Genomic DNA, 57,168 nt, shown 5'->3' with positions numbered 1-57,168 from the left:
GAATAATGATCAAGAAGGTTGTCGCCACCGCGGCTGCTGCCGGCGGTCTGCTGCTGGCCGGTGCGGGCATGGCCGTCGCCGATGCCGGTGCCCATGGTGCCGCCGTGGGTTCCCCGGGTGTCATCTCGGGCAACGTCGTGCAGGTCCCCGTCCACGTGCCGATCAACGTCTGTGGCAACACGGTGGACATCATCGGCCTGCTGAACCCGGCCTTCGGCAACGTCTGCGTCAACGACTGACGTTGCGCCTCCACCCGTAGTGGACTGAGCCCGGTCGGCCCCGGAGCGCGCGCCATGCGCCCCGGGGCCGGTGGGCATTCGGCCTCCGGGCGCTGTGCCCGGGGGTTTTCGGAAGCCTAGAAGGCAGGGAACTAGCTATGCGACAGGTCACGCGAAAGGGCCTGACCATCGTGGCGGCCGCGGGCGGCGTACTCGCTCTCGGTGGCGGTTACGCAACGGCGCACAACGGCGCCGGCGCCCACGGGGCCGCGACGAATTCCCCGGGCGTGGGGTCCGGCAATTCGGTACAGGCGCCGGTGAGTGTGCCGGTGAACGCGTGCGGCAACACCGTGAACGTCGTCGGGGCCCTCAACCCGGCGTTCGGGAACAAGTGCGTCAACAAGTCCAGTGGCGCCGAGGCGGAGGGCGTAGCGAGCAACTCGCCCGGCGTCGCCTCCGGCAACAACGTCCAGGCCCCGGTCAGCGTGCCGGTCAACGCCTGCGGCAACAGTGTCGACGTGGTCGGCGCTCTCAACCCGAGCTTCGGCAACGGGTGCGGCAACGGCAGCCACCCCGAGCAGCCCGGCAACCCCGGCACCCCGGAGCGGCCCACCGTCCCGGAGAAGCCCGGCAACCCCGGCACCCCGGAGCGGCCCACCGTCCCGGAGAAGCCCGGCAACCCCGGCACCCCGGAGCGGCCCACCACTCCGGAGAAGCCCGGCAACCCCGACAAGCCGGCCACCCCGGACAAGCCCGGCTCGCCGATCGAGCCGAACAAGCCGGCCCCGCAGGACGTCACCCCGCCCCAGGCGGAGGACGAGCTCGCGCAGACCGGCTCCGCTCCGATCGGGATGCTGCTCCCGGCGGGCGCGGCCCTGCTGCTCGGCGGCACGGTGCTCTACCGCCGCGCCCGGCAGACCTCGTAACCGTCCCGGGTACGACGAGGGGGCCCCGCACACGCGGGGCCCCCTGGCGTTTCGCCCGCCACCTCACCAGGTGGCGCGCACCTGACGGATGATGCGCCGGCGCAGCCGCACTCTGCGGCTGCCGTCCCGGTGCAGACTCAGTCGGTCCAACTCCCAGTGTCCGTACTCGGCATGGTCGGTCAGCAGACGCGTCGCCTCCTTGCGGGAGACCCCGCGAGGCACGTACACATCGACAAATTCGTATTCCGGCATCGCATCTATTGTGCGTGCACCGGCCCGGTACGGATAGCGTCTGCCCTATGTCTGATGCTGCGCAGCCCACCGCTGCCGAGGTACGTGCCGCCGCCGAGGCGGTCAAAGCCGCACTGGACCGCCACCTGGAGGCGGTCGAGAACCGCACGGGTGACGACGACCCGGCCGTCTACGCCGCCTTCAACGAGCTGGCCGCCGCCGCCGAGGCGTACGACGAGCGGCTCTACGACCGCTACGACGAGGTCACCCCCTTCGAGATCCCCGGCGTCGAGGACTCCCTGCCGCCGTACGCCGGGCCGGCGGAGCCCAACGCGCTCAGCGTGCTGATCCGCCGCGACTACGCGGTGGCCGAGCCGCAGCGTCTGCTCGCCCAGGCCCAGCGCATCGCGGACCTCGACCGGGGCGAGGACAGTCCGGAGCCGGTCCCGATGGTCGGCAGGAGCGTCCACGCGGCCCTCGGCATGCTCTTCGGGGAGTTCGAACCCGACGAGATCGCCTCGCGGCACAAGGAATTCGGCCTGGAGGAGGGCGACTCGACGCTCTGGGTGGCGGCGGCCGACGACCTCCCGGAGCCCGGCGAGTGGCTGAGCACCCCCTTCGACCAGGCCGACCCGGGCCGGGTGATCTGCCGCTTCGACGTGAGCGCGGTCTTCGACGAGGACGATCTGGACGGGGACCTGGCGGACGGCCCGCCGGACATGCCCTGAGCCGCCGGTCACGCTCCGGGTCCGCCGGTCACGCTCCGAGCCGGGCGGACACGCCCCGGGCCCGGGCGGACCCCTCCGCGCGGGCCCTCCGCCCGGCCCCGCCGCCTCAGCCGCCGTCCGGCGCGGGGGCGGCGGCCAGCAGCCCCTCCAGGAGGGACCGCAGCCGGGTCGTCCTGGGCGGGGGCGGTGTCTGCGCGACCGCCCGGGGCAGCGCCTGGTCCACGCCGTGGACCACCGACAGGTGCCGCTCGCCGCGGCCGAACGCGGTGTAGACCCAGGCGCGGTGCAGCGCCTGGGCGGCGTCCCCCGGCAGCACCACGACCACGGCCGGCCAGCGCGTCCCGACCGCCTGGTGCGCCGTGAGCGCCCAGCCGTGCCGGACCGCCGACTCCACCTGGTCCTTCGGTACGACGACGGGCTCGCCCTCGCAGTCGAGCCGGAGACCGTCCGGTTCCGCGGTCACCACCGTGCCCGGCACCGTCCGGCCCGGCGACGGGGCGTAGGCGACCCGGTCGCCCGGGTCGAACCCGCCGAAGCGTCCGGGCCCCGGGTTGAGCCGCTGCTTCAGCGCCGCGTTCAGCGCGCGGGTCCCGGCCGAGCCGCCGTGGCCCACCGTGACGACCTGCGTCCGCTCGGGCGGTACGCCGATGGCCCGGGGCACCGAGTCCGCGACCAGCTGCACCGTCCGGTGCACCGCCTCACCCGCGTCCCGCACCGGGACGATCACGACTTCCTTGCCCGGCGCCGCCACCTGGTTCAGCTCGCCGATCCCGATGCCGGACACCAGCTCCCCGATGGGCCCGGGGTCCGGCGTCCGGGAGGCGATCTGCGGGCACACCCGGGCCGCCAACACGTCGGCGAAGACCCGCCCCGCGCCCGCCGACCACAGCACCCCGGGATCGCCGCTCAGCACCAGCCGGCAGCCGTCCGGCAGGGACTCCACGAGCATCGCGGCCGTCTCGACGTCGAGCTGCGGCGCGTCCAGCACGACCAGGAGGTCCAGGGCGAGCGCGCCGTCCTCGTCCCGGCCGGGCCCGGCCGGGCCCGACAGCAGCTCGGGGACGGTGACCGCCCCGGTGTCCCGGCCCAGCCGGCGCCCGCCGTCGCGGGTGTGCGTGGCCACGGCGGCCCGCAGCCCCAGAGCGCGCGCGGCCAGGGCCAGGGCGACCGGCTCCGCCCGCGCCGCCTCGCCACCGGTGTGGGCGACCAGCCCGTGCTCGGCGACCGCCCGGGCCAGCTCGGTCGGGGCCGCCACCTCCCACCGGGTGTCGGGGCCGCTCCTGGCCAGCCGGGCCAGCCCGTCGGCCAGGCTCTCCTCGGCGAGGGCGTACCGGTCCAGTCCCAGCAGCACCGGTACCGGCTCGGCCCGCTCCTCGCCCGTCGCCTCGACGTCCGGCTGCTCGCCGCCGGGCTCGTCCAGCCCGTCGTGGAACACCAGCACGGCGCCCCCGGCGACCGCGTGCCGCACCGCCTCGTCCGGGTCGGGCACCGACCGCTCGGCCAGCGCGGCGCGCACGGCCGCGGCCTCCAGCGCCGTGTGCCCCTGGAGCGCCGCCCGCCGGAGCAGCCAGCCGACGAGGGCGTCCGTGCGGCGGCCGTCACCGGGCCCGCATTCGGGGCCGAGCAGCGCCCGGGCGAAACCGTCGGCCTGCTCCGGCCGCACCCCGGGCACGTCCAGCAGGTGCCACGGGTTCTCCCGCAGCGCCTTCGCCGCCGCTTCGCCGAGCTCCGCCGCCACCTGTCCGGCGAGAGCCTCGGGCGCGCCCCCCTCCCGCAGCACGGCCCGGACGGCCACCACCGTCTCCGGCGCGGCCGTCCGCGCCGCCCGGGCAGGGGCGGGGGCCGCGGCGGGCTGCCGGACGGGCGCGGCCGCTTCGGGAGCGGGCCGCCGGGGCGCGGGCGCGGGGGAGTCGAGGAAGGCGGAACCGCTCTTCTCACCGCTCTCCACGGCCCGTACCGCCGCGAGCAGATCAGCGGCTCGCCCGCTCAGCTTGGCGCCGGCCGCGATGGGGCCGCCCTTCTCCGCCTTGCGCTGCTCGATCCGCGCCCGCAGCTCCCGCTGAGCGGCCAGCTCGGCGTCGGCCTCCGAGACCGAGCCGGCTGCCGGGTCCCCCGCACCGGCCGGGCCGCCGTCACCCGTGCCCTCGCCGGCGGAGCCGTCCCCGGCCGGGTCCGTGTCACCGGGGCTCTCGTCCGTGCTCCCGCCGCCCGCGGGGCCCACCCGCGCACCGCCCCCGTCGTCCCCGCCGCCACCAGGTTCCCTGTCCGCCGGGCCGGTGCCCGGCGCCTCCCGGCCCGCGTCCGCCTCCTCGGTGACGGCCGCGTCGGCCTGATCGGCCTGATCGGCCTCGTCGGTCCGGTCGGTGTCGTCGGCACGGTCCGCCTCGTCGGCGGGGTCGGGCACGGGCGCCTCGGCGGCCGCGGCGGACTCACCGGTGCCACCGGCCGTGGCACCGGCCGTGGGCTCGGCGCCCTCCGCCCCGGTGGTCCCGGCGGCGGTCACGGCGGCCTGGTCGTCGGCCGAGGGGCCGGGGGTTGCCCCCCGGGGAAGCGCGGTCACAGCGTGCTCCAGTCCTGATCGGGATAGCGGTGCACGGGCGCCGACACGTCGTCGAGCGCCTGGCAGATCTCGTCAGGAAGACTAAGCGCCTCCACTGACAGCGCCGCCGCGAGCTGCTGCGCGTTGCGCGCGCCCACGATCGGCGCCACGACCCCCGGCCGGTCCCGTACCCAGGCCAGCGCCACCTGCAACGGTGTCGTCGCCAGCCCGTCCGCCGCCGTCACCACCGCGTCCACGATCCGGGTGGCGGGGTCGTCCAGGTACGGCTCCACGAACGGCGCCAGTTGCTCCGAGGCGCCCCGTGAGCCGGCCGGGGTGGCGCGCCGGTACTTGCCGGTCAGGACGCCGCGCCCCAGCGGTGACGACGGCAGCAGCCCGACGCCCAGGTCCAGGGCGGCCGGCAGCACCTCCCTCTCCACGCCCCGTTGCAGCAGCGAGTACTCCATCTGCGTACTGGCCAGCCGGGCGCGCACCCCGGGGGCGGCGAGCTGCCAGGTCGCCGCCTTCGCCAGCTGCCAGCCGCAGAAGTTCGACACCCCGACGTACCTGGCCCGGCCGCTGCTGACCGCGATGTCCAGCGCCTGGAGGGTCTCCTCCAGCGGCGTGGCCGGGTCGAAGGCGTGGACCTGCCACAGATCCACGTAGTCCGTCCCCAGCCGCGCCAGTGACGCGTCCAGCGCGGCCAGCAGGTGCCCGCGCGACCCGTCGAACCGCCGGTCGGGGTCCGGCACGCTGCCCGCCTTCGTCGCGAGGACCAGGTCGCCCCGGGCCACCAGCCGCTCCACGAGCCGGCCGAGCAGGTACTCGGCCTCGCCGCCCCCGTACACGTCCGCCGTGTCGATCAGCGTCCCGCCCGCCTCCCAGAACACCTTCAACTGGTCCACGGCGTCGTGCTCGTCGGTGTCCCGTCCCCACGTGAGGGTGCCGAGTCCGATGCGGGACACGCGCAGGCCGGTACGGCCGAGATGCCTCTGCTCCATGGCGCGAGATTACTGGCCGGGGGCCCACCGGCGGAGAGCCTGTGGACAACCCCTCACCGGCGCCGCCCGGCCGCGCGCGGCGCCCTCCTGACGGATGGCGGGCCCGCGCGCTAGAGTCCCGCCCAGGCACGTTACTGATCAGTAAATGAGTTAAGGGGACCGGCTATGCGGCTCGGCATCAACCTCGGCTACTGGGGCGCGGGCATGGACGGCGACAACCTCGCCGTCGCGCGGGAGGCGGACCGCCTCGGCTACGACGTCTGCTGGGCCGCCGAGGCGTACGGTTCGGACGCGCCCACCGTGCTGTCCTGGGTCGCCGCGCAGACCGAGAACATCGACATCGGCTCCGCGATCATGCAGATCCCGGCCCGTCAGCCCGCCATGACCGCGATGACGGCGGCCACCCTCGACTCCCTCTCCGGCGGCCGTTTCCGCCTCGGCCTGGGCGTGTCCGGCCCGCAGGTGTCGGAGGGCTGGTACGGCGTGAAGTTCGACAAGCCCCTGGCCCGGACCCGCGAGTACGTGGAGATCGTCCGCAAGGCCATGTCCCGCGAGCGGCTGACCCACGACGGCGAGCACTGGACCCTGCCGCTGCCCGGCGGCCCGGGCAAGCCGATCAAGCTCACCGTCCACCCCGAGCGTGAGCACATCCCGCTCTACATCGCGGCGATCGGCCCCAAGAACCTGGAGCAGACCGGGGAGATCGCGGACGGCGCGCTGCTGATCTTCCCGTCCGCCGAACACCTGGAGGACACCGCGCTCCGGCACCTGCGCGCGGGCCGGGAGAAGGCGGGCCTGACCATGGACGGCTTCGACGTCGTGCCGACCGTCCCGCTGGCCGTCGGCGACGACGTCAACGCCCTGGCCGACACCTTCCGCCCGTACACCGCGCTGTACGTGGGCGGCATGGGCAGCCGGAAGCAGAACTTCTACAACCAGCTCGCCCAGCGCATGGGGTACGAGAAGGAAGCCGCCGAGATCCAGGACAAGTACCTCTCGGGCGACAAGCAGGGCGCGGCGGCGGCCGTCCCGCACCGGCTCATCGACCAGACCACCCTGCTCGGCTCCGTCGAGCGGATCGCCGATCGGATGCAGGCGTACGCGGCCGCCGGCGTCACCACCCTCACCCTCGCCCCCGCCGGGTTCACCCTCGACGAGCGGATCGCGGCCCTGCGGGCCGGCACGGCGGCCCTGGAGCGCGCGGGCCTGGTGGAGTAGCGGGGCGGCGGGGCCCGCCGCGAGGCGATCGCGCGGCGGGGGAGGCGTACGGCCGGAAAGCGCTCACGGTCCGGGAAGGCCCACGGCCGTGGTGGGGGCTCGGGGGTCATCCCCGCCACGGCCGTCGCGCTGCACAACGCGCCGGCTCCCTCCCGGTTACGCCTTTCCCCGCCCGCCGGCCGCTCCTCCGTTCGGCGGACTTGTCCGGCCAGGCTCTCGGCGCCCCGCGCCGGGCCGCACTTGACTCCTGTGCGAACCCGCGCACGGAGGTGGCATTGATGCTCTCGGCCCGAAGCCTGTTCCAGGAGATCCTCGACAACGACGACTCCTACCGGCTGTTCTGTTCCATCGCGGCGAGCGGCGAGACGCAGGGTGGCTGGGAGAACGCCCGGATCGCGGCCCTGGTCCCCGAGTCACTGGCCGCCCTCGCGCCGAAGATCACCCGGCACGGCGCCGACGAGGACAAGCACGGCCGGATCTTCAACGCCCTGCTCGGCAAGCGCGGTCTGGAGCCGGTCCCCGTCCCGCCGGAGACCGACTACACCATGCTGCTGGAGAGGCGCGGCATCGGGCTGGCGCACGACCGGCTCCGCCGGGACGAGCGGCTCACCGAGACCGACGTACTGGTCTACCTCTCGCACAGCCGGGTGACCGAGCAGCGCGCGTCGGAGCAGATGGCCATGCTGGTGCGGTACTTCGGTGACCACCCCGAGGTCGGCAGGGCCGTCAGGATGATCTCCCACGACGAGGACAACCACCTCGCGTACTGCCACGAGGAACTGCTGCGCCTCGCCCGCGCCGGGCACGGCCGCACCATCCAGCGGACCCTGCGGGAGTGCGCGCTGGCCGAGATCGCCGTCTACCGGGACGTCAGTCTGGCCGTGACGGCGCACATGGGCCGCATCCTGAGGTGGCCGCCGGCCAAGTCGGCCGCGCTGGCCGGGGGCATCCGGGCCGTGTACGCCTACGAACGGGCCGGCCGGTGGCGGCGCATGGTGGGCCTGGCCATGCCGGAGCGGCGCGACGCGCTGGGCGGACCGCCGGAGCCGGCCCCGGCGCTCTGAGCCGCTACAGCCAGCCCCGCCGCTTGAACAGGCGGAAGAGCCCCACGACCGCCACGGCCATCAGGACGATCACCGCCGGGTAGCCCCAGACCTGGTCCAGCTCCCACATGTGCTCGAAGTTCATGCCGTAGACGCCCGCGACCATGGTCGGCACCGCTGCCATGGCCGCCCAGGCCGAGATCTTCCGCATGTCGTCGTTCTGCCGCACCCCCATCTGCGCCAGGTGCGCCGACAGGATGTCCGACAGCAGCCGGTCCAGTCCCTCCACCTGCTCGCCGGCGCGCGTCAGGTGGTCGCTGACGTCCCGGAAGAACGGCTGGGCGTGCTCGTCGACGAACGGTACGCCGCCGCCCGCCAGCCGGGCCATCGGCCCGGTCAGCGGCCCGGTGGCCCGGCGGAACTCCAGCACCTGGCGCTTGAAGGTGTAGATCCGCGACGCCGTGTTCTTGGCGTCGCCGCCCGACGGCTGGAAGACCTCGGTCTCCAGTTCCTCCAGATCGACCTGGAGCTCACCGGACACCTCGATGTAGTGGTCCACGACGGCGTCGCTGATCGCGTACAGGACGGCGGTCGGCCCGTGCCGCAGCACGTCGGGCTCGGCCTCCAGCCGCTGCCGCACCGCGGCCAGCGGGGCGCCCTGGCCGTGCCGGACGGTCACCACGAACGAGTCGCCCAGGAACACCATCAGCTCACCGGTGGAGACCTTGTCGCTGCTGGGCTCGTACAGCACCGGCTTGAGGACCATGAACAGCGAGTCGTCGTACACCTCCAGCTTGGGCCGCTGGTGGGCCTTCAGGGCGTCCTCCACGGCCAGCGGGTGCAGGGAGAACTCGTCCGCGACGTGGTCGAACTCCTCCTCCGTCGGTTCGTGCAGCCCGATCCAGACGAACGCGCCGTCGGACGACGCCCGCCGGGCCTCGTCCAGGGCGTCGGAGAAGTCGGCGGGGCCGGTACTGCGGCGCCCGTCCCGGTAGATGGCACAGTCCACGATCACGGCGCGTATTCTCCCCCCGCCGCGGCGCCCCCGCACCCCTCCGGCGGCCTAGGCTGGCGGGCATGGCCACGTTGATCCTTGTACGGCACGGACGCTCGACCGCCAACACCGCCGGGATACTGGCGGGCTGGACGCCCGGCGTCTCCCTCGACGAGCGCGGCGCGGTCCAGGCCGCGGCGCTGCCGGCCCGGCTGGCCGGTGTGCCGGTCGCCGCCGCCGTCAGCAGTCCGCTGGACCGCTGCCTGGAGACCCTCCGGCCGCTGCTGGCGGCCCGGCCGGGGCTGCCGCTGCACACCGACGAGCGGATCGGCGAGTGCCACTACGGCGACTGGTCGGGGCGCAAGCTGGCCGAGCTCACCGACGAGCCGCTGATGGACGTCGTGCAGGCGCACCCGTCCGCCGCCGCGTTCCCGGGCGGCGAGTCGATGCGCGCCATGCAGGCGCGCGCCGTCGAAGCCGTACGGGAGTGGAACGCGCGCGTGGAGGCCGAACACGGCGAGGACGCCGTCTACCTCATGTGCTCGCACGGCGACATCATCAAGTCGCTCGTGGCGGACGCCCTCGGGATGCATCTCGATCTGTTCCAGCGGATCCATGTGGATCCTTGTTCCGTAACGGCGATCCGCTACACCCGGCTGCGACCCTTTCTCGTGCGGCTCGGTGACACCGGTGATTTCGGCGCGCTGATGCCGCGTGAGGAGACGGGCGGCGGCGGGACCGCCGAGGTGGGCGGCGGCGCGGGCGCACCGTGATCGATCCGCGCAGTAGGGTGGACGGGCCGCAGCGCCGTCGAAACTCACAGTCAAGGGAGAGGGAACGTGTCCCGTCAGGTGTTCCTCTATGACCCACCGGAGCGCTTCGTGGCCGGCACGGTCGGGCTGCCTGGCCGCCGTACGTTCTTCCTCCAGGCGTCCGCCGGGGGACGGGTGACCAGCGTCGCTCTGGAGAAGACCCAGGTGGCCGCGCTCGCCGAGCGGATCGACGAACTGCTCGACGAGGTGGTGCGCCGAACCGGCGGCAACGCCCCGGTGCCGGCCGTCGCGCCCACGGACGTGACCGACACCGCGCCGCTCGACGTACCGGTCGAGGAGGAGTTCCGGGTCGGCACCATGGCGCTGGCCTGGGACGGCGAGGACCAGCGCATGATCGTCGAGGCCCAGGCGCTGGTGGAGCTGGACGCGGACTCCGAGGAGGACCTCGCCGAGGCCGAGGAGCGGCTGCTCCAGGACGAGGAGAACGGCCCGCCCATGCTGCGGGTCCGGCTGACCGGGGCGCAGGCGAGGGCCTTCGCCAAACGCGCCCTCGACGTGGTCAACGCGGGCCGCCCCCCGTGCCCCCTGTGCAGCCTGCCGCTCGATCCGGAAGGACACGTATGCCCGCGCCAGAACGGATACCGCCGGGGAGCCTGACGGCGGTGGACCCCCTCGCCCTGCTCGCCGGGGGCGAGCTGACCGTACGCGGACAGGTCCGCGAGGCGTCCAACGCGGTGCTCTTCTGCTCGGTCGCCCACGAGGGCGAAGAGGTCTCCTGCGTGTACAAGCCCGTGGCGGGCGAGCGGCCGCTGTGGGACTTCCCCGACGGGACGCTGGCCCAGCGGGAGGTCGCGGCCTACGAGGTGTCGGAGGCGACCGGGTGGGGCCTGGTCCCCCCGACCGTGCTGCGGGACGGCCCCTACGGCCGGGGCATGGTGCAGCTCTGGATCGAGGGCGACCCCTCGGCGTCGCTGCTGGCCCTGGTGGACGGCGAGGAGGCGGGGGAGGGCTGGCGGCCGGTCGGCCCGGCCCAGGTCGGCGACGGCCGCACGGCCCTGCTGGTGCACGCCGACGACGTACGGCTGCGGCGGCTCGCCGTGCTCGACGCGGTGATCAACAACGGCGACCGCAAGGGCGGCCACCTGCTCCCGGCCCCCGACGGCCGGCTGTACGCCATCGACCACGGCGTCACCTTCAACGTGGACGACAAGCTGCGCACCCTGCTGTGGGGCTGGGCGGGCGAGCCGCTCACCGAGGAGGCGCTGGAGGTGCTGGGCCGCCTGGAGGTGTCGCTGGCGGCCGGCGCCCCCCTCGCCGCCCGCCTGGCCGGGCTGCTCACGCCGGCGGAGGTCGCGGCGGTGCGGGACCGGGTGCGCGCCCTGCGCGCGACCGCCCGCCACCCCGAGCCCTCGGGCCAGTGGCCGGCCATCCCCTGGCCCCCGGTCTGACCGGCCCGCCCCACCGGCCCCCGGGCGACAACGGTCGCGGCCGTCGCCGTCCGCAAGACCGGTACCGGCCGGATTCCGTATCCGGTTCGTATCCGGATCGGGCATCCGGTTACGCTCATGACATGCATGCCTGGCCCGCTTCTGAGGTCCCCGCCCTGCCCGGCACGGGCCGCGACCTCCGGATCCACGACACCGCGACCGGCGGTCGAGTCACCCTCGCCCCCGGCCCCGTCGCCCGTATCTACGTCTGCGGCATCACGCCGTACGACGCGACCCACATCGGTCACGCGGCGACCTACAACGCGTTCGACCTCGTTCAGCGCGTGTGGCTCGACACCAAGCGGCAGGTCCACTACGTCCAGAACGTCACCGACGTCGACGATCCGCTCCTGGAGCGGGCGGTCCGCGACGGCATCGACTGGGCGGGGCTCGCCGAGCGCGAGACCGCCCTGTTCCGCGAGGACATGACCGCCCTGCGGATGCTCCCGCCGCGGCACTACATCGGCGCCGTCGAGGCCATACCCGGCATCGTGCCGCTCATCGAGCGGCTGCGCGACGCCGGCGCCGCGTACGAGCTCGACGGTGACGTCTACTTCTCCGTCGAGGCCGACCCGCACTTCGGGCAGGTGTCGCACTACGACGCCGAGGCGATGCGCGTGCTGTCCGCCGAGCGCGGCGGCGACCCGGACCGGCCGGGCAAGAAGAACCCGCTCGACCCGATGCTGTGGATGGCCGCCCGCGACGGCGAACCGAGCTGGGAGGGCGGCAGCCTCGGACGCGGCCGCCCGGGCTGGCACATCGAGTGCGTGGCCATCGCCCTGGACCACCTGGGCATGGGCTTCGACGTCCAGGGCGGCGGCTCCGACCTGGTCTTCCCGCACCACGAGATGGGAGCCTCCCACGCCCAGGCGCTGACCGGCGAGTACCCCTTCGCCAAGGCGTACGTGCACGCCGGGATGGTCGCCCTGGACGGCGCGAAGATGTCCAAGTCGAAGGGCAACCTGGTCTTCGTCTCCCGGCTGCGCCGCGACGGCGTCGACCCGGCCGCCATCCGGCTCTCGCTGCTCGCGCACCACTACCGAGCCGACTGGGAGTGGACCGACCAGGTGCTGCGGGACGCCGTGGCGCGCCTGGACCGCTGGCGCGCCGCGGTCTCCCGCCCCGACGGGCCGTCCGCCGACGCCCTGGTCGAGGAGGTCCGGGAGGCGCTGGCCGACGACCTGGACGCCCCGCGCGCGCTCGCGGCGGTGGACCGGTGGGCCGAGCGGCAGGCCGCCGGGGGCGGTACCGACGAGAGCGCCCCCGGGCTGGTCTCGCGCACGGTGGACGCGCTGCTCGGCGTGGCCCTGTAGGCAGGCCGCCCCCCGGGGGGAGGCCGCGGGAGGCCGCGGAACACGGAGCGGGGCGGTACCGGATCGGTACCGCCCCGCTCCGTGTTCCCCGGAGTGCCGGGGAACCCTCAGTCCTCCGCGTCCGCGGGGCCGTCGTCGTCGCCCGGCTCGGGCTTGGGCGGCTTCGGCGGCCGGGTCCGCCCGCTGGAGGTGTCGCGCAGGTAGGAGTTGTCACCCAGCTCCGTGGCGTGCCCGGGGCCCGGCGCACCGCCCGGCCCGCTCCCGGGGGCCCCGGGCGCGCCCGGCCCGACGTCCCGGCGCCGCAGGTACCGCTCGAACTCCCGGGCGATGGCCTCGCCCGACGCCTCCGGGAGCTCCGCGGTGTCCCGCGCCTCCTCCAGCGTCTGCACGTACTCCGCCACCTCGCTGTCCTCGGAGGCCAGCTGGTCCACGCCGACCTGCCAGGCCCGCGCGTCCTCGGCCAGTTCGCCCAGCGGGACGCGCAGGCCGATCAGGTCCTCCAGCCGGTTGAGCAGCGCCAGCGTGGCCTTGGGGTTGGGCGGCTGCGAGACGTAGTGCGGCACCGCCGCCCACAGGCTCACCGCCGGCACGCCCGCGTGCGTGCAGGCCTCCTGGAGGATGCCGACGATGCCCGTGGGACCCTCGTACCGGGTCTCCTCCAGGTCCATGGTGCGCGCCAGGTCCGGGTCGGAGGTGACACCGCTGACCGGCACCGGCCGGGTGTGCGGGGTGTCGCCGAGCAGCGCGCCCAGGATCACCACCATCTCCACGCCCAGCTCATGGGCGAAGCCCAGGATCTCGTTGCAGAACGAGCGCCAGCGCATGGACGGCTCGATCCCCCGGACCAGGACCAGGTCGCGCGGCTTCTCCCCGCCCACCCGGACCACCGAGAGCCGGGTCGTCGGCCAGGTGATCTTCCGTACCCCGCCGTCCAGCCACACCGTGGGCCGGTTGACCTGGAAGTCGTAGTAGTCCTCGGCGTCGAGCGCCGCGAACACCTCGCCCTTCCACTCCCGTTCCAGGTGCGCGACCGCGGTGGAGGCGGCGTCGCCGGCGTCGTTCCAGCCCTCGAACGCGGCCACCATGACCGGGTCGATCAGCTCGGGAACCCCCTCGAGCTCGATCACCCAGGCCTCCTTCCGAAGTTCCGTGCGTACGGACCAACCTTACGGCTTACGGGGGCTCCTCCCGCAGCCCCTGTACACGTCCGGGTGCTGTTCCGGCCCGGAGCGTCTACCCACGACGAGCGGCAGGAACGCAAGCGTGAGGGGCGGTCGTCCGCACGACCGCCCCTCACCCGTACCGCACGGCAACTGCGCCGCGCTCACGCCTTCTTGGCGAGCATCTCCTCGACCCGGCCGCGGATCTCGTCCGTCGCCAGGCCGCGGATGGTCAGCGTGGTGCGGCGGCGCAGCACGTCGTCCGCCGTCTCGGCCCACTCGTGGTCGCGGGCGTAGGCGACCTGCGCCCAGATCTCCGGGGCGTCCGGGTGGACGCGCTCGGCCAGCGCCGGGTCCTCGTTCGCCAGGCGGGCGATGTCGAAGGAGAGCGAGCCGTAGTGGGTGGCCAGGTGGCGGGCGGTGTCGGCGGACATCCGCGGGCCCGGGGTGCCGCCGTCGACCAGCAGCCGGTGCGCCACCGCGCGGGGATTGGCTATGCCGGGCAGCGGGAGCTTCTTGGGCAGCTGCGCCATCGGCTCCATGTCCTCGGCCAGCGGGCGGCCCGGCAGGGACGCCAGCTTGTTCATCACCGTGCGGCCGATGTGACGGAAGGTCGTCCACTTGCCGCCGGCCACCGACAGCATGCCACCGCGGCCCTCGGTGACCACCGTCTCGCGCTTGGCCTTGGAGGTGTCGCCGGGACCGCCCGGCAGCACCCGCAGGCCCGCGAACGAGTAGGTGATCAGGTCACGGGAGAGCTGCTGGTCGCGGATGGAGAACGCGGCCTCGTCGAGGATCTGGGTGACGTCCTTGTCGTTGACCGCCACCTCGCCCGGGTCGCCCTCGTACTCCTCGTCGGTGGTGCCGAGCAGCAGCATGTCCTCCCAGGGGAGGGCGAAGGTGATGCGGTACTTGTCGATCGGGGTGGCCAGCGCGGCCTTCCAGGGGGAGGTGCGCTTCAGCACCAGGTGCGCGCCCTTGGAGAGGCGGATGGAGGGCGCCGCGTTCGGGTCCTCCATCCTGCGCAGGTGGTCCACCCAGGGGCCGGTGGCGTTGAGCACCAGGCGGGCGTCGACCCCGAACTCGATACCGTCGGTGCGGTCCCTCAGGTCCGCGCCGGTGACCCGCCCCTGGGTGAAGCGCAGGCCGGTGACCTCGGCGTGGTTGAGGACGGTGGCGCCCGCGTCGACCGCGGCGCGGACGGTCATCAGGGCCATGCGCGCGTCGTTCATCTGGTCGTCGCCGTACACGGCCACGGCCTTGAGGTTGTCGGTGCGCAGCTCGGGCACGTCCCGCGCGGCCTTGGCGGGGCTCAGCAGGTGCCCGACACCGTCGCCGAAGGCGGAGAGCGCCGAGTACGCGAAGACGCCCGCGCCCAGCTTCGCGGCGCCGTGCGGCCCGCCCTTGTACACCGGCAGGTAGAAGGTGAGCGGGTTGGCCAGGTGCGGTGCGACCTGGCGGGAGACCGCACGGCGCTCGAAGTGGTTCTCCGCCACCAGCTTCACCGCGCCGGTCTGCAGGTAGCGCAGACCGCCGTGGAGCAGCTTGGAGGAGGCGGAGGAGGTGGCGCCGGCGAAGTCGCCGGCGTCCACCAGGGCCACCCGCAGTCCGGACTGCGCGGCGTGCCAGGCGGTGGAGATGCCCAGGATGCCACCACCGATCACCAGGAGGTCGTACGTCGCCTTGGAGAGGTGCTCCCGGGTCTCGGCTCGGCTCGGCAAGGAGCCGGCAGCCGGGTGCGTCCCGAGGGCGGGGACGCTCTGCAGGGGGGTCATGATTACTCCTCGTCCTCGATCCAGCCCATGGTCCGCTCGACGGCCTTGAGCCAGTTCTTGTACTCGCTGTCCCGCTTGGCGGCGTCCATGCGGGGGGTCCACTCGGCGGCCCGGCGCCAGTTGGCGCGCAGCGCGTCGGTGTCCGGCCAGAAGCCGACGGCCAGGCCGGCGGCGTAGGCGGCGCCGAGGCAGGTGGTCTCGGCCACCATCGGGCGCACCACGGGTGCGTCCAGGACGTCCGAGATGGTCTGCATCAGCAGGTTGTTGGAGGTCATCCCGCCGTCGACCTTGAGCGCGGCCAGTTCGACGCCGGAGTCCTTGGTCATGGCGTCGGTGATCTCGCGGGTCTGCCAGGCAGTGGCTTCGAGCACGGCGCGCGCGATGTGCGCCTTGGTGACGTACCGGGTGAGGCCGGCGATCACACCGCGGGCGTCGGAGCGCCAGTACGGGGCGAACAGGCCGGAGAAGGCCGGTACGAAGTAGGCGCCGCCGTTGTCCTCGACCGAGGACGCCAGCGTCTCGATCTCGGCGGCGGAGTTGATCAGGCCCATCTGGTCGCGCATCCACTGCACCAGCGAACCGGTGACGGCGATGGAGCCCTCCAGCGCGTACACCGGCTTGTCGGCGCCGATCCGGTAGCCGACGGTGGTCAGCAGGCCGTTGTAGGAGTTGACGGGCTCGCCACCGGTGTTCATCAGCATGAAGGTGCCGGTGCCGTACGTCGACTTGGCCTCGCCCTCGGAGAAGCAGGTCTGGCCGAACAGGGCCGCCTGCTGGTCGCCGAGCGCGGAGGCGACGGGGACGCCGTCCAGGACGCCGCCCTTGGTGTGTCCGTACACCTCGGCGGAGGACCTGATCTCCGGCAGGATGGCGGCCGGCACGCCCATGGAGTGCAGGATCTTCTCGTCCCACGCCAGGGTGCGCAGGTTCATCAGCATGGTCCGCGAGGCGTTGGTGACGTCGGTGACGTGGACGCCGCCGTCGGTGCCGCCGGTCAGGTTCCAGATGATCCAGGAATCCATGGTGCCGAAGAGGATCTCGCCGCGCTCGGCGCGCTCGCGCAGTCCCTCGACGTGGTCCAGCAGCCAGCGCGCCTTGGGGCCGGCGAAGTACGAGGCGAGCGGCAGTCCCGTCTCGCGGCGGAAGCGGTCCTGGCCGACGTTGCGGCCGAGCTCCCGGCAGAGCGCGTCGGTGCGGGTGTCCTGCCAAACGATGGCGTTGTGGACGGGCTCACCGGTGTTCTTGTCCCACAGCAGCGTGGTCTCGCGCTGGTTGGTGATACCGATGGCCTTGACGTCGGCGGAGGTGATGCCGGCCTTGTCGATGGCGCCGGCCACCACTTCCTGGACGTTGGCCCAGATCTCGGCGGCGTCGTGCTCCACCCAGCCCGGCTTGGGGAAGATCTGCTCGTGTTCCTTCTGGTCGACGGAGACGATGCGCCCGTCGCGGTCGAAGACGATGCAGCGGCTGGAGGTGGTGCCCTGGTCGATGGCCGCGATGAACGGGCCGGTGGTGTGTGCGTCGGTCACGGTGTACTCCCGGAGGTCTGTGGAGGGTCGGCCGGTCGGCTCAGGCGAACGCGAGGTTGTAGATACCCGCGGCGAGGGCTCCGCCGATCAGCGGACCGGCCACGGGAATCCACGCGTAGCCCCAGTCGGAGCCGCCCTTGTTCGGCAGCGGGAGCAGGGCGTGCACGATGCGCGGGCCCAGGTCGCGGGCCGGGTTGATGGCGTAGCCGGTCGGGCCACCGAGGGAGAGGCCGATGGAGACCACGACCAGGGCGGTGATCAGCGCGCCGAGGGTGCCCAGGCCCTTGCCGTCGGCGTTCAGGCCCTGGGTCAGCACCGCGAGGACCAGCACCACGGTGCCGATGATCTCGGTGGCCAGGTTCATCAGCGGGTTGCGGACCTCGGGGCCGGTGGAGAAGACGCCGAGCACGGGACCGGCGGCGGGGGCGCTCCTCTGGTCGACCATGCCCTCCTCGTGCGGAGTGGAGGTGATCTCCGGGTCCGTGAGGTGGGCCTGGAACTGCCCGTAGTAGGCGATCCAGACCAGGACCGCGCCGATCATGGCGCCGAGGAGCTGCCCGGCGAAGTAGACGGGGACGTCGCCCCAGTCGCCGTCCTTGACCGCGATACCGACGGTGACCGCCGGGTTCAGGTGGGCGCCCGACAGGGAGCCCGTCATGTAGACCGCCGTCAGTACCGCGAAGCCCCACCCGAAGGTGATGGCCAGCCAGCCGGCGTTCTGCGCCTTGGAGCGCTTGAGCGTGACGGCGGCGCAGACGCCACCGCCGAGCAGGATGAGTACGGCGGTACCGATGACCTCGCCGATGAAGATGTCGGAGCTGGACACCCGCGACTCCTTTGTCCTTCGTCCAGGGGAAGGCGAACCCCGGGTCCCTCCGGTGGTCCGCGCCCTCAGGTGAGGGCGTTTGCGGCCTTCAGGGAGCCGATGGGGGCCCCTGGCGTTGTCACACTCTAACGCGTATTGCCGGTAGGTGTTCGACAATGCCGACCGATGAACGGCAGTTTTGCTTCCGCGTTAACAAGGCGTCAAGAGTTCGGGGGGCGAATACCGGATCGTTACCGATGGTGCGCCAAACGCGCCGCCCACGGCTCGGCGGCGCCCCGGAAAGAGCGGGAAAAGGCCGGTGACCGCCTCAGAATCGCCCGGCGCCCAGGTCCCGGGAGACCGCGCGGGCGCAGTCCCGCACCGCCGCGATCAGCTCACTGCGCAGGTCGGGCCCGTCACAGACCCGCTCGACCGCGCCCGTGATGGCCACCGCGCCCACCGGCATCCGGCGCCGGTCGTGGATGGGCGCCGCGACCGAGGCCACACCGTCCCAGGTCTCCTCCACGTCGGCCGCCCAGCCGCGCGCCCTGGTCAGGTCCAGGACGGCCTCGAAGTCGTCCAGGCCCGTGATCGTGCGGGGGGTGAACGCCTTGCGCTCCACCTCCACCGCCTCGCTGTGCGCCACCGGGTCGTACGCCGACAGCACCTTGCCCAGGGCGGTGGAGTGCAGCGGCTGCATCGCCCCCACCTCCAGCACCTGGCGGCTGTCGTCGGGGCGGAAGACGTGGTGGATGACGAGGACGCCCCGCTGGTGCAGCACGCCCAGGTGGACGCTCTCACCGCTGGAGCGGGCCAGGTCGTCGGTCCACACCAGGGCGCGGGCGCGCAGCTCGTGGACGTCGAGGTAGCTGTTGCCCAGCCGCAGCAGCTCGGCGCCCAGCTGGTAGCGCCCGGACGCGGCGTCCTGCTCGACGAATCCCTCCGCCTGCAGGGTGCGCAGGATGCCGTGCGCCGTGCCCTTGGCGAGCCCGAGCGACGACGCGATGTCGGACAGTCCGAGCCGGCGCTCGCCACCCGCGAGCAGTCGCAGCATCGCCGCCGCCCGTTCAAGCGACTGGATGTTCTTCGCCATCGCCCGGCCCTTCTCCCTCAGTTCGACAATGCTGAACACTATCGGTCGTTGCCGACCCACAGCCACACCGAGGAATGCCGCACCGGTGTGCGACCGGACAACGGCGCCCCGCCCCGCGCGCGGTCCACGGGTCGGAACGGACTGCCCGCCCACGCGGTACGCGGTTACCCTGGCCGCGTGCGCCTACCGCCGGAGGCGCAAAGCCGACAGCCGTCGCATCCCAGGGAGCTCATCCATGGCCTCGTCGCCCACCCCCTCCGCCGACACCAGCACCCGAGCCGCCGCACTCCGCGAGGCACTCGCCACCCGCGTGGTGGTGGCGGACGGGGCCATGGGCACGATGCTCCAGGCGCAGGACCCCACCCTCGACGACTTCGAGAACCTCGAGGGCTGCAACGAGATCCTGAACGTGACCCGCCCCGACATCGTGCGCGCGGTGCACGCGGCGTACTTCGACGTGGGCGTCGACTGCGTGGAGACCAACACCTTCGGTGCGAACCTCTCCGCGCTGGGGGAGTACGACATCCCCGAACGGGTCCTGGAGCTGTCCGAGGCCGGTGCCCGGATCGCCCGTGAGGTGGCCGACGAGTACACCGCGGCCACCGGGCAGCAGCGCTGGGTGCTGGGCTCGATGGGCCCGGGCACCAAGCTGCCGACCCTGGGACACGCCCCTTACCCCAAGCTCCGCGACGCCTACCAGCGGAACGCCGAAGGCATGATCACCGGCGGTGCCGACGCCCTCCTGGTGGAGACCACCCAGGACCTGCTCCAGACCAAGGCCGCCGTGCTGGGCGCCCGGCGCGCGATGGACGCCACCGGCGCCGACCTGCCGCTGATCGTCTCGGTCACCGTCGAGACCACCGGCACCATGCTGCTCGGCTCGGAGATCGGCGCCGCGCTCACCGCGCTGGAACCGCTCGGCATCGACATGATCGGCCTGAACTGCGCCACCGGCCCCGCCGAGATGAGCGAGCACCTGCGCTACCTGGCCCGGCACTCCCGGGTCCCGCTGTCCTGCATGCCCAACGCGGGCCTGCCGATCCTCGGCAAGGACGGCGCCCACTACCCGCTGACCGCGCCCGAGCTGGCCGACGCGCAGGAGACCTTCGTCCGCGACTACGGACTGTCCCTGGTGGGCGGCTGCTGCGGTACGACCCCGGAGCACCTGCGCCAGGTGGTCGAGCGGGTCGGGGGCGTGACGCCCCCCGAGCGCGACCCCCGCCCCGAGCCGGGTGCGGCCTCGCTCTACCAGACCGTGCCGTTCCGGCAGGACACCGCCTACCTGGCCATCGGCGAGCGGACCAACGCCAACGGGTCGAAGAAGTTCCGTACGGCCATGCTGGAGGGCCGCTGGGACGACTGCGTGGAGATCGCCCGCGAGCAGATCCGCGAGGGCGCCCACATGCTCGACCTGTGCGTGGACTACGTGGGCCGGGACGGTGTCGCGGACATGGCGGAGCTGGCGGGCCGGTTCGCCACCGCCTCCACGCTGCCGATCGTGCTGGACTCCACCGAGGTCGACGTCATCCGCGCCGGCCTGGAGAAGCTCGGTGGCCGCGCGGTGATCAACTCCGTCAACTACGAGGACGGCGACGGCCCCGAGTCGCGCTTCGCGAAGGTCACCGCGCTGGCCAAGGAGCACGGCGCGGCCCTGATGGCGCTGACCATCGACGAGGAGGGCCAGGCGCGCACGGCCGAGCACAAGGTGGCGGTCGCCGAGCGGATCATCGCCGACCTCACCGGCAACTGGGGCATCCACGAGTCGGACATCCTCATCGACTGCCTGACCTTCACCATCTGCACCGGGCAGGAGGAGTCCCGCAAGGACGGCGTCAACACCATCGAGGCCATCCGCGAACTGAAGCGGCGCCACCCCGACGTGCAGACCACGCTCGGCCTGTCCAACATCTCCTTCGGCCTCAACCCGGCCGCCCGGCTCGTCCTCAACTCCGTCTTCCTCGACGAGTGCGTCAAGGCGGGCCTGGACTCGGCGATCGTGCACGCCTCCAAGATTCTGCCGATCGCCCGGCTGGAGGAGGAGCACGTCAAGGTCGCCCTGGACCTGATCCACGACCGCCGCGCCGAGGGCTACGACCCGCTGCAGCGGTTCCTGGAGCTGTTCGAGGGCGTCGACACCAAGTCGATGAAGGCCGGCAAGGCCGAGGAGCTGGCCGCGCTGCCGCTGGACGAGCGGCTCCAGCGACGGATCATCGACGGCGAGAAGAACGGCCTGGAGGCCGACCTCGACGAGGCCCTGCGGTCCCGCCCGGCACTCGACATCGTCAATGACACGCTGCTGGCGGGCATGAAGGTCGTCGGTGAGCTGTTCGGCTCCGGGCAGATGCAGCTGCCGTTCGTCCTCCAGTCGGCCGAGGTGATGAAGACCGCGGTCGCCCACCTGGAACCGCACATGGAGAAGGTCGAGGGCGACGAGGCGGGCAAGGGCACCATCGTGCTCGCCACCGTGCGCGGCGACGTCCACGACATCGGCAAGAACCTGGTGGACATCATCCTGTCCAACAACGGCTACAACGTGGTCAACCTGGGCATCAAGCAGCCCGTCTCGGCGATCCTGGAAGCCGCCGAGCAGCACCGGGCCGACGTCATCGGCATGTCCGGCCTCCTGGTCAAGTCCACGGTGATCATGAAGGAGAACCTGGAGGAGCTGAACCAGCGGGGCATGGCGGCCGACTACCCCGTCATCCTCGGCGGCGCCGCCCTCACCCGCGCCTACGTCGAGCAGGACCTGCACGAGATCTACCAGGGCGAGGTCCGCTACGCGCGCGACGCCTTCGAGGGCCTGCGCCTGATGGACGCGCTGATCGCCGTCAAGCGCGGGGTCCCCGGCGCCTCCCTGCCCGAGCTGCGGCAGCGCCGGGTACGCCCCGCCGGTGACGTCGCGGTCGAGGAGCGCGCGCCGCAGGACGGGGCGCGCTCCGACGTCGCCACCGACAACCCGGTGCCGACCCCGCCGTTCTGGGGCACCCGGGTGGTCAAGGGCATCCAGCTCAAGGAGTACGCGAGCTGGCTGGACGAAGGGGCCCTCTTCAAGGGCCAGTGGGGCCTGAAGCAGGCCCGTACCGGCGACGGCCCCAGCTACGAGGAGCTGGTGGAGAGCGAGGGCAGGCCGCGGCTGCGCGGCTGGCTGGAGCAGCTGCACACCCGCAACCTCCTGGAGGCGGCGGTCGTCCACGGCTACTTCCCCTGCGTATCCAAGGGCGACGACCTGATCATCCTGGACGAGCGCGGCAACGAGCGGACCCGCTTCACCTTCCCGCGCCAGCGCCGCGGCCGGCGCCTGTGCCTGGCGGACTTCTTCCGCCCGGAGGAGTCCGGCGAGACCGATGTCGTCGGGCTCCAGGTGGTGACGGTCGGGTCGAGGATCGGTGAGGCCACCGCCGAGCTGTTCGCCTCGGACTCCTACCGCGACTACCTCGAACTGCACGGTCTGTCCGTTCAGTTGGCCGAGGCCCTCGCCGAGTACTGGCACGCCCGGGTCCGCGCCGAGCTGGGCTTCGGCGCCGAGGACCCCGACGAGGTGGAGGACATGTTCGCCCTGAAGTACCGGGGCGCGCGGTTCTCCCTCGGTTACGGGGCCTGCCCGGACCTGGAGGACCGCGCCAAGATCGCCGAGCTGCTGGAGCCCGAGCGGATCGGCGTGCGCCTGTCCGAGGAGTTCCAGCTCCACCCGGAACAGTCCACCGACGCGATCGTCCTCCACCACCCCGAGGCGAAGTACTTCAACGCGCGCTGAGCGGCCCGGCGCGACGAGTCGTACACTGGTCGGTCCAGTGCAGGCCGGTCACTTTTCCCGCCGGGAGTCGCCCTCCGGGAGAGAGGCCGGCCTTCTCGTCCCTCCCGGAGGTGTGCCGATGACCAGTACGGTCCCCGCGTCCTTTACCCGCATGGCCGAAGGATCCGCCCTCCAGGCCGTCTTCCTCGACATGGACGGCACGCTCGTCGACACCGAGGGCTTCTGGTGGGACGCGGAGGTCGAGGTCTTCGGCGACCTCGGTCACGAGCTCGACGAGGCGTGGCGGGACGTCGTCGTCGGCGGGCCGATGACCCGCAGCGCCGGGTACCTCATCGAGGCCACCGGCGCCGACATCACCCTGGCCGAGCTCACCGTGCTGCTCAACGACCGGTTCGAGGAGCGCATCGGCGAGGGCGTCCCGCTCATGCCCGGCGCCGAGCGGCTGCTGGCCGAGCTGGCCGCGCACGGCATCCCCACCGCCCTGGTGTCCGCCTCCCACCGCCGCATCATCGACCGGGTCCTGCGCTCGCTCGGCCCGGACCGCTTCACGCTCACCGTCGCGGGCGACGAGGTGCCCCGTACCAAGCCCCACCCCGACCCCTACCTGCACGCCGCGCGCCGCCTGGGCGCCGAGCCGTCCAGATGCGCCGTCATCGAGGACACGGCGACCGGTGTGGCCGCCGCCGAGGCCGCCGGCTGCCGGGTGGTCGCGGTGCCGTCCGTCGCGCCGATCGCGCCCGCCCACGGCCGGGTCGTCGTCCGCTCCCTGGAAGAGATCGACCTGGGCTTCCTGCACACCCTGATCACCGGAATGAACTGAGCCGCGCACCGAGCGTGCCGCGCCCGGCCGGGCGCGGCACGGAGCGCCCGAACCTACCTTCCCCGGGTCCGGAACACCCGGCGCGACGGCGTGACCTTGGTCACTCAGCGTGGTACCGAGGGGATGTCCCGAAAATGTGGCATGTCCGGAACAGTGCACTTGGGCTGATCCTTTGTGTCCCGTTTCATCGGCGCGTGTACGAATCATTCCCCTGCGCGACTATGCGGCGGCGTGCATTCCTGATCACTGTCCGGCGTGGTCCCGGCCCGGCCCGGGTCCGGCATCCGTGGCCTGGCCCACTAATCTCTTGGCGAGAACTTCGCCGCACTTTCCCCGTGTGCCCGGCAGCCACCAAGCAGCCGTGAACACCGGACCGATCGCTTCGTACCCGGCCCGATCGCTCCGCCCCGACCGGGCGGCGCGGCGGAGTGTCCCTACCGCTGTACCCAGTGCCGGATGAGGAGAACGTCCAGGATGAACCGCAAGACCTTGGTGCTGCCGGCCGTGTTGGGCCTGCTCGCCCCCGTGCTCGTGGCATGCGGCGGGGCGCAGGGCGGATCCGGTCGCGGCGACGCCATCGTCGTCGGCACCACGGACCAGTTCACCGCCACGGAGGACGACTCCGCCCCCTTCGACCCGGCCTTCGCCTACGACACCGGCGTCTGGAACGTGCTGCGCCAGACCGTGCAGACGCTGGTGCACGTCCCGCGCGGCGGTGGCCGCCCGGTCCCCGAGGCCGCCTCGCAGTGCGGCTTCACCGACCGGGCCAGCGAGCGCTACAAGTGCACCCTGCGCGACGGCCTGCGGTTCGCCGACGGCGGCCCGGTGACCGCCGAGGACGTGAAGTTCTCCATCCAGCGCGTCCTCGACATCAAGGCCGACAACGGCGCGGCGGCCCTGCTCGCCAACATCGACACCATCGAGACCAAGGGCGACTCCGAGGTGGTCTTCCACCTCAAGAGCCCCGACGCCACGTTCCCGTACAAGCTCTCGACCCCCGTGGCCGGCATCCTGAGCCGCGAGAAGTACGACGCCAAGAAGCTCCGCGACGGCTTCGAGATCGACGGCTCCGGCCCCTACACCATGGAGGCCGAGGTCGACGGCGGCCGGGTCGCCAAGGCCGTCTTCACCAGGAACCCGCACTACAAGGGCGACATCAAGCTCCACAACGACAAGGTCGAGCTGCGCTCCTTCACGGACGCCGACGCCATGGGCAAGGCCCTGGAGGCCGGCGACATCGACATGATGACCCGCACCATGTCGCCCGAGCAGATCAAGTCGCTCTCGGAGAAGCCCAAGGAGGGCATCGAGCTCCGCGAGGTCCCCGGCCTGGAGATCCGCTACCTCGGCTTCAACACCAAGGACGCCTCGGTCCAGGACAAGGCCGTGCGCCAGGCGATGGCCGCGGTCGTCGACCGGGGCGAGATCGCCGGCAAGGTGTACGGCTCCACCGCCACCCCGCTCTACTCGCTGATCCCCTCCTCGATCGCCGCCCACACCAACTCCTTCTTCAACAAGTACGGCGAGCCCAGCACCAAGAAGGCCGCCGACACCCTGCGCGCGGCCGGCATCACCACCCCCGTGAAGCTGAAGCTGCACTACACCAGCGACCACTACGGGCCGGGCACGCGCAAGGAGTTCGAGGCCCTGCGCGACCAGCTCAACGCCACCAAGCTCTTCGACGTCACCGTCCAGGGCGCCGAGTGGTCCACCTTCCGCCCCGCCCAGAAGCGCGGCGAGTACGCCGTCTACGGACTGGGCTGGTTCCCGGACTTCCCCGACCCCGACAACTACATCGCCCCGTTCCTCGACGCGGACAACTTCCTCAACACGCCGTACGTGAACAGCGCCGCGCGCAGCCGGCTCATCCCGCTGTCGCGCCGCTCGGCCGACCGCAACGCCGCCTCCTCGGCCTTCGAGCAGCTCCAGGACATCGTCGCCACCGACGTCCCCGTGCTCCCGCTCTGGCAGGGCAAGCAGTACGTCGCCCACCGTGAGGACCTGAACGGCGTCGAGTGGGCGCTGAACATCTCCTCGGACCTGATGCTCTGGGAGCTCGGCCGAGGTATCGCCTGACCCTGCGGTATCCGGCCGGGCACTCGGGCCCGGCCGGCGAAGAGATTCCAGAGGCAAGGTTCCTGTGAAGGCACACAACAAGTGGCTGACCGCCCCGCTCGCCGCGGGCCTGGCCGCCGCCCTGCTGAGCGGCTGCGGCACGGAGGAAGGCGGCTCAGGTGACTCCGGCGGCTCGGTGCTCGTCGGCATGTCCGACAAAGTCCTGGCGACGGACCCCGCCGCCGGATACGACCCGGGCTCCTGGCTGCTGTTCAACAACGTCTTCCAGTCCCTGCTCAGCTTCCCCAAGGGCGCCTCGACGCCCCAGCCGGAGGCGGCCGAGAAGTGCGGCTTCGACCAGGGCGGCAGCAAGGTCTACCGGTGCACGCTGCGTGAGGGCCTGAAGTTCAGCAACGGCAACGACCTCACCTCCGAGGACGTCAAGTTCTCGTTCGAGCGCGCCCTGAAGATCAACGACCCGGCCGGCCCGGCACCGCTGCTCACCTCGATCAACAAGATCGAGACCCCGGACGACCGGACGGTCGTCTTCAAGCTGAAGCTCCCGGACGCCACCTTCCCCAGCAAGATCGCCTCGGGCGCCGGCTCCATCATCGACCACCGCGAGTACGACGCCGGCTCGCTGCGCACCGACGGCAAGGCCGTCGGATCCGGCCCGTACAAGCTGGAGTCCTTCAACGACAAGGAAGCGGTCTTCTCGGTCAACTCCGAGTACCGCGGCACGGCCAAGGTGAAGAACGGCGGCATCACGCTGAAGTTCTTCCACGGCGACCGCAAGGCCCTCGGCTCCGCCCTCCAGAAGGGCGAGGTCGACGTCGCCTACCGAGGTCTCGCCGCCGCCGAGATCGCCGAGCTCAAGGGCTCCCTCACGGCCGGCGCCAAGGGCATCGAGGTCATCGAGGGCACCAGCGCCGAGGTCCACCACCTGGTGTTCAACGCCAAGGACCCGGTGGTCGGCAAGCTCGGCGTGCGCAAGGCCATCGCCTACCTCGTGGACCGAGACGCCCTCGTCCGGGACGTCTACCAGTCCACCGCCGCACCCCTGTACTCGATCGTCCCGGCCGGCATCACCGGTCACAACACCGCGTTCTTCGACACCTACGGCGACCGCCCGCAGCGCGACAAGGCCAAGCAGGCGCTGCGCTCCGCCGGTCTCACCGGCAAGGTGAAGCTCACCCTGTGGTCCACGCCCAGCCGGTACGGCCCCGCCACCGACGAGGAGCTCAAGGCCATCGCCCAGCAGCTCAACGACAGCGGGCTGTTCGACGCGAGCGTCAAGTCCGTCGAGTTCGGGCAGTACGAGAAGGACATCAAGGCCGGCAAGTACGGCGTCTACGTGAAGGGCTGGGTTCCCGACTACCCGGACCCCGACAACTTCACCCAGCCGTTCTTCGGCAAGGACAACGTCCTCGGCAACAACTACGACAACGCCGAGATCACCAGGACGCTGATGCCGCGCACCTCCGCGACAGCCGACCGGAGCACCACCGAGGAGGACTTCGGCAAGGTGCAGGACCTGGTGGCCCAGGAGCTGCCCATCCTCCCGCTCTGGCAGGGCAAGCAGTACGCCGTCGCCCGCGACGACATCACGGGCCTGGAGTGGACGCTGGACGCCTCCACCGTCTTCCGCTTCTGGGAGATCAAGAAGGGCTGACCGGAGAGCCCGCCGAGGTCCGAGCGACCGCGGTCCACCACGGAAGGCGGGGTGCCCGACACACGTCGGGCACCCCGCCTTCCGTGCACCGGCCGGGCCGGCCGGGCGGGTTCACTGCGCGCCGGGACGCACCAGGCCGCTCTCGTAGGCGTACACCGCGGCCTGCACGCGGTCCCGCAGCCCCAGCTTGGTCAGCACATGCCCCACATGCGTCTTGACCGTCGTCTCCGACACGAAGAGGTCCGCCGCGATCTCCGCGTTCGACAGGCCGCGCGCCACCAGCTTCAGCACTTCGAGCTCACGGTCCGTCAACGTGTTCAGCGCGTCGGGCACCGGCTCCTCACCTGACGGCAGGTGGTCCGCGTACTTGTCGAGCAGCCGGCGCGTGATGCTCGGCGCGAGCATCGCCTCGCCCGCCGCGACCACCCGGATCGCCTGCACCAGCTCATTGGCGGGCGCGTCCTTCAGCAGGAAGCCGCTGGCCCCCGCGCGCAGCGCCTCCACCACGTACTCGTCCAGGTCGAAGGTGGTCAGCACGAGCACCTTCGCCGGCCCGTCCCGCCCTGGCCCGGTGATCTGCCGGGTCGCCTCCACACCGTCCATACGGGGCATCCGGATGTCCATCAGCACCACATCGGGCTGCAACGCCCGTACCTGGTCGAGAGCCTGCAGACCGTCCCCGGCCTCACCCACGACCGCGATGTCCTGCTCCGCCTCCAGGATCATCCGGAAGCCGGTGCGCAACAGCGGCTGGTCGTCGACCAGTAGGACGCGGATAGCCACGGATACTCCTTCGGGGGGCTCAGCTGACCATGTCCATTCTGCCCTGGGCCTCCTCACCCGGGTCCGCCGGGCGCACGGTCAGCGGGTAGACCGGGGGAGTGCCGCCGAATTCCGGGCAGAACGCCTGGTGGTCGCACCACCCGCAGAGCTTCGTCGGCCGGGGCCGCCAGTCACCCGTCGCGGTGGCCTGCTCGATCGCCTCCCACAGCGCGTGCAGCTTGCGCTCCACCCGCAGCAGGTCCGCCTCCACCGGGTCGTACGTCAGCACGTCACCACTGCCCAGGTACACCAGCTGGAGCCGGCGCGGCACCACGCCCTTCAGCCGCCAGACCACCAGGGCGTAGAACTTCATCTGGAACAGCGCGCCCTCGCCGTACTCCGGGCGCGGCGCCTTGCCCGTCTTGTAGTCGACGATCCGCACCTCGCCCGTCGGCGCCACGTCCACCCGGTCGATCACCCCGCGCAGCCGCAGGCCCGACGGCAGCTCCGTCTCCACGAACAGCTCGCGCTCGGCCGGCTCCAGCCGCGTCGGGTCCTCCAGCGTGAACCACCGCTCGACCAGCCGCTCGGCCTCGCCCAGCCAGCGCGTCAGCCGCTCGCCCTCGCTGTCCTCCTCGAACAGCTCGGCGAGCTCCGGCCGGGACTCCAGCAGCCGGTTCCACTGACCCGGCACCATCGCCCTGGCCCTGGGCGCCGTGCGCTCCGTCGCCGGGTCGTCGAAGAGCCGCTCCAGCACGGCATGGACCAGCGTGCCCCGGGTGGCCGCCTCACTGGGCTTCTCCGGCAGCTTGTCGATCACCCGGAACCGGTACAGCAAGGGGCACTGCATGAAGTCGCTCGCCCGGGAGGGCGACAGCGAGGCGGGCGGTCGCGGGGTCGTCGTCATGGCTCAGAACCCTACGGCCCGCCACTGACAGCGAGCGGCATACCATCGACGCATCGACGCCAGACCCTCCCACACTGCATGATCGTGTGAGTGACGCATCGCACCGAAGGGACCCCGTGAACCAGGACGAGGAGAGCGGCGAGGAGACCCGCCCGCGGTCCGACACGGCCAAGGCCACCCCCGGCGGCGGCAGACCGCGCCGGACCGGTGAGCCCGGCGGCGGCATCCTGATGGGCCGCCCCTTCGGCGTGCCCGTGTACGTCGCCCCCAGCTGGTTCCTGGTCGCCGCCCTGATCACCTGGGTCTTCGGCGGCCAGCTCGACCGGGTCCTGCCCGAGCTCGGCAACGTCCGCTACCTGGTCTCCCTCTTCTTCGCGGTCGCCTTCTACGCCTCGGTGCTGGTCCACGAACTGGCCCACACCGTCGTGGCGCTCCGCTACAAGCTGCCGGTGCGCCGCATCCAGCTCCAGTTCTTCGGCGGCGTCTCCGAGATCGAGAAGGAGTCCGAGACCCCCGGCCGCGAGTTCGTCCTCGCCTTCGTCGGCCCGCTGCTCTCCCTCGTCCTCGCCGGGCTCTTCTACGCCGGGATGCGGGCCGTCGAACCCGGCACCGTCCCCGGCGTCCTGCTCGCCGGCCTGATGATCTCCAACCTGCTCGTCGCCGCCTTCAACCTGCTGCCCGGCCTGCCGCTGGACGGCGGCCGCATGCTCCGGGCCGTCGTGTGGAAGATCACCGGCAAGCCGATGAGCGGCACCGTGGCCGCCGCCTGGGTCGGCCGGGCCCTGGCCGTCGCCGTCCTCATCGGCCTCCCGCTGCTCACCCACACCGGCGCCCTCGGCAACGCCACCGGCGACATCAGCGGCATGGAGACCGTCACCGACGCCCTGCTCGCCGCGATCCTCGCCGCGATCATCTGGACCGGCGCGGGCAACAGCCTGCGGATGGCCCGGCTGCGCGAGCACCTCCCCGAGCTGCGCGCCCGCACCCTGACCCGCCGGGCCGTCCCCGTCGAGTCGCACACCCCCCTGTCCGAGGCGCTGCGCCGCGCCAACGAGGCGGGCGCCCGCGCCCTGGTCGTCGTCGACGGCCACGGCACCCCGACCGCGCTCGTCCGCGAGGCGGCCATCGTCGGCATCCCGCAGCACCGCCGGCCCTGGGTCGCGGTCAGCGGGCTCGCCCAGGACCTCACCGACGGCATGCGGGTCCCCGCGGAGCTGGCCGGCGAGGCCCTGCTCGAAAGGCTCCGAGCCAGCCCGGCCACCGAGTACCTGGTGGTCGAGGAGACCGGCGAGATCTACGGCGTCCTCTCGGCCGCCGATGTGGAGCGCGCCTTCGTCCAGGCCATGGCGCGGCCCTCCTGAGGGCCCGGCCCGCCCCCGGGACGCCGTGGGCGCCCGCCCGCCGTCCGAGGTCAGGGGTGGTGCCCGGGGTGCCCGTGGTGCGAGGGCGTGCCGCGGGCCCGGTACCCTGGTCACATGTCCGAACCGACCGGTGCCGCCCGCCGTCGCGGGCCCTTCAAGGTCGGGGACCAGGTCCAGCTCACCGACCCCAAGGGACGCCACTACACGTTCACGCTCGAGGCCGGGAAGAACTTCCACACCCACAAGGGTTCCTTCCCGCACGACGAGCTGATCGGCGCTCCCGAGGGCAGTGTTGTCCGTACCACGGGGAACGTCGCGTATCTCGCGCTGCGCCCCCTGCTCCCCGACTACGTCCTGTCCATGCCCCGCGGCGCCGCCGTGGTCTACCCCAAGGACGCGGGGCAGATCCTGGCCTTCGCCGACATCTTCCCCGGCGCGCGGGTCGTCGAGGCGGGGGTGGGCTCCGGCTCGCTCAGCAGCTTCCTGCTGCGCGCCATCGGTGACTCCGGCATGCTGCACTCCTACGAGCGCCGCGAGGACTTCGCCGAGATCGCCCGGGGCAATGTGGAGCGCTACTTCGGCGGTCCGCACCCCGCCTGGCAGCTCACCGTCGGCGACCTCCAGGACAACCTCCGCGACACCGACGTCGACCGCGTGATCCTGGACATGCTCGCCCCGTGGGAGTGCTTGGACGCCGTTTCCAAGGCGCTCGTCCCCGGCGGCATCCTCTGCTGCTACGTCGCGACCACCACCCAGCTCGCCAGGACCGTGGAGTCCATCCGCGAGATCGGCTGCTTCGCCGAGCCGGCCGCCTGGGAGTCGATGATCCGCAACTGGCACGTCGAGGGCCTGGCCGTCCGGCCGGACCACCGCATGATCGGTCACACCGGCTTCCTGCTCACCGCCCGCCGCCTCGCGGACGGCGTGGAGCCGCCGATGCGCCGCCGCCGCCCCGCCAAGGGTGCGTACGGCGAGGACTACGAAGGCCCCAACAAGGGCTGATACCCCGTAGGAGCGACACCGCGACAACGCGAGCGCGCCGCCGTCGAGTTCCCGCCATCGCGGGGGAACTCCGCGGCGGCGCCGCCGCGTTCGGTCCCCGCTGTTCCGCCGCCCTGTGACGTGTGGCACGATGCTGACCACCCCGTCGCACAGCTCACAGGAGACGCTCCGCGTGCAGACCTCCGCCGTTCCGGACCTCGCGCACACCCGTGCCCGGCCGGTGCACTGGCTGGCCACCGCCGCCGCGACGGCCGCCGTCGTGGCGGCCGTGGGACTGCTCCAGCCAGGTGCCGCCACCGCCTCCCAGACGGACCCCCGGACCGCCGCCGCCCCGGCCCCCGGCGCGGGCCCCGCTCCGGACGCCGCCGCCGCGTCCTACCCGCTGCGGTGCGCGGGCGCCCCGACGGTGGTGGCCAGGAAGGCCTCGGGCGACCTGGACGGCGACGGCCGCCCCGAGACGGTCGCGGTGGCGCACTGCCAGGCCGGTTCCGGCACGCCGCCGAGCGGCGTCTACGTACTCGCGGAAACCCGGGGGGCCGGTCCCCGGGTGGTGGCCACCCTGGTGGACCCGGCGGACCGGATCGGCGTCACGGACTTCGCGGTGGGTGACGGAGCCGTCACCGCGACCCTGCTGGGCTACTCCTCACCGGATGTGCCGAGCTGCTGCCCCGATCGGGAGGAGCGGGTCAAGTGGCGGTGGAAGGGCGGAAAGTTCGTGCGCTCGGAGCCGGACGAGACGCTCGGTATGTGATCCGTCACGGGGCGTCGGGTCCGTAGACCTCGACCCTGTCCGAAACGCGCCGTACATGGATGCAGTCCCCGGGACACTCCTTGGCCGAGTCGACCACGTCCTGGAGGAGGGGCAGCGGGACCGGTGTGGTGGCGCCCTTGTCCTGCAACAGCTCGTCGTCGGAGCTCTTGACATAGGCCAGCCCGTCGATGTCCAGCTCGAAGACCTCCGGGGCGTACTGCGCGCAGATGCCGTCGCCGGTGCAGAGGTCCTGGTCGATCCAGACCTCGAGCGCCTCGTCGGTGCCCGTGGCGGGCGCCTCGTGCTGCACGGTCATATCCCCTGCCGTTTCCTGCATCGGGTGAAGCATTGAGAAGTAAGTCAGGCCAAGCCTGACGGGTGTTGACCACACCGACGATACAACCGCCCGCTTTCGAATGTTGATGGGTGGGTATCCCCCTGGTGCGAGGGAGAGAGCGCAAGGGTGAAGATCGGACACACCCCGAGAGTCTTTGTGATCTAGGGGTTTCAATCATCACCCACCCAGGTAGGGTCAGGAAGCGTCCAGCTCCCCTTGGAGGAGGTGAGGACCGTGGCAGCCCACGACGACGACATCAACCGCGGCATCCGGCCGGGGCGGGGGTCTGAGGACCCAGCCGGCCAGGTTGCCTATCTCGAGCAGGAAATCGCCGTCCTGCGACGTAAGCTCGCCGACTCTCCGCGTCATACGAGGATTCTCGAAGAGCGGATCGTCGAGCTCCAGACCAACCTGGCCGGCGTGTCCGCTCAGAACGAGCGGCTCGCCAACACGCTCCGTGAGGCCCGCGACCAGATCGTGGCCCTCAAGGAGGAGGTCGACCGGCTCGCGCAGCCGCCGGCGGGCTTCGGTGTGTTCCTGCAGGCGAACGAGGACGGCACCGCCGACATCTTCACCGGGGGCCGCAAGCTCCGGGTGAACGTCAGCCCCGGCGTCGAGCTCGCCGAGCTCCGGCGCGGCCAGGAACTGATGCTCAACGAAGCGCTCAACGTGGTCGAGGCCATGGAGTTCGAGCGCGCCGGGGACATCGTCACCCTCAAGGAGATCCTGGAGGACGGCGAGCGGGCCCTGGTGATCGGGCACACCGACGAGGAACGGGTGGTGAGGCTCGCCGAGCCGCTGCTGGACATCACCATCCGCCCCGGCGACGCCCTGCTGCTGGAGCCCCGGTCCGGCTACGTCTACGAGGTCATCCCCAAGAGCGAGGTCGAAGAGCTCGTCCTGGAGGAGGTCCCGGACGTCGACTACGACAAGATCGGCGGACTGGGCAACCAGATCGAGCTGATCCGCGACGCGGTCGAGCTCCCGTACCTCCACCCCGACCTCTTCAAGGAGCACGAACTGCGGCCGCCGAAGGGCATCCTGCTCTACGGCCCGCCCGGCTGCGGCAAGACGCTCATCGCCAAGGCCGTCGCCAACTCCCTTGCCAAGAAGGTCGCCGAGGTGACCGGGCAGCCCGCCGGGAAGAGCTACTTCCTGAACATCAAGGGCCCCGAGCTCCTCAACAAGTACGTCGGTGAGACCGAGCGGCACATCCGCCTGGTCTTCCAGCGGGCCCGGGAGAAGGCCAGCGAGGGCACCCCCGTCATCGTCTTCTTCGACGAGATGGAGTCCCTCTTCCGCACCCGTGGCTCCGGCGTCAGCTCGGACGTGGAGAACACCATCGTCCCCCAGCTGCTCGCCGAGATCGACGGTGTGGAGGGCCTGGAGAACGTCATCGTCATCGGCGCCTCCAACCGCGAGGACATGATCGACCCGGCCATCCTGCGGCCCGGCCGGCTCGATGTGAAGATCAAGATCGAGCGTCCGGACGCCGAGGCGGCCAAGGACATCTTCGCGAAGTACCTCACGCCGTCGCTGCCGCTGCACTCCGACGACCTGGCCGAGCACAACGGCTCCAAGGAAGCCGCCGCTCACGCCATGATCCAGTCGGTCGTGGAGCAGATGTACGCCGAGTCCGAGGAGAACCGCTTCCTCGAGGTCACGTACGCCAACGGCGACAAGGAAGTCCTCTACTTCAAGGACTTCAACTCGGGCGCGATGATCCAGAACATCGTCGACCGGGCCAAGAAGATGGCGATCAAGGCCTTCCTCGACCACGACCAGAAGGGCCTGCGGGTCTCCCACCTCCTCCAGGCGTGCGTGGACGAGTTCAAGGAGAACGAGGACCTGCCCAACACCACCAACCCGGACGACTGGGCCCGCATCTCCGGCAAGAAGGGCGAGCGGATCGTCTTCATCCGCACCCTGGTCACCGGAAAGCAGGGCGCCGACACCGGTCGCTCCATCGACACGGTGGCGAACACCGGTCAGTACCTGTAGAGCGCGGACCGGCTGCGGGTGTCCTGCGTCCCTCCGCCGAAGGCGGGGGAGGGCATCCGCAGCCGGCTGCTTTCCACGGTCCCCGGCCACCACCCCGACCACACCCCAGCAATGACGCAATCGATCTCCCCACCAGGGCAGAGGCGTTCTAGGCTCTTCCGTACCGCCGGGTCGCGCAGTGCGGGGACGGGCACCGCACACGCATCGAGGAACCAGCGGTACTTGAGCGCCGTCCCCGGACGGGGACGCCGCCGGGCAAGGAGGGCCGCATGACTGTACGGCGAGTAATGGGCATCGAGACGGAGTACGGGATCTCCGTCCCCGGCCACCCGAACGCCAATGCCATGCTCACCTCGTCCCAGATCGTCAACGCCTACGCGGCGGCGATGCACCGGGCGCGCCGCGCCCGCTGGGACTTCGAGGAGGAGAATCCGCTGCGGGACGCCCGCGGCTTCGACCTCGCCCGCGAGGCCGCCGACTCCAGTCAGCTGACCGACGAGGACATCGGCCTGGCCAATGTGATCCTCACCAATGGCGCACGGCTCTACGTCGACCACGCCCACCCCGAGTACAGCTCCCCCGAGGTGACCAACCCGCGCGACGCGGTGCTCTGGGACAAGGCCGGTGAGCGGATCATGGCCGAGGCCGCCGAGCGGGCGGCCCAGCTGCCCGGCGCCCAGCCGATCCACCTGTACAAGAACAACACCGACAACAAGGGCGCCTCCTACGGCACGCACGAGAACTACCTGATGAAGCGGGAGACCCCGTTCTCGGAGATCGTGCGCCACCTGACGCCGTTCTTCGTCTCCCGCCAGGTCGTCACCGGCGCGGGCCGGGTCGGCATCGGGCAGGACGGGCGCGAGCACGGCTTCCAGATCAGTCAGCGCGCCGACTACTTCGAGGTCGAGGTGGGCCTGGAGACCACGCTGAAGCGGCCCATCATCAACACCCGGGACGAGCCGCACGCCGACGCCGAGCGGTACCGCCGGCTCCATGTGATCATCGGCGACGCCAATCTCTCGGAGATCTCGACGTACCTCAAGCTCGGTACGACGTCGCTGGTGCTGTCCATGATCGAGGACGGTTTCATCACCGTCGACCTCGCCGTCGACCAGCCGGTGCGGACCCTGCACCAGGTCTCGCACGACCCCGATCTCGGTCATCTGGTCACCCTGCGCAGCGGCCGGACACTCACCGCTGTCCAGTTGCAGATGGAGTACTTCGAGCTGGCCCGCAAGTACGTGGAGGAACGGTTCGGGGCGGACGCCGACGAGCAGACCAAGGACGTGCTGGCCCGCTGGGAGGACACCCTGAACCGGCTGGAGCACGACCCCATGAGCCTGGCGGGCGAGCTGGACTGGATCGCCAAGCGCGAGCTCATGGAGGGCTACCGGCGCCGCGACGGCCTGGACTGGGACGCGGCACGCCTGCACCTGGTGGACCTCCAGTACGCCGACGTACGGCCCGACAAGGGCCTGTACAACCGTCTGGCGGCCCGGGGCAGGATGCGGCGGCTGCTGGACGAGCCGGCCGTGGAACGGGCCGAGAGGCAGCCTCCCGAGGACACCAGGGCCTATTTCCGGGGCCGCTGCCTGGAGCAGTACGCCGACGACGTGGCCGCGGCCTCGTGGGACTCGGTGATCTTCGACCTGCCGGGCCGTGACTCCCTGCAGCGGGTACCCACCCTGGAACCGTTGCGCGGTACACGTGACCATGTGAAGGAGCTGCTGGACCGCTGCCGCACGGCCGAGGAGCTGGTCCGGGTGCTGTCCGGCGGCTGAGAGGGGCTTCCGCCCGTGGTTCCGCGGGAATCATGGGGGTGGGCCCCGCACGTTGACGCGAGTGCGGGGCCGATGTCAGACCGGGCTTGTAGGGTCTGATCTTGAGAGACCGAACCAAGCGGGCAAACCGAGCGGGGTGAGGGATATGGCGACCAAGGACACCGGCGGCGGGCAGCAGAAGGCGACGCGCTCCACCGAGGAGGTCGAGGAGCAGGCGCAGGACGCGCAGGTATCGGAAGACCTCAAGGAGCGCCAGGAGAAGCTGTCCGACGACGTCGACTCCGTGCTGGACGAGATCGACGACGTCCTGGAGGAGAACGCCGAGGACTTCGTGCGGTCCTTCGTGCAAAAGGGCGGACAGTAACGGACGTTGTCCGCCTCCGGGCGTCGGCGGAAGCCGGCGGCACCGGGGGCGGATGACCGGCGACGGCACGGGTAAGGTCCGTGCACAGCACGCATGATCGGCCCGGCCGTCGCAGCGGCGGGCCGCCGCCTCATTTCGGAAGGAAACGCGTGGAAGCCAACCCCCGTAGCACCGGGCGTCTGCCGGCAGCCTTCCTGACGCCCGGCTCGTCCTCGTTCATGGACTTCCTGGCCCAACACTCACCGGAGCTGCTGCCCGGCAACCGGACGCTGCCGCCGCTTCAGGGCGCCATCGAAGCGCCGCACGGCACGACCATCGTCGCCGCCAGCTTCCCCGGTGGCGTGGTGCTCGCCGGTGACCGGCGGGCCACCATGGGCAACATGATCGCCCAGCGGGACATCGAGAAGGTGTTCCCGGCCGACGAGTACTCGGCCGTGGGCATCGCGGGCACCGCGGGCCTGGCCGTGGAGATGGTCAAGCTCTTCCAGCTGGAGCTGGAGCACTTCGAGAAGGTCGAGGGCGCCCAGCTCTCCCTGGAGGGCAAGGCCAACCGGCTCTCCACGATGATCCGCAGCAACCTGGGCATGGCCATGCAGGGCCTGGCCGTCGTGCCGCTCTTCGCGGGCTGGGACGTCGACCGCGAGAAGGGCCGGATCTTCAGCTACGACGTCACGGGCGGACGCTCCGAGGAGCACGGCTTCGCGGCCACCGGCTCGGGATCGATCTTCGCGCGCGGCTCCATGAAGAAGCTGTACCGCGACGACCTCACCGAGCAGCAGGCCCTCACCCTGGTGGTGCAGGCGCTGTACGACGCGGCGGACGACGACTCGGCGACCGGCGGCCCGGACGTGGCGCGCCGCATCTACCCGATCGTCACCGTGATCACGGAGGACGGCTTCCGCCGGCTGACCGAGGCCGAGTCCTCCGAGGTCGCGCGCTCGGTGCTGGAGCACCGCCTGGAGCAGCCCGACGGTCCGCGCGCCGCGCTCCTGTGATGACCCCGCCACTGACAGAAAGGGACGGATAGCCGGTGTCGACGCCGTTCTATGTCTCACCCCAACAGGCCATGGCCGACCGGGCGGAGTACGCCCGCAAGGGCATCGCCCGTGGACGCAGCCTCGTTGTGCTGCAGTACGCCGACGGCATCGTCTTCGTCGGCGAGAACCCGTCCCGCGCGCTGCACAAGTTCAGCGAGATCTACGACCGCATCGCCTTCGCCGCGGCCGGCAAGTACAACGAGTACGAGAACCTGCGGATCGGCGGTGTGCGGTACGCGGATCTGCGCGGCTACACCTACGACCGCGACGATGTGACGGCCCGTGGGCTGGCCAACGTCTACGCGCAGACCCTCGGCACCATCTTCTCCAGCGCCGGCGAGAAGCCGTACGAGGTGGAGCTGGTCGTCGCCGAGGTCGGCGCCTCACCCGAGGGCGACCAGATCTACCGGCTGCCGCACGACGGATCGATCGTGGACGAACACGGCTCGGTCGCGGTCGGCGGCAACGCCGAGCAGATCAGCAGCTTCCTCGACCAGCGGCACCGCGACGGGATGTCGCTCGCCGAGGCGCTCAAGCTCGCCGTGCAGGCGCTGTCCCGGGACACCAACGGCAGCGAGCGGGAGATCCCCGCCGAGCGCCTGGAGGTGGCGGTCCTGGACCGCACGCGTCCCCAGCAGCGCAAGTTCAAGCGGATCGTCGGACGCCAGCTCGCCCGCCTGCTGGAAGCCGACGGCGCCGCCTCCACCCCGACGGACGCCCCTTCGGACGAGGCCGAGGAGTGAGCGGGTAACCGCGCACGACCGGCCCTCCGTGCCCCGGCCCGCCCACGCGGTCCGGGGCACCGTGCCGGGCGGCCCGGGGCGGCCGGAGCCCGGTCGGTCCGGCCGGAGCGCCCGCGCGGTCTAGGCCCCCGGGTCCACCGGCGCCGGGCCGGAGGAGCCCCGCCGCATCAGGGTCACCGGTAGGTCCCCGCGCTCCGGCGGGCGGCCCGCCAGCACCGCCAGCAGCGCCGCCATGCCGCGCTCGCCGATCCGCTCCGCGGGCAGCCGCACCGTGGTCAGCTCCGGCTCCAGCGCGGTCGCCAGCGCCAGGTCGTCGAACCCGGTGACCGAGACGTCCTCCGGCACCCGCAGCCCCAGCCGCCGTACCGCCTTGCAGGCCCCCGCCGCCAGGATGTCGTCGTCGCACACCAGTGCCGTGGGGCGGGGCCCCGGCGCGGTCAGCGCGCCCTCGGCGGCCACCCGGGCGCCCGTCACGTCCAGCGGCGCCGCCACCGCGGACACGGTCACACCGGGGACACCGCCCAGGCAGGCGGCCAGCGCCCTGGCCCGTACGTCGAAGGTCCACGACGGGACGGCCGACGACAGGTGCACGAACCTGCGGTGCCCCAGTCCCAGCAGGTGCTCCGTGACCTGCCGTACGCCGTCGGCGATGTCCAGGTTCACCTGGGCGGCCGCGCCCGTGTCGGCGGGGTCGCTGTCGAGCATCACCAGGGGCAGGTCGGTACCGCGGATGGCCCGGAGCGCGTCGGCCGCCATCGACGAGGCGATCACCCCGTCCAGCGCGGACCGCGCCGAGGCGAACGGGTCCCTGGCCGGGCCGACGCCCTCGGGGGACGGGTACAGCACCACGCCGAAATCGTGCCGGGCCGCGACGGCGGCGGCGCCCGTGTAGACGCGGGCGAAGAACTCGTTGGTGAGGGCGGGCACCACCAGCAGGGCCGTCCTGGTCCGGCCGAGCCGCAGGCTGCGCGCCGCCAGGTTGGGCCGGTACCCGAGCGCGTCGGCGGCCTCCCGCACCAGGGCGGCGGTGCGCTCGGATACCCGGCCGCGCCACTTGTCGCCGAGGACCAGGGAGACGGTCGCCTGGGACACCCCGGCCGCCCGTGCCACGTCCCGGCTGGTCGGCCGCGCCCCGGCGCCGTCGCCCCGGCCCGCCGGCGCGGACGGGCGGACGGCGCGCCCGGGGGGCGGCGGGGAGGCCGGGGAAGCCGGCGGGTCCGGGGTCTGCACGTACGCCTCCGCGTCGATGGGGCCGGTCCGCGAGGTGGACTCGCGGAATGCCGACATGGTACGTATGACGGCGACGTTATACGTAAAACCTCGGCGGGACCCGGGGGAGAGGGGCAGACGATGGCCGCGGCACCGAGCGGATACGCCGACCTGCTGAAGGCACCCCATGCCGCACGCCTGCTGATCGGCACCCTGATAGGCCGGCTCCCCAACGGCACCGCGCCCATCGCGATCCTGCTGTTCACGCGAGCCGAAGGCGGCAGCTACAGCCTGGCGGGCGCCCTCGCGGCGGTGTACGGGGTGGCCAACGCCGTCGGGCAGCCCCTGCTGGGCCGTGCCGTCGACATGTACGGCCAGCCCCGCGTGCAGCTGCCCGCCGCGCTCCTGTCCGCCCTGGGCATGGCGCTGCTCGCCCTGCTCGGCATCGAGCCGGTCCTCCTGGCCCACGCGGCCGTCGTGGTCGCCGGCCTGTTCACCCCGCCCCTGGAGGGCGGGCTGCGCGCCCTGTGGCCCAGCGTCCTGGGCCGCGAGGACCGCGTCCACCGGGCGTACGCCCTGGACGCGGTCGCCCAGGAGGTCATGTTCACCGCCGGGCCGCTGCTGGTCACGCTCTTCGTCTCACTGTGGTCGCCCGCCGCCGCCATCGTGCTCATCAACGCCATCGGCGTGCTCGGCGCCCTGTCCGTGGTCCTGTCCGAGCCCTCCCGGGCCTGGCGCTCGGCCCCCCGTGAGGCGCACTGGCTGGGCGCCCTGCGCTCCCCCGGACTGCTCGCCCTGCTCGGCTCCTTCTTCTTCGTCGGCCTCGCCCTGGGGTCCATCACGGTGGCCGGGGTGGCGTACGCCGACGACCACGGCCGCGCCTCGGTGTACGGGTGGCTGATGGCCGCCCTGGGCCTGGGCGCGCTGATCGGCGGCACGGTCTACGGCGCCCGCCGGTGGGCGGGCCCGCCCGAACGCCGGCTGACCGTCCTGGTCGGCCTGCTCGCGCTGGGCTACCTGCCACTGGCCCTCACCCCCGGGGTGGGCGCCATGACCGCCCTGGCGGCCCTGTCCGGCGTGTTCCTGGCCCCCGCCCTCGCCTGCGCGTTCATCGTGGTGGACCGGCACGCCCCCAGCGGCACGGTCACCGAGGCGTTCTCCTGGCTGGTCACCACCTTCGGCGTGGGCGCCGCGCTGGGCATGGCGGCGGCGGGCCCGGCGGTCGAGCTGGCCGGGACCAGCGCGAGTTTCGGCGTCGCCGGGGCCGGCGGAATCGCCGCGCTGCTCGTCCTGCTGGCCACCCGGCGGGTACTGGAGGTTCCGCGCCGGACGGCACAACAGGCCGCACACACCGTGGCCGTATCGGAAAATGATCGGAACGGGGCACGCGAACCCGGTTTCAGCTCAGGCCATCAGGCGTAATGTTCAGTCATGGACCGCCGCATTTTCGGGCTGGAGAACGAGTACGGCGTCACGTGCACGTTCAGGGGACAGCGCCGACTGTCACCTGACGAAGTGGCGCGCTACCTCTTCCGCCGTGTCGTGTCATGGGGCCGCAGCAGCAATGTCTTCCTGCGGAACGGCGCCCGCCTCTACCTCGACGTGGGATCGCATCCGGAATACGCAACTCCAGAATGCGACGACGTGACGGAACTGGTCACCCACGACAAGGCCGGTGAGCGCATCCTCGAAGGCCTGCTCGTCGACGCCGAACGCCGCCTGCACGAGGAGGGAATCGCGGGCGACGTCTATCTCTTCAAGAACAACACCGATTCGGCGGGAAACTCCTACGGCTGCCACGAGAACTATCTGGTCGCCCGGCACGGGGAGTTCTCCCGGCTCGCGGACATCCTCATTCCCTTCCTCGTCACCCGCCAGCTCATCTGCGGCGCGGGGAAGGTGCTGCAGACCCCGCGCGGCGCCGTCTACTGCGTCAGCCAGCGGGCCGAGCACATCTGGGAGGGCGTCAGCTCCGCGACCACCCGCTCACGGCCGATCATCAACACCCGTGACGAGCCGCACGCCGACGCCGAGCGCTACCGCCGCCTCCACGTCATCGTCGGCGACTCGAACATGTCCGAGACGACCATGCTGCTGAAGGTCGGCGCCACCGACCTGGTCCTGCGCATGATCGAGGCGGGCACGGTGATGCGCGACCTGACCCTGGAGAACCCGATCCGGGCGATCCGCGAGGTCAGCCACGACATCACCGGGCAGCGCAAGGTGCGGCTCGCCAGCGGTCGCGAGGCGTCCGCCCTGGAGGTCCAGCGCGAGTACTACGACAAGGCCGTGGACTTCGTCGACCGGCGCGGCATCCGCACCGGCACCGTCGCGCAGGTCCTGGAGCTGTGGGGCCGCACCCTCGACGCCATCGAGGAGGAGGACCTCGACCGGATCGGCACCGAGATCGACTGGGTCATCAAGTACAAGCTCCTGGAGCGGTACCGCAACAAGCACAACATGACCATGTCGCACCCCCGGGTCGCCCAGATAGACCTCGCCTACCACGACATCCACCGTCGGCGGGGGCTGTACTACCTGCTGGAGAAGAAGGGGCAGGCCGCCCGGATCTGCAACGACCTGAAGATCTTCGAGGGCAAGTCGGTGCCCCCGCAGACCACCCGGGCACGGCTGCGCGGCGACTTCATCCGCCGGGCCCAGGAGCAGCGCCGGGACTTCACCGTCGACTGGGTGCACCTCAAGCTCAACGACCAGGCACAGCGGACCGTCCTGTGCAAGGACCCCTTCCGGTCGGTGGACGACCGGGTGGAGAAGCTCATCGCCGGCATGTGATCCGGACGCGGTCCGCGGCGGGAGGCCACGGGCACCGATCGCGGGGCCCCGCGCCCGAGGTGCGGGGCCCGCGTGCGCTCCGGCGCGTGCGCGGGTGGACGCTCGCCGGAGCACCGCGCGGCGCGCGCCGGGAGCGGGCCCCGGCGCACGCCGTACTGCGGGGGCGGGAAGCGGGGGCCGTAGAGTGACGGCACGGACATCCCACCAACCCCCCGAGGACCACTGTGCGACGACGTCGACTTGCCGCCTTGCTCATCGTGCCCGCCCTGCTGCTGACCGCCTGCGGGGGAGGCGAGGACTCCGACAAGAAGAAGGACGGCGCGTCCGCGTCCCCGAAGGCCACGCAGCAGGAGGTCCCCAAGCCCGTCGACTCGGCGTCCCCGATGCCGCAGGTCAGCGGTGCGATCGGCAAGAAGGCCACCATCACCATCCCCAAGGGCAAGCCGAGCGCGTCGTTCGTCGTGCACCCGGTCACCCCGGGCACCGGCGCCGAGGTGAAGAAGGACGACCTGGTGCTCGCCGACTTCACCGCCAAGGTCTGGCAGGGCGGCAAGGAACTCGGCAGCTCGTACGAGCAGGGCGGCGCCCCCCAGGTGATCACCGCCGGGTCCAAGAAGGTCATCCCCGCCTTCGCCGACGCCGTCACCGGTCAGAGGATCGGCAGCCGGGTCCTGGTCGTCGCCCCGCCCGCCGCCGCCTTCGGGTCCGCCGGCAACCAGCAGATCGGCGTCTCCGGCACCGACACGCTCGTGTTCGTGCTCGACATCAAGAGCGTGATGCCGAAGAAGGCCGAGGGCGAGCAGGCGGAGATCCCGGCCGACCTGCCGCAGATCGACGCGGCGAAGAACGGGCCCGCCACCATCACGATCCCCAAGAACGACCCGCCGGCCAAGCTGGTGGACGACGTCCTCATCGAGGGCAAGGGCGCCGAGGTGAAGGCCGGCCAGAAGGTGTACATGCAGTACACCGGCGCCGCCTGGAAGATCAACCAGGGCAAGCCCGAGGCGACGCCCTTCGACTCCTCCTGGAACGCCGGCCAGCCGTTCAGCACGGCCATCGGCCAGGGCCAGGTCATCGAGGGCTGGGACAAGGGACTCGTCGGCAAGAAGGTCGGCAGCCGCGTGCTGCTGGTGATCCCGCCGGCCCAGGCGTACAAGGACCAGGACAAGGGCCCCAACCTGCCGGCGAACTCGACCCTGGTCTTCGTCGTCGACATCCTCGCCGCAATGTAAGACTGTCCCGGTTGCCCAGAAGCAAGGAAGTAGGAGCGTTTACGTGAGCATCGAGAAGCCCGAGATCGACTTCCCGGGCGGCGAGCCGCCGGCCGACCTGGAGATCAAGGACATCTGGGAGGGCGACGGCCCGGTCGCCAAGGCGGGAGACTTCGTCTCCGTCCACTACGTGGGCGTGGCCTTCTCCACCGGTGAGGAGTTCGACGCGTCCTGGAACCGCGGCAACCCGCTGCAGTTCCAGCTCGGCGCCGGCCAGGTCATCCAGGGCTGGGACCAGGGCGTGCAGGGCATGAAGGTCGGCGGCCGCCGCCAGCTGACCATCCCCGCCCACCTCGCGTACGGCGACCGCGGCGCCGGTGGCGGCCGTATCGCCCCGGGCGAGACGCTGATCTTCGTCTGCGACCTGGTCTCCGTCTGACGCTCGATCCGCCGCACCCGCGGCCGGAGACGGCCGCACCGAGGGCCCGTGCCTGCCGGCACGGGCCCTCGGCTTTTGTCCGCACACCCCCGGGCGGTACGTTGAGCGTCGCGAAAGTCACTCCATCAGAAGAGGTGCAGGGCGTCGATGGCCATTGCCAAGGCCGAGCGGCTGATGAATCTGGCGCTGTGCCTGCTGGGGACCCGCCGCCCGCTCAGCAAGCGTGAGCTGCGCGGCTCCATCGAGGCATACCTGGAAGCCGGCTCCGACGACTCGTTCAACCGCATGTTCGAGCGGGACAAGGACGACCTGCGGGAACTCGGCCTGGTGATCGAGACCGTGGAGAACCTCGACGGCGACACCGGCTACCTCGCCCGCCGCGACTCCAACCGGCTCCCGCCCATCCAGCTCGACGCGGAGGAGGCCGCCGCCCTCGGCCTCGCCGCCAAGGTGTGGCAGCAGGCCCGCCTGGCCGGCGCGGCCAGCGGCGCCCTGCAGAAGCTGCGCGCCGCCGGCATGCCCGAGGCCGAGGACACCTTCGACGACCGGCACAGCGCCCTGGAACCGCGCATCCCGGTGCACGAGGCCGCCTTCGAGCCGCTCATGCTGGCCTGCCGCGACCGCCGGCCCGTCGTCTTCGAGTACCGCAAGGCCAACGCCGCCCGGCCCGAGACCCGCCAGGTCGAACCCTGGACGCTGGAGTGCTGGCGCGGCCACTGGTACCTGGCCGGCTGGGACCGGGAGCGGAGCGCCGAGCGCGTCTTCCGGCTCTCCCGCATCACGGGCAAGGTCCGCTCCCGGGCCGGTGCCTTCACCGCGCCCGTGCCGGACGTCTCCACCGTCCGCGAGACGGTCGAGCGCTGGGCGGGGGAGACCGCGACCCGCTCGGCCCGCATCCGGCTGCGCACCGAGTGCGGCTACCCGCTGCGGGCCCGCGCCCTGTCGGTGAGGGAACGCGGTGACGGCTGGGACGAGCTGGAGATTCCGTACGGGCACGGCCTGGACGCCTGGCTCGTGGAGTTCGGACCGGACGTGGTGGTACTGGAGCCCGCGGACCTGCGGGCGGATGTCGTGGACCGGCTGCGCGCCGTGGCCAAGGGCTGAGGGGACGGAGAACCATGGCCACGAACGCCATCGACCAGACCCGGCGGATGCTCTCGCTGGTGACCTATCTGCGCGAGCGGCCCGGCGCCCACGTCGGCGACGTCGCCCGTGCCTTCGGGATCACCGAGGACGAGCTGATCGCCGACCTCGACGTGCTGCCCATGTGCGGGACCAGCTTCCGGGGCGGGGACCTGCTGGACATCGACACCGACGGCGACCGGATCTGGTGGCACAACCCGGACGACGTCGCCGAGCCGCTGCGGCTGGCCGCCGACGAGGCGACCGCCCTGCTGGTCGCCGCGCGGGCCGTCGCCACCCTGCCCGGACTGCGTGAGGGCGACCGTGAGGCGCTGCTGCGCGCCACCGCGAAGCTGGAGGCGGCGGCGGGTGAGGCGGCGGGCGCCAGCTCGCGGCTGTCGGTGACCTTCGAGTCGGAGGGCGGCGTCTTCGCCGAGGTCGACCGGGCCATCTCGGAGCGGCGCCGGCTCTGGCTGCGCTACTACTCGCCCGCCCGCGACGAGCTCACCGAGCGCGAGGTCGACCCGATCCGGCTCTTCGCCGTCGGCCACACCTACATGGAGGCCTGGTGCCGCCAGTCCGAGGCGCGCCGTACCTTCCGCCTCGACCGGGTCGCCGAGATCCGGCTCCTCGACCAGCCGTCGGCGCCGCCCGAGATAGAGCTGCGCGACCTGTCCGAAGGGCTCGTCCAGCCGTCGGCCGACGACCCGGAGGTACTGGTCGAGGTGGGCCCCGGCGGGCGGTGGGTGGCCGAGTACTACCCGCACGACAGCGCGGAGGAACTGCCCGACGGCGGTCTGCGCATCACCCTGCGCACGCCCGACCCCGCCTCGCTGCGGCGGCTCGCCCTGCGGCTGGGCCGGGACGGGCGCATCGTCTCCCCGGCCGAGCTGGCGCACAGCGCGCGGCAGGCGGCCCGCGAGGCGCTCGCCGCGTACGACGAGCCCGAGCTCGACGGCGCGCGGTAGACGATCACCGCAGGGGAAGCCCCGCCGGAGGACACGGGTCAACCCGCCGGGGAACATCGGAACCCCGCCGAGGGGCGAGGGAAGCAAGGGGAAGGGGAGAGCGTGCCCGTGACGTCCGCGACATCCGGCGCCCCGGCGCCGTCGGCGCCCGTCCTCTTCCGGGCGGCCTGCCCGGACTGCCTCGCCCGCTTCGAGCTGCCGGCGGGGGCGCTGCGCCTCGCCATCGGCGCCAGCCGCCGTACCACCTTCTACTCCTTCCGCTGCCCGGCGTGCGGCACGGCGGTGCGCAAGCCGGCCGGTGAGCGCATCGTCGAACTCCTCACCGGCGGCGGTGTGCGGACGCTGCGCCTCCACACCACCGTCCTGCCGTCGCCGCCCGCCACCTCACCGTCCCTCAAGGTCTAGGCTCTCCGCATGTTCTGGCCCATGCTCGCCATCGCCCTCGGTTTCCTCGGGATCGCCGTGCTCGGCCTCCTCGGGATCCGGGTGTTCATCGAGGCCCAGCGCCTCGGCCGTCAAGTGGCCCACACCACACAGCGCATCAACCGCGCCGCGGAGGACCTGGAGCGGGCGGCCACCGACCTGGCCCGTACCGGTGAGACTCTGCGCTGAACCGGGCGTTCTCCACCCGTACCCGCGCGGAAGGTACGCTGCTGTCAGCGGCCGGGCCACGAGGCACCCGCCGCAAACGGGAGTACGCACGGGGATTGCCCCGTGTTCACCCGTGCGCGTTACGATCCTTGACGGCCGTGTTCCGGACCTGTCTCCGGCTCCCGGCCGACCGCCCCGCCCCATGCCGCCTCGGTGAGAAGGTAGACACGCTTATGTTCCGACAGATCGGCCCCACCGAGATCATTCTCATCCTCCTCGTCGTCGTGCTGCTCTTCGGTGCCAAGAAGCTTCCCGAGATGGCCCGTTCGCTGGGCAAGTCCGCGCGCATCCTGAAGAGCGAGGCCAAGGCGATGAAGTCGGAGGGCCAGCAGCCGGCCCCCGCCGACCCGCCGGCCGACCAGCCCCCGGCGCAGCGCACCATCAAGGCGGCGCCCGGCGACGTGACCAGCGCCCGCCCCGTCGCGGAGCCGTCGGACACCACCCAGCGCTGACCCCAGGGCCGCCCCTCACGGCGGCCTGCCGCACGAGATGAGGACGTGGGTTGCTCAAGTCTGCCCGCCGTAAGAAGGAGAAGGACCCCGAGGGGCGGATGCCGCTCGCGGAGCACCTGCGCGAGCTTCGCAACCGGCTCGCGAAGGCGATGCTGGCGATCACGATCACGTCCATCGCCGCGGCGTTCTACAGCCAGGAACTCATGGACTTCCTCTCCTCCCCGGTGGAGCGGTGTCCGAAGGGCGTCATGGAGACCGGTGGCACGTGCGCCACCATCGTCTACAACGACCTGCTCTCCCCGTTCACCACGACGGTCAAGGTCGTCCTGATGGCGGGCATCGTCCTGTCCTGCCCGGTCTGGCTCTACCAGCTCTGGGCCTTCGTGGCGCCGGGCCTGCACAAGAGCGAGAAGAAGTACACCTACTACTTCGCCGCTGCCGCCGTCCCGCTCTTCGCGGCCGGTGTCTACGTCGCGTACCTGATCATGCCGGTCAGTATGAGTGTGCTGCTGAGCATCACACCGGACCCCGCGGCGAACCTCCTCGAGGTGGACAAGATCCTGGACTTCACGGTCCGGATGGTGCTGATTTTCGGCTTCTCGTTCGAGCTGCCCGTGCTGCTGATCATGCTGAACGCCGCCGGCGTCGTCACCGGACGCCGGATGGCCGGCTGGTGGCGCGGCGTGATCATGGGCATCTTCGTCTTCGGCGCGATCGCCACCCCCTCGACCGACCCGCTGGGCATGGTCGCCCTGTCCGGGCCGATCATCCTCCTGTACTTCATCGCGGTGGGCATCTCGCTCCTCAACGACCGGCGCCGCCGCCGCAACGACCCGGACGCCGAGCTGGACGACGACGAGGCGTCCCGGCTGGACCTCACCCCGGAGCCGATCGCCGAGGTCGGGACCGTCCCCGCCGCCCGGGCACTGCCCGAGCAGGCCGGCGGCCGAGTCACCGGGGCCGCGCCGCAGCGGCTGAACGGCTACGACGACATCACCTGATCCGCGAGGGCCGGGCGCCGGGCCGCGGGGCGTGGGAAAGATCGAGCTGACTGTCAGTGCCGGCGGGTAGGCTCGACAGCAAGATGACAGAGGACCTCACACCCGCGGAAGCGTATGCGGCTGCCCGGCTCCGCGCCGTCGAGCAGGCCACCGCGCTCGCCCCTTTCCGTGCCCTGTACGACTTCGAGCTGGACCCGTTCCAGATCGAGGCCTGCCGCGCCCTGGAGGGCGGCAAGGGCGTACTGGTCGCGGCGCCCACCGGTTCGGGCAAGACCATCGTCGGTGAGTTCGCCGTGCACCTCGCCCTGGAGCAGGGGCGCAAGTGCTTCTACACCACGCCCATCAAGGCGCTGTCCAACCAGAAGTACGCCGACCTGGTCAGGCGGTACGGCCCCGGGAAGGTCGGCCTGCTCACCGGCGACAACAGCGTCAATTCCGAGGCACCCGTGGTCGTGATGACCACCGAGGTGCTCCGCAACATGCTCTACGCCGGTTCCCAGTCGCTGCGCGGCCTCGGGTACGTGGTGATGGACGAGGTGCACTACCTGTCCGACCGGTTCCGGGGCGCGGTCTGGGAGGAAGTGATCATCCACCTCCCCGAGTCCGTGACCCTGGTGTCACTGTCCGCGACCGTGTCCAACGCCGAGGAGTTCGGTGACTGGCTCGACACCGTCCGCGGCGACACCGAGGTGATCGTCTCGGAGAGCCGGCCCGTGCCGCTGTGGCAGCACGTCCTGGCCGGGCGCCGGACCTACGACCTCTTCGAGGAGGAGACCGACCACGGCGGCCGGGGCTCCGCCCGGCGGGAGGTCAACCCCGACCTGGTCCGCCTGGCCCGGATGGAGAACCAGCGCACCTACAACCCGCGTGACCGGCGCCGCGGCAAGGTGAGCGAGGCGGACCGCGAGCGCGAGCGGCGGCAGCGTTCCCGGATCTGGACGCCCGGGCGGCCCGAGGTCATCGAGCGGCTGGACGCCGAAGGGCTGCTGCCCGCCATCACCTTCATCTTCAGCCGGGCGGGCTGCGAGGCCGCCGTACAGCAGTGCCTTTACGCGGGTCTGCGGCTCAACGACGAGGAGGCGCGCCGGCGGGTGCGCGAGACGGTCGAGGCCCGCACCGCGACGATCCCCCGCGAGGACCTGCACGTCCTCGGGTACTACGAGTGGCTCGAAGCTCTGGAGCGGGGCATCGCCGCCCACCACGCGGGGATGCTGCCGACCTTCAAGGAGGTCGTCGAGGAACTCTTCGTCCACGGTCTGGTCAAGGCGGTGTTCGCCACCGAGACACTCGCGCTGGGCATCAACATGCCCGCCCGGACGGTGGTGCTGGAGAAGCTCGTCAAGTGGAACGGCGAGCAGCACGCCGACATCACACCCGGCGAGTACACCCAGCTGACCGGACGGGCCGGGCGGCGCGGGATCGACGTCGAGGGACACGCGGTCGTGCTCTGGCAGCGCGGCATGGACCCGGTCCACCTCGCCGGACTGGCCGGCACGCGGACCTACCCGCTGCGCTCCAGCTTCAAGCCCTCGTACAACATGGCGGTCAACCTGGTCGACCAGTTCGGGCGGCGCCGCTCGCGCGAGCTGTTGGAGACGTCGTTCGCGCAGTTCCAGGCGGACAAGTCGGTGGTCGGCATATCGCGGCAGGTCCAGCGCAACGAGGAGGGACTGGAGGGCTACCGGGAGGGCATGACCTGCCACCTCGGTGACTTCGAGGAGTACGCGCGGCTGCGCCGCGAGCTCAAGGACCGGGAGAACGAGCTGGCCAAGCAGGGCGCCGTGCAGCGCCGTGCCGCCGCCGCCACGTCCCTGGAGCGGCTCAAGCCGGGTGACGTCATCCACGTGCCGACCGGCAAGTTCGCGGGTCTCGCCCTGGTGCTCGACCCGGGCGTGCCCGCCGGACGGGCCAACGGGCACCGCGGCGTGGAGTACGGCGACGGGCCGCGCCCGCTCGTCCTGACCGCGGAGCGTCAGGTCAAGCGGCTCGCCTCGATCGACTTCCCGGTGCCGGTGGAGCCGCTGGAGCGGATGCGGATCCCCAAGTCGTTCAACCCCCGTTCCCCGCAGTCGCGCCGCGACCTCGCCTCCGCGCTGCGCACCAAGGCCGGCCACATCGCCCCGGAGCGGCACCGCGGGCGGCGGTCCGAGGCCGCCGACGACCGCGAGATCACCCGGCTGCGCACCGCCCTGCGCGCGCACCCCTGCCACGGGTGCGACGAGCGGGAGGACCACGCCCGCTGGGCCGAGCGCTACCACCGGCTCCAGCGGGACACCCGGCAGCTGGAACGGCGTATCGAGGGACGCACCAACACCATCGCCCGGACCTTCGACCGGATCGTCGCCCTGCTGACCGAGATGGACTACCTGCGCGGCGACACCGTGACCGAGCACGGCAAGCGCCTCGCCCGGCTCTACGGCGAACTGGACCTGCTGGCCAGCGAATGCCTGCGGGAAGGCGTGTGGGAGGGGCTGGACCCGGCCGAGCTGGCCGCCTGCGCCTCGGCGCTGGTCTACGAGGCCAGACAGGCGGACGACGCGGTGGCGCCGAAGCTCCCGTCCGGCAGGGCCAAGGCCGCGCTGGGCGAGATGGTACGGATCTGGGGGCGGCTGGACGCCCTGGAGGAGGACTTCCGGATCAACCAGGCCGAGGGCGTGGGCCAGCGCGAACCGGACCTCGGCTTCGCCTGGGCCGCCCACCAGTGGGCCTCCGGCAAGGGGCTCGACGAGGTGCTGCGCGAGGCGGAGATGCCGGCCGGCGACTTCGTACGGTGGTGCAAGCAGCTCATCGACGTGCTCGGCCAGATCGCGGCCGCCGCCCCGCGCGAGAACAGCACGGTCCCCAAGAACGCCCGCAAGGCGGTCGACGGGCTGCTGCGCGGCGTCGTGGCGTACAGCTCGGTGGGCTGAGGCGCCGTCAGCACCGAGGGCCCGGCCGGACGATTCCGGCCGGGCCCTCGCTGCGACGTACCGTCAGGACACCGGCGTACCGTCAGGACACCTCGGCGGCGGCCCGGTTCAGCGGCCCGCGGGCGGTCAGGCCGCCGTTGCGGCGGGCGCGCCTTCCTGCTCGCGTTCCACCTGCTCGTTCCACTCGCGCTTCACCGCGCGCCAGGCCTCGTCGCTCTGGCCGAGCCGCCAGTAGCCCGAGATGGACAGCCGCTCGCGCGGTACCTGCCGCTCCAGACGCAGGTGACGGCGCAGCTCCTTGACGAAGCCCGCCTCGCCGTGGACGAACGCCTGCACCTCACCGGCGGGGAAGTCCAGCTCGCGGACCGCCGCGAGGAGCGCCTCGCCCACGGGACGCCCGGCGCGGTGCAGCCAGCGGACCTCCACCCCGGCCGGTGCCGCGATCGTCTGCTCCTCCTCGGCGCCCCCGACCTCGACGAGGGCACGCGCCACGGCATCCTCGGGCAGCCGCTCCAGCGTCGCAGCGATCGCGGGCAGCGCGCTCTCGTCGCCCACCAGCAGGTGCCAGTCCGCCGCCGGGTCCGGGGCGTACCCGCCGCCGGGGCCCAGGAAGCGCACGGTCTCGCCCACCCGGGCCCGTGCCGCCCACGGACCGGCCAGCCCCTGGTCGCCGTGGACGACGAAGTCGACGGTCAGCTCCCGCCGGGCCGGATCCCACGCGCGGACCGTGTAGGTGCGGGTGGCGGGCCACTGGTCGCGCGGGAACTCGGCACGGATGCGCGCCATGTCGAACGGCTCCGGATAGCTCACGCCGGGTGCCGCGAACAGCAGCTTGACGTAGTGGTCGGTGAACTCGTCGGCCGCGAAGCCGGCCAGCCCCGCACCGCCGAGGACCACGCGCACCATGTGGGGCGTCAGCCGCTCGGTGCGCACGACGCGTGCCTCGCGGGCGTTCGGCGCCTTACGGGCAGGCTGCTCCACCACGGTCCACTCCCGGTGTCTTCGGTTGCTTAGGCTTACCTAAGCTAACACCTCAGTCGTGGAGAGTGGAGAGCAGCCGTTCCAGTGACCCGCCCAGTCCCCACCGGCCCGCCAGCTCCTCCAGCACCGCGGGACGCAGCGGCCGCGCGGGCAGTGCCGGGTCGAACTCCGGCAGCGGTACGTCACCGGCGACCCGCACCACCCGGGGCGCCACGGCCAGATAGTCGCGCGCTTCGTCCAGCCGCCTGCGCTGCGCGGGCGTCAGGCCGGACGCCGGATCGTCCACGGCAGCCAGGATCCCGGCCAGGTCACCGAAGGCGTCCAGCAGCTTGGCGGCCGTCTTCTCACCGATCCCCGCGACCCCCGGCAGCCCGTCGCTCGGGTCGCCGCGCAGCAGCGCCAGGTCCGCGTACCCCGGGCCGTCCACGCCGTACTTCGCCCGCAGCCACGCCTCGTCGGTGACCTGGAGCGTGCCCACGCCCTTGAGGGGGTACAGCACCCGCACCCCCCGGGCGTCGTCGACCAGCTGGTACAGGTCGCGGTCGCCGGTCACGATGTCCACCGGCCCCGTGGCCCGCCCGGCGAGTGTGCCGATCACGTCGTCCGCCTCGTACCCCGCGACGCCCACCCGGGCGATGCCCAGCGCGTCCAGCACCGCCTCGATCACCGGCACCTGCGGCGACAGGGTGTCCGGGACCTCCTCCTCGTCCGGCCCGGTCGCCGTCGCCACGGCGACGCGGTGCGCCTTGTACGAGGGGATCAGGTCGACCCGCCACTGCGGCCGCCAGTCGGCGTCCATGCAGGCCACCAGGGCGTCCGGGCGGTGGTCCTGGACCAGCCGGGCGATGAAGTCCAGCAGGCCGCGCACGGCGTTGACCGGCGTGCCGTCCGGTGCCTTCACGGAGTCCGGGACGCCGTAATAGGCGCGGAAGTACAGGGAGGCGGTGTCGAGGAGCATCAGGCGTCGCGTCACACCCCGATCATGCCGCACCCCACCGACAGTCACCGTGAGCCGGCGAGGCCCCGGAAGGAGGCGGTCGCCCCGGGCGGAGCGGGTGACGCCGAGTGAAGTCGATCACCCCCGGGACCGCCGGCGCCCGGGCCCGCGCCCGCCGGCGCCCCGGCCCGCGCCCGCCGGCGCCCGGGTCCGGCCCGCGACCCGCCCCGGCCGTCGTACCCGGCCGGCGCGGGCCCGCCTTCCCGGCATTCCCCCCGTTGCGCTACTCGGTGGTACCGCCGCTGCGTAAGGTGGTGCGTGAGGGAGGGAGCCACAAGATGGACGACAAGGAAACGCTTCGGGTAGGAGCGGCCGTCCGCAGGAGGCGCAGAGCGCTGGCGCTCACCCTTGCCACGGTCGCCGAGCGCAGCGGGCTGTCCGTTCCGTTCCTCAGCCAGATCGAGAACGAACGCGCCCGCCCCAGCACCCGGTCGCTGGAACGGGTCGCCGACGCCCTGGAGACCACGGCCGTGGAGTTGCTGTACGCCGCCGACTCGACGCGCACCGTCGACGTCGTACGCGCCGGCGACGACACCGGCCTGCCCGGGGTGCGCCCCCTGGTGCGCGGTGAGCACCAGATGCACGCCGACGAGTTCACCGGCGAGCACGACGCGGGACGCGAGCTGGTGCTGCGCAACGACGTCCTGCTGTACGTCGCCGACGGCGCCGCCGAGGTGGAGGCCGAGGGCCGGGCCTACCGGCTGGAACGCGGCGACACCCTGTACCTGTCCGGCGGGGTGCGCCACCGCTGGCGCGCCACCGGGCCCGGCACCCGCCTGCTCGTGGTCGCCGTCGCCGAGCACATCGGGACCGGCTCGGCGTCGTGACGCGCGTCGTGTCACTGGTGCCCTCCCTCACCGAGGCCGTCGCCGTCGGCGTGCCCGGTGCGCTCGTCGGCGCCACCGACTGGTGCAGCCATCCCGTGGGGCTGGACGTCCGCCGGATCGGGGGCACCAAGAACCCGGATGTGGCGGCCGTCGTGGCGCTCCGCCCGGATCTCGTCGTCGCCAACGAGGAGGAGAACCGCGAGCCCGACCTCGCCGCCCTGCGCGCCGCCGGGCTGGACGTCCTGGTCACCGAGGTCCGCGGCCTCGACCAGGCCTTCGGCGAGCTGGAGCGGGTGCTGCGCGCCTGCGGCGCGGCCGCCCGGCCGCGCTGGCTGGACGAGGCGGAGGCGGCCTGGGCAGCGGTGACCCCCGACGCCCCCCGCACCGCCGTGGTGCCCGTCTGGCGGCGCCCCTGGATGGTGCTGGGCCGCGACACCTTCGCCGGTGACCTGCTGGCCCGCCTGGGCGTGAGCAACCTGTACGCGGACCACCCCGAGCGCTACCCGCGCGTCCCGCTCGACGAGCTGCGCCGGAGCGGAGCCGACCTGGTGGTGCTGCCGGACGAGCCGTACCGCTTCACCGCCGACGACGGCCCCGAGGCGTTCGGGGGCCTGCCCGCGGCGCTGGTCGGCGGTCGGCACCTCACGTGGTACGGGCCGTCCCTGGCCGAGGCGCCGGCGGCGCTGCGAGCAGCGCTCCGCCGACCAGTCCGCGCAGCGTCCGCGCCGCCGCGGTGACCCAGGCCGCCACCAGGAGCGCGTACAGCGCCACCGCCAGCCACCGCAGGGCGGTGAGCCCGGTGTGCTGGGCCAGCCCCCCGGCACCGGTCACGCAGGTGCCCACGGGGAAGGTGAACGCCCACCACGTCATCGTGAAACCCATGCCGCGCCGCCGCGCCCGCACCACCATGGCGCCGGCCAGCGCCAGCCACATCAGCGCGAAGCCCATCACCGGCACGCCGTACAGCACCGCCAGCGCCGCCGCGTACGGGACGGCCGGTGCCGCGTCGGCGAACGTGCCCGCCGCGGTCGCCGACTGGCCCAGCGGACCCAGCACCAGGAACAGCGTCGGGGTCAGTGCCACCGGCAGCGGTCCGCCGGTCATCAGCCGGCCGAAGACCAGCGGCAGCACCACCAGCGTGGCCAGCAGGCTCACCCCGAACATCCCGTAGCAGCCGGCCAGCAGCGTCGGCCGCCACTGCCCCTCGGGCAGGTGCGGCACCAGCAGCGGGCCGAACGCGGCCGACACCATCGGCGCGACCACCGGCAGCAGCCACACCGGCGAGGCCGCCCCCGCCTCGTGGCGCACCACCATCAGGTACGGGATCGCCACCGCCACCACCAGGCCGGCCGCCGTTCCCGCGGCGAACAGCACCGTGCCCAGGGCCACCGCCGCGTCCGGACCGATCCAGTCCCGGCCCACGATCAGGGCGCCACCGCCGACCGCGACCAGGGCCATGGCGGGACAGCCGTAGAACGGCGCGACCGCCGGGTCCAGCAGATGGGCCCTGGCCTGGTCGCGGTGGCGCGCCCAGTGCGCGGCGCGCGCCGCCAGCAGGGCCAGCAGCATCAGCAGTGACAGCGTCCACACGGCCGCGCAGGCGGTCCGCGCGCCGGGCAGCGGCACCGGGAGCGTGGCCCCCGCGTTGGCGACGATCGCGGTGCCCATCACGGGGGCGTACCAGTTGGGGCCGAGGTGCCGGACGGCCGCCAGGGAGGCGCGCCGGGGGAGGAGCAGGAGTGCTGCGGGGAGGGCCATGCCCCCACCCTCGCCGCCCCGAACCGCCCGTACCAGGGATCTTGTACCTATCACCCCATAAGCTGGAGTTATGAGCCTCTCCCATCGCGTGCCCGACCTCGGTGCCCTCGAACTGCTGCTCGCCGTCGCCCGGCACGGCAGCCTGGGGCGCGCGGCGCGCGAGGTGGGCATCAGCCAGCCCGCCGCCAGCAGCCGCGTCCGCTCCATGGAACGGCAGCTCGGTGTCGCCCTCGTCGACCGCTCGCCGCGCGGTTCCCGGCTCACCGACGCCGGCGCGCTGGTCACCGACTGGGCGCGGCGCGTGGTGGAGGCCGCCGAGGCCTTCGACGCGGGCGCCCAGGCCCTGCGGGACCGGCGTGACTCGCGGTTGCGGGTCGCCGCCTCGATGACCATCGCCGAGTACCTGCTGCCCGGCTGGCTGATCGCCCTGCGCGCCGAGCGTCCCGACACGGCTGTCTCACTGCACGCCGGCAACTCGGCGGCGGTCGCGGAACGCCTGCTCGCGGGAGAGGCCGACCTCGGGTACGTGGAGGGCCTCGCCGTCCCGGACGGCCTGGACGCGGTGGTCGTCGCCCACGACCGGCTCGTGGTGGTCGCCGCGCCCTCGCACCGCTGGGCCCGCCGCCGCTCTCCGGTCACCCCCGGCGAGCTCGCGGCCACCCCGCTGATCCTGCGCGAGTACGGCTCGGGCACCCGGCAGGTGCTGGACGCGGCGCTCGCCGGGCACGGCGGACTGGCGCGGCCGCTGCTGGAGCTCGCCTCCACGACGGCGGTCAAGGGCGCGGCGGTGAGCGGCGCGGGACCGGCCGTCCTCAGCGAGCTGGCGGTCACCGAGGAGTTGTCGTCCCGCCGCCTGGTCGAGGTCCCGGTGGAGGGCGTCCGCCTGCGCCGCGCCCTGCGCGCGGTCTGGCCGACCGGCCCCCGGCCCACCGGACCGGCCCGGGACCTGCTGTCGCTGGCGCGGCGCTAGGGGGTGTCCCGCCGATCCGGCCTGATCGGCGGGACACCCCCTGGGAAGGGCCCGGGGCCGCACCCGGCCGCCCGGCCCGACGGGCCCGCCGTCAGCACGACGCCCGCACCAGACCCGTCATCACCCGTGTGTCGGTGCCCATCTCGGGATGCCACTGCACCCCCAGCACCCACCCGGCCCCGGCCGGCGTCTCCACCGCCTCCACGGTGCCGTCCCGCGCGTACGCCGAGGGCGTCAGGCCCCCGGCGACGCGGTCCACCGCCTGGTGGTGGTAGGTCGGGACCTCCGTGGCCTCGGGCACCAGCGAGGCGTACCGCGTCCCCGGCACCGGCTCGACCGTGTGGTGGCCGAAGAGGCCGGGCCGCTCCACGTGCCCGTCCAGATGCTGCACCAGGGTGCCGCCGAGGGCGACGTTCAGCAGCTGCATGCCGCGGCAGATGCCGAGCAGCGGTGTGCCGGAAGCCAGGGCCGCGTCGATCAGCGCCAGCTCCCAGGCGTCCCGCCGCACGGCGGGCGGCCCCGTACGGGGATCGCGCTCGGCCCCGTACCGGGCCGGCTCGACGTCCGGACCGCCGGCCACGACGAGACCGTCGAGCCGGGCGACCACGTCGGCGGCGGCGGACGGCGCGTCCGGCGGGAGCATCACGGCGAGTCCGCCGGCGGCCTGGACCAGGCGCGGGTACCCCTCGGGCAGCAGCAC

Annotated in this window: 52 protein-coding genes (1 of these 52 cut by a window edge); 35 read left to right on the top strand and 17 right to left on the bottom strand. The window is 72.4% G+C overall.

Annotation, left to right across the window (positions count from 1 at the left end; all coding sequences use genetic code 11):
• The first annotated feature begins 5 nt into the window (after positions 1-5).
• Positions 6-239: a chaplin gene (locus tag AB0H53_RS09410; RefSeq protein ID WP_362109238.1), complete on the top strand. Its 234-nt coding sequence runs from the start codon at positions 6-8 to the stop codon at positions 237-239.
• A 137-nt stretch (positions 240-376) separates the two neighbouring features.
• Positions 377-1,144: a chaplin family protein gene (locus tag AB0H53_RS09405; RefSeq protein WP_362109236.1), complete on the top strand. Its 768-nt coding sequence runs from the start codon at positions 377-379 to the stop codon at positions 1,142-1,144.
• Positions 1,145-1,207: 63 nt separating this feature from the next.
• Here AB0H53_RS09405 and AB0H53_RS09400 read toward each other — a convergent pair whose 3' ends face one another.
• Positions 1,208-1,396, bottom strand: a complete 189-nt coding sequence (locus tag AB0H53_RS09400; protein ID WP_005319466.1) for a DUF5703 family protein — start codon at positions 1,394-1,396, stop codon at positions 1,208-1,210.
• 47 nt (positions 1,397-1,443) lie between these two features.
• Here AB0H53_RS09400 and AB0H53_RS09395 point away from each other — a divergent pair, with 47 nt between their 5' ends.
• On the top strand, positions 1,444-2,103 hold the full coding sequence (locus AB0H53_RS09395; protein WP_362109235.1) for a hypothetical protein: 660 nt from the start codon (positions 1,444-1,446) through the stop codon (positions 2,101-2,103).
• Between the two features lie 106 nt (positions 2,104-2,209).
• Here the strand turns inward: AB0H53_RS09395 and AB0H53_RS09390 are convergent, their stop codons facing one another.
• On the bottom strand, positions 2,210-4,663 hold the full coding sequence (locus AB0H53_RS09390) for a helix-hairpin-helix domain-containing protein (RefSeq protein WP_362109233.1): 2,454 nt from the start codon (positions 4,661-4,663) through the stop codon (positions 2,210-2,212).
• Complete coding sequence (locus AB0H53_RS09385; protein ID WP_362109231.1) at positions 4,660-5,643, bottom strand: aldo/keto reductase; 984 nt, start codon at positions 5,641-5,643, stop codon at positions 4,660-4,662. The genes AB0H53_RS09390 and AB0H53_RS09385 overlap by 4 nt, the downstream gene beginning before the upstream one ends.
• Before the next feature lie 165 nt (positions 5,644-5,808).
• On the opposite strand from AB0H53_RS09385, the gene AB0H53_RS09380 reads away from it, so the two are divergent.
• Together AB0H53_RS09380 and AB0H53_RS09375 are read left to right on the top strand one after the other, a co-directional pair.
• On the top strand, positions 5,809-6,861 hold the full coding sequence (locus tag AB0H53_RS09380; protein ID WP_362109229.1) for an LLM class F420-dependent oxidoreductase: 1,053 nt from the start codon (positions 5,809-5,811) through the stop codon (positions 6,859-6,861).
• A 278-nt stretch (positions 6,862-7,139) separates the two neighbouring features.
• Entirely contained in the window at positions 7,140-7,925 is a 786-nt protein-coding gene (locus tag AB0H53_RS09375) for a ferritin-like domain-containing protein (protein WP_362109227.1), read from the top strand.
• A gap of 4 nt (positions 7,926-7,929) precedes the next feature.
• On the opposite strand, the gene AB0H53_RS09370 is transcribed toward AB0H53_RS09375, so the two are convergent.
• Positions 7,930-8,928, bottom strand: a complete 999-nt coding sequence (locus AB0H53_RS09370) for a magnesium and cobalt transport protein CorA (protein WP_362109456.1) — start codon at positions 8,926-8,928, stop codon at positions 7,930-7,932.
• Between the two features lie 53 nt (positions 8,929-8,981).
• Between AB0H53_RS09370 and AB0H53_RS09365 the strand changes: the two genes are divergently transcribed.
• The 4 genes from AB0H53_RS09365 (at position 8,982) to mshC (ending at position 12,471) form a co-directional block, all read left to right on the top strand.
• Entirely contained in the window at positions 8,982-9,671 is a 690-nt protein-coding gene (locus AB0H53_RS09365) for a histidine phosphatase family protein (protein ID WP_362109225.1), read from the top strand.
• A 66-nt stretch (positions 9,672-9,737) separates the two neighbouring features.
• Complete coding sequence (locus AB0H53_RS09360) at positions 9,738-10,328, top strand: DUF3090 domain-containing protein (RefSeq protein WP_362109223.1); 591 nt, start codon at positions 9,738-9,740, stop codon at positions 10,326-10,328.
• Positions 10,292-11,119, top strand: a complete 828-nt coding sequence (locus AB0H53_RS09355; RefSeq protein WP_362109221.1) for an SCO1664 family protein — start codon at positions 10,292-10,294, stop codon at positions 11,117-11,119. The genes AB0H53_RS09360 and AB0H53_RS09355 overlap by 37 nt, the downstream gene beginning before the upstream one ends.
• A gap of 122 nt (positions 11,120-11,241) precedes the next feature.
• Positions 11,242-12,471, top strand: a complete 1,230-nt coding sequence (gene mshC / locus AB0H53_RS09350; protein WP_362109219.1) for a cysteine--1-D-myo-inosityl 2-amino-2-deoxy-alpha-D-glucopyranoside ligase — start codon at positions 11,242-11,244, stop codon at positions 12,469-12,471.
• 107 nt (positions 12,472-12,578) lie between these two features.
• Here the strand turns inward: mshC and AB0H53_RS09345 are convergent, their stop codons facing one another.
• The 5 genes from AB0H53_RS09345 to AB0H53_RS09325 form a co-directional block, all read right to left on the bottom strand.
• Positions 12,579-13,598 carry a PAC2 family protein gene (locus AB0H53_RS09345; RefSeq protein ID WP_362109217.1) on the bottom strand — a complete coding sequence of 340 codons (1,020 nt, stop codon included), beginning with the start codon at positions 13,596-13,598 and terminating at the stop codon, positions 12,579-12,581.
• Positions 13,599-13,795: 197 nt separating this feature from the next.
• Entirely contained in the window at positions 13,796-15,406 is a 1,611-nt protein-coding gene (locus tag AB0H53_RS09340; protein WP_362109215.1) for a glycerol-3-phosphate dehydrogenase/oxidase, read from the bottom strand.
• Positions 15,407-15,408: 2 nt separating this feature from the next.
• Positions 15,409-16,935 carry a glycerol kinase GlpK gene (gene glpK / locus AB0H53_RS09335; protein ID WP_362109214.1) on the bottom strand — a complete coding sequence of 509 codons (1,527 nt, stop codon included), beginning with the start codon at positions 16,933-16,935 and terminating at the stop codon, positions 15,409-15,411.
• Positions 16,936-16,975: 40 nt separating this feature from the next.
• On the bottom strand, positions 16,976-17,761 hold the full coding sequence (locus tag AB0H53_RS09330; protein WP_362109212.1) for an MIP/aquaporin family protein: 786 nt from the start codon (positions 17,759-17,761) through the stop codon (positions 16,976-16,978).
• A 307-nt stretch (positions 17,762-18,068) separates the two neighbouring features.
• A complete protein-coding gene (locus AB0H53_RS09325) occupies positions 18,069-18,833 on the bottom strand; it encodes an IclR family transcriptional regulator (protein ID WP_362109454.1) in 765 nt (254 codons plus the stop codon).
• Between the two features lie 235 nt (positions 18,834-19,068).
• Between AB0H53_RS09325 and metH the strand changes: the two genes are divergently transcribed.
• The 4 genes from metH to AB0H53_RS09305 all read left to right on the top strand — a co-directional run bounded on the left by metH (position 19,069) and on the right by AB0H53_RS09305 (position 27,134).
• Positions 19,069-22,587: a methionine synthase gene (gene metH, locus AB0H53_RS09320; RefSeq protein ID WP_362109210.1), complete on the top strand. Its 3,519-nt coding sequence runs from the start codon at positions 19,069-19,071 to the stop codon at positions 22,585-22,587.
• Between the two features lie 118 nt (positions 22,588-22,705).
• Positions 22,706-23,407, top strand: a complete 702-nt coding sequence (locus AB0H53_RS09315) for an HAD family phosphatase (protein ID WP_362109208.1) — start codon at positions 22,706-22,708, stop codon at positions 23,405-23,407.
• 474 nt (positions 23,408-23,881) lie between these two features.
• A complete protein-coding gene (locus tag AB0H53_RS09310; protein ID WP_362109206.1) occupies positions 23,882-25,483 on the top strand; it encodes an ABC transporter substrate-binding protein in 1,602 nt (533 codons plus the stop codon).
• 64 nt (positions 25,484-25,547) lie between these two features.
• Positions 25,548-27,134 (top strand): ABC transporter substrate-binding protein, encoded by a 1,587-nt coding sequence (locus AB0H53_RS09305; RefSeq protein ID WP_362109204.1) that lies wholly within the window; start codon positions 25,548-25,550, stop codon positions 27,132-27,134.
• A gap of 111 nt (positions 27,135-27,245) precedes the next feature.
• Here the strand turns inward: AB0H53_RS09305 and AB0H53_RS09300 are convergent, their stop codons facing one another.
• The gene (locus AB0H53_RS09300) at positions 27,246-27,917 is read right to left on the bottom strand and encodes a response regulator transcription factor (protein WP_362109202.1); all 672 of its coding nucleotides are present in this window, start codon (positions 27,915-27,917) and stop codon (positions 27,246-27,248) included.
• 19 nt (positions 27,918-27,936) lie between these two features.
• Positions 27,937-28,803 carry a RecB family exonuclease gene (locus tag AB0H53_RS09295; protein WP_362109200.1) on the bottom strand — a complete coding sequence of 289 codons (867 nt, stop codon included), beginning with the start codon at positions 28,801-28,803 and terminating at the stop codon, positions 27,937-27,939.
• A gap of 116 nt (positions 28,804-28,919) precedes the next feature.
• Here AB0H53_RS09295 and AB0H53_RS09290 point away from each other — a divergent pair, with 116 nt between their 5' ends.
• The 3 genes from AB0H53_RS09290 to AB0H53_RS09280 all read left to right on the top strand — a co-directional run bounded on the left by AB0H53_RS09290 (position 28,920) and on the right by AB0H53_RS09280 (position 31,917).
• A complete protein-coding gene (locus AB0H53_RS09290; RefSeq protein ID WP_362109198.1) occupies positions 28,920-30,164 on the top strand; it encodes a site-2 protease family protein in 1,245 nt (414 codons plus the stop codon).
• A gap of 114 nt (positions 30,165-30,278) precedes the next feature.
• Complete coding sequence (locus AB0H53_RS09285; RefSeq protein ID WP_362109196.1) at positions 30,279-31,166, top strand: tRNA (adenine-N1)-methyltransferase; 888 nt, start codon at positions 30,279-30,281, stop codon at positions 31,164-31,166.
• A gap of 172 nt (positions 31,167-31,338) precedes the next feature.
• Positions 31,339-31,917, top strand: coding sequence for a hypothetical protein (locus AB0H53_RS09280; RefSeq protein WP_362109452.1), 579 nt, complete (start codon positions 31,339-31,341; stop codon positions 31,915-31,917).
• A 4-nt stretch (positions 31,918-31,921) separates the two neighbouring features.
• Here AB0H53_RS09280 and AB0H53_RS09275 read toward each other — a convergent pair whose 3' ends face one another.
• A complete protein-coding gene (locus AB0H53_RS09275; protein ID WP_362109194.1) occupies positions 31,922-32,233 on the bottom strand; it encodes a ferredoxin in 312 nt (103 codons plus the stop codon).
• A 255-nt stretch (positions 32,234-32,488) separates the two neighbouring features.
• Here AB0H53_RS09275 and arc point away from each other — a divergent pair, with 255 nt between their 5' ends.
• The 5 genes from arc (at position 32,489) to prcA (ending at position 38,180) form a co-directional block, all read left to right on the top strand.
• On the top strand, positions 32,489-34,255 hold the full coding sequence (gene arc, locus AB0H53_RS09270) for a proteasome ATPase (RefSeq protein ID WP_362109192.1): 1,767 nt from the start codon (positions 32,489-32,491) through the stop codon (positions 34,253-34,255).
• A gap of 269 nt (positions 34,256-34,524) precedes the next feature.
• Positions 34,525-36,036 carry a depupylase/deamidase Dop gene (gene dop, locus AB0H53_RS09265; RefSeq protein WP_362109190.1) on the top strand — a complete coding sequence of 504 codons (1,512 nt, stop codon included), beginning with the start codon at positions 34,525-34,527 and terminating at the stop codon, positions 36,034-36,036.
• A gap of 145 nt (positions 36,037-36,181) precedes the next feature.
• A complete protein-coding gene (locus tag AB0H53_RS09260) occupies positions 36,182-36,400 on the top strand; it encodes a ubiquitin-like protein Pup (RefSeq protein WP_086569168.1) in 219 nt (72 codons plus the stop codon).
• Between the two features lie 149 nt (positions 36,401-36,549).
• Positions 36,550-37,395, top strand: coding sequence for a proteasome subunit beta (prcB, locus tag AB0H53_RS09255; protein ID WP_362109188.1), 846 nt, complete (start codon positions 36,550-36,552; stop codon positions 37,393-37,395).
• 35 nt (positions 37,396-37,430) lie between these two features.
• Positions 37,431-38,180: a proteasome subunit alpha gene (gene prcA, locus AB0H53_RS09250; protein WP_362109186.1), complete on the top strand. Its 750-nt coding sequence runs from the start codon at positions 37,431-37,433 to the stop codon at positions 38,178-38,180.
• A 120-nt stretch (positions 38,181-38,300) separates the two neighbouring features.
• On the opposite strand, the gene AB0H53_RS09245 is transcribed toward prcA, so the two are convergent.
• Entirely contained in the window at positions 38,301-39,467 is a 1,167-nt protein-coding gene (locus AB0H53_RS09245; RefSeq protein ID WP_362109184.1) for a LacI family DNA-binding transcriptional regulator, read from the bottom strand.
• A gap of 63 nt (positions 39,468-39,530) precedes the next feature.
• Here AB0H53_RS09245 and AB0H53_RS09240 point away from each other — a divergent pair, with 63 nt between their 5' ends.
• The 11 genes from AB0H53_RS09240 (at position 39,531) to AB0H53_RS09190 (ending at position 50,935) form a co-directional block, all read left to right on the top strand.
• The gene (locus tag AB0H53_RS09240; protein WP_362109182.1) at positions 39,531-40,811 is read left to right on the top strand and encodes an MFS transporter; all 1,281 of its coding nucleotides are present in this window, start codon (positions 39,531-39,533) and stop codon (positions 40,809-40,811) included.
• Positions 40,812-40,820: 9 nt separating this feature from the next.
• Positions 40,821-42,182, top strand: a complete 1,362-nt coding sequence (pafA, locus tag AB0H53_RS09235; protein WP_362109180.1) for a Pup--protein ligase — start codon at positions 40,821-40,823, stop codon at positions 42,180-42,182.
• Between the two features lie 248 nt (positions 42,183-42,430).
• Positions 42,431-43,414: an FKBP-type peptidyl-prolyl cis-trans isomerase gene (locus AB0H53_RS09230; RefSeq protein ID WP_362109178.1), complete on the top strand. Its 984-nt coding sequence runs from the start codon at positions 42,431-42,433 to the stop codon at positions 43,412-43,414.
• 43 nt (positions 43,415-43,457) lie between these two features.
• The gene (locus AB0H53_RS09225) at positions 43,458-43,832 is read left to right on the top strand and encodes an FKBP-type peptidyl-prolyl cis-trans isomerase (protein ID WP_362109176.1); all 375 of its coding nucleotides are present in this window, start codon (positions 43,458-43,460) and stop codon (positions 43,830-43,832) included.
• 147 nt (positions 43,833-43,979) lie between these two features.
• The gene (locus AB0H53_RS09220) at positions 43,980-44,936 is read left to right on the top strand and encodes a WYL domain-containing protein (RefSeq protein WP_362109174.1); all 957 of its coding nucleotides are present in this window, start codon (positions 43,980-43,982) and stop codon (positions 44,934-44,936) included.
• 14 nt (positions 44,937-44,950) lie between these two features.
• Complete coding sequence (locus tag AB0H53_RS09215) at positions 44,951-45,922, top strand: WYL domain-containing protein (RefSeq protein ID WP_362109172.1); 972 nt, start codon at positions 44,951-44,953, stop codon at positions 45,920-45,922.
• Positions 45,923-46,024: 102 nt separating this feature from the next.
• On the top strand, positions 46,025-46,327 hold the full coding sequence (locus tag AB0H53_RS09210) for a hypothetical protein (RefSeq protein ID WP_362109170.1): 303 nt from the start codon (positions 46,025-46,027) through the stop codon (positions 46,325-46,327).
• A 9-nt stretch (positions 46,328-46,336) separates the two neighbouring features.
• On the top strand, positions 46,337-46,534 hold the full coding sequence (locus AB0H53_RS09205; protein WP_362109168.1) for a hypothetical protein: 198 nt from the start codon (positions 46,337-46,339) through the stop codon (positions 46,532-46,534).
• 212 nt (positions 46,535-46,746) lie between these two features.
• A complete protein-coding gene (tatA, locus tag AB0H53_RS09200) occupies positions 46,747-47,025 on the top strand; it encodes a Sec-independent protein translocase subunit TatA (RefSeq protein WP_362109166.1) in 279 nt (92 codons plus the stop codon).
• A gap of 98 nt (positions 47,026-47,123) precedes the next feature.
• Positions 47,124-48,026 (top strand): twin-arginine translocase subunit TatC, encoded by a 903-nt coding sequence (tatC, locus tag AB0H53_RS09195; protein WP_362109450.1) that lies wholly within the window; start codon positions 47,124-47,126, stop codon positions 48,024-48,026.
• 83 nt (positions 48,027-48,109) lie between these two features.
• The gene (locus AB0H53_RS09190; RefSeq protein WP_362109164.1) at positions 48,110-50,935 is read left to right on the top strand and encodes a DEAD/DEAH box helicase; all 2,826 of its coding nucleotides are present in this window, start codon (positions 48,110-48,112) and stop codon (positions 50,933-50,935) included.
• 126 nt (positions 50,936-51,061) lie between these two features.
• Here AB0H53_RS09190 and AB0H53_RS09185 read toward each other — a convergent pair whose 3' ends face one another.
• A complete protein-coding gene (locus AB0H53_RS09185; protein ID WP_362109162.1) occupies positions 51,062-51,919 on the bottom strand; it encodes a siderophore-interacting protein in 858 nt (285 codons plus the stop codon).
• A gap of 49 nt (positions 51,920-51,968) precedes the next feature.
• Complete coding sequence (locus AB0H53_RS09180; protein WP_362109448.1) at positions 51,969-52,874, bottom strand: 5'-3' exonuclease; 906 nt, start codon at positions 52,872-52,874, stop codon at positions 51,969-51,971.
• 317 nt (positions 52,875-53,191) lie between these two features.
• Here AB0H53_RS09180 and AB0H53_RS09175 point away from each other — a divergent pair, with 317 nt between their 5' ends.
• Both AB0H53_RS09175 and AB0H53_RS09170 read left to right on the top strand, forming a co-directional pair.
• Entirely contained in the window at positions 53,192-53,740 is a 549-nt protein-coding gene (locus AB0H53_RS09175) for a helix-turn-helix domain-containing protein (protein WP_362109160.1), read from the top strand.
• The gene (locus tag AB0H53_RS09170) at positions 53,737-54,477 is read left to right on the top strand and encodes a helical backbone metal receptor (protein ID WP_362109158.1); all 741 of its coding nucleotides are present in this window, start codon (positions 53,737-53,739) and stop codon (positions 54,475-54,477) included. The genes AB0H53_RS09175 and AB0H53_RS09170 overlap by 4 nt, the downstream gene beginning before the upstream one ends.
• Here AB0H53_RS09170 and AB0H53_RS09165 read toward each other — a convergent pair.
• Positions 54,383-55,498 (bottom strand): TDT family transporter, encoded by a 1,116-nt coding sequence (locus AB0H53_RS09165; protein WP_362109156.1) that lies wholly within the window; start codon positions 55,496-55,498, stop codon positions 54,383-54,385. The genes AB0H53_RS09170 and AB0H53_RS09165 overlap by 95 nt on opposite strands.
• 70 nt (positions 55,499-55,568) lie before the next feature.
• On the opposite strand from AB0H53_RS09165, the gene AB0H53_RS09160 reads away from it, so the two are divergent.
• On the top strand, positions 55,569-56,468 hold the full coding sequence (locus AB0H53_RS09160; protein WP_362109154.1) for a LysR family transcriptional regulator: 900 nt from the start codon (positions 55,569-55,571) through the stop codon (positions 56,466-56,468).
• A gap of 91 nt (positions 56,469-56,559) precedes the next feature.
• Here the strand turns inward: AB0H53_RS09160 and AB0H53_RS09155 are convergent, their stop codons facing one another.
• Positions 56,560-57,168, bottom strand: the 3' portion of a protein-coding gene (locus tag AB0H53_RS09155; protein ID WP_362109152.1) for a gamma-glutamyl-gamma-aminobutyrate hydrolase family protein. It continues 96 nt past the right edge of the window; 609 of the gene's 705 nt are visible here — the last part of the coding sequence; its start codon lies beyond the right edge, outside the window; it ends in the stop codon at positions 56,560-56,562.

Origin of the sequence: Streptomyces sp. NPDC050856, from assembly GCF_040653855.1 — a bacterium.
In the GTDB taxonomy this organism is placed as follows: domain Bacteria; phylum Actinomycetota; class Actinomycetes; order Streptomycetales; family Streptomycetaceae; genus Streptomyces.
Note: the sequence above shows the minus strand (reverse complement) of the source record. Positions and strands in the feature narration are given on the sequence as shown.

Coding starts and splice junctions, on each gene's coding strand:
- tatA (WP_362109166.1), top strand. CDS start 46,747: ATGTTCCGACAGATCGGCCCCACCGAGATCATTCTCATCCTCCTCGTC.
- AB0H53_RS09375 (WP_362109227.1), top strand. CDS start 7,140: ATGCTCTCGGCCCGAAGCCTGTTCCAGGAGATCCTCGACAACGACGAC.
- AB0H53_RS09410 (WP_362109238.1), top strand. CDS start 6: ATGATCAAGAAGGTTGTCGCCACCGCGGCTGCTGCCGGCGGTCTGCTG.
- tatC (WP_362109450.1), top strand. CDS start 47,124: ATGCCGCTCGCGGAGCACCTGCGCGAGCTTCGCAACCGGCTCGCGAAG.
- AB0H53_RS09285 (WP_362109196.1), top strand. CDS start 30,279: ATGTCCGAACCGACCGGTGCCGCCCGCCGTCGCGGGCCCTTCAAGGTC.
- AB0H53_RS09160 (WP_362109154.1), top strand. CDS start 55,569: ATGAGCCTCTCCCATCGCGTGCCCGACCTCGGTGCCCTCGAACTGCTG.
- AB0H53_RS09295 (WP_362109200.1), bottom strand. CDS start 28,803: ATGACGACGACCCCGCGACCGCCCGCCTCGCTGTCGCCCTCCCGGGCG.
- AB0H53_RS09190 (WP_362109164.1), top strand. CDS start 48,110: ATGACAGAGGACCTCACACCCGCGGAAGCGTATGCGGCTGCCCGGCTC.
- AB0H53_RS09245 (WP_362109184.1), bottom strand. CDS start 39,467: ATGTCGGCATTCCGCGAGTCCACCTCGCGGACCGGCCCCATCGACGCG.
- AB0H53_RS09395 (WP_362109235.1), top strand. CDS start 1,444: ATGTCTGATGCTGCGCAGCCCACCGCTGCCGAGGTACGTGCCGCCGCC.
- AB0H53_RS09315 (WP_362109208.1), top strand. CDS start 22,706: ATGACCAGTACGGTCCCCGCGTCCTTTACCCGCATGGCCGAAGGATCC.
- AB0H53_RS09385 (WP_362109231.1), bottom strand. CDS start 5,643: ATGGAGCAGAGGCATCTCGGCCGTACCGGCCTGCGCGTGTCCCGCATC.
- AB0H53_RS09165 (WP_362109156.1), bottom strand. CDS start 55,498: ATGGCCCTCCCCGCAGCACTCCTGCTCCTCCCCCGGCGCGCCTCCCTG.
- AB0H53_RS09205 (WP_362109168.1), top strand. CDS start 46,337: ATGTTCTGGCCCATGCTCGCCATCGCCCTCGGTTTCCTCGGGATCGCC.
- AB0H53_RS09215 (WP_362109172.1), top strand. CDS start 44,951: ATGGCCACGAACGCCATCGACCAGACCCGGCGGATGCTCTCGCTGGTG.
- AB0H53_RS09365 (WP_362109225.1), top strand. CDS start 8,982: ATGGCCACGTTGATCCTTGTACGGCACGGACGCTCGACCGCCAACACC.
- AB0H53_RS09310 (WP_362109206.1), top strand. CDS start 23,882: ATGAACCGCAAGACCTTGGTGCTGCCGGCCGTGTTGGGCCTGCTCGCC.
- dop (WP_362109190.1), top strand. CDS start 34,525: ATGACTGTACGGCGAGTAATGGGCATCGAGACGGAGTACGGGATCTCC.
- AB0H53_RS09240 (WP_362109182.1), top strand. CDS start 39,531: ATGGCCGCGGCACCGAGCGGATACGCCGACCTGCTGAAGGCACCCCAT.
- metH (WP_362109210.1), top strand. CDS start 19,069: ATGGCCTCGTCGCCCACCCCCTCCGCCGACACCAGCACCCGAGCCGCC.
- AB0H53_RS09325 (WP_362109454.1), bottom strand. CDS start 18,833: ATGGCGAAGAACATCCAGTCGCTTGAACGGGCGGCGGCGATGCTGCGA.
- mshC (WP_362109219.1), top strand. CDS start 11,242: ATGCATGCCTGGCCCGCTTCTGAGGTCCCCGCCCTGCCCGGCACGGGC.
- AB0H53_RS09340 (WP_362109215.1), bottom strand. CDS start 15,406: ATGACCCCCCTGCAGAGCGTCCCCGCCCTCGGGACGCACCCGGCTGCC.
- AB0H53_RS09380 (WP_362109229.1), top strand. CDS start 5,809: ATGCGGCTCGGCATCAACCTCGGCTACTGGGGCGCGGGCATGGACGGC.
- AB0H53_RS09175 (WP_362109160.1), top strand. CDS start 53,192: ATGGACGACAAGGAAACGCTTCGGGTAGGAGCGGCCGTCCGCAGGAGG.
- AB0H53_RS09355 (WP_362109221.1), top strand. CDS start 10,292: ATGCCCGCGCCAGAACGGATACCGCCGGGGAGCCTGACGGCGGTGGAC.
- AB0H53_RS09275 (WP_362109194.1), bottom strand. CDS start 32,233: ATGACCGTGCAGCACGAGGCGCCCGCCACGGGCACCGACGAGGCGCTC.
- AB0H53_RS09180 (WP_362109448.1), bottom strand. CDS start 52,874: ATGCTCCTCGACACCGCCTCCCTGTACTTCCGCGCCTATTACGGCGTC.
- pafA (WP_362109180.1), top strand. CDS start 40,821: ATGGACCGCCGCATTTTCGGGCTGGAGAACGAGTACGGCGTCACGTGC.
- AB0H53_RS09220 (WP_362109174.1), top strand. CDS start 43,980: ATGGCCATTGCCAAGGCCGAGCGGCTGATGAATCTGGCGCTGTGCCTG.
- AB0H53_RS09400 (WP_005319466.1), bottom strand. CDS start 1,396: ATGCCGGAATACGAATTTGTCGATGTGTACGTGCCTCGCGGGGTCTCC.
- AB0H53_RS09260 (WP_086569168.1), top strand. CDS start 36,182: ATGGCGACCAAGGACACCGGCGGCGGGCAGCAGAAGGCGACGCGCTCC.
- AB0H53_RS09405 (WP_362109236.1), top strand. CDS start 377: ATGCGACAGGTCACGCGAAAGGGCCTGACCATCGTGGCGGCCGCGGGC.